Below are 51,889 nucleotides of genomic sequence, written 5' to 3'. Positions count from 1 at the left end.
TCGCCCCGCGGTCATCGTCCTCAGCCGGTATGTGCGCATTCCGCATTCGCGACGCGTGCCGGTCACCCGTCGGGGCGTCCTGCGCCGCGATATGAACCGCTGCGCATACTGCGGTCGTCACGCGACGACGATCGACCACGTCCTGCCCCGTTCGCGCGGCGGTCAGGACTCGTGGGAGAACCTCGTCGCGGCGTGCCTCAAGTGCAACAACGTGAAGAGCGATCGGACTCCCGCCGAGATGGGATGGGAGCTGCGATTCACGCCTGCGCCCCCGCGCGGATCCGCGTGGGCCGTCCGGGGTTCCGAGAAGGCGGAGCCGTCCTGGGAGCCTTATCTGTCGATGGCGGCCTGATCTATTCCGCGAGGCATTTCTCCGATTCTCTGAGAAATGTCTCGCGGAATGAGAAAGAGTTCCGCTATGGTTGGCGCATGGCACGCAAAGTGATTCACCAGCTGGTCGACGACCTCGACGGCACCGTCCTCGAACCGGGCGAGGGAGAGACGGTTCTCTTCTCTCTCGACGGCAAGAGCTACGAGATCGATCTCACCGAGCAGAATGCGGAGAAGCTGCGTGAGGTCATCTCTCCTTATATCGGCGCAGCGCGTCGCACGCTCGCCGGCTCCGCCGTCAAGGCTCCCCAGCGCACCGCGGTCCGCCGTCTCGGCAAGGTCCGCGACCTCAGCGCCGTCCGCAAGTGGGCGCGCGAGCAGGGCCACACGGTCAGCGACCGCGGCCGGGTGCCCGAGGCGATCCTCGAGGCGTACGACGCCGCGCACTGACGCACACGATCCGCGAAACGCGCGTCACCTAGACTGGTGGGGCGCGTTTGGCGTGTCCGCCCCTGTAGCTCAGTGGATAGAGCGTCGGTTTCCTAAACCGTGCGTCGCTGGTTCGAGTCCAGTCAGGGGCACCGAGAAAACATTTGGATCGCGGCCCGTGAGGGTCTGTGGATAACTCCCAAATCTCACAGAAGCTCTCACAGAGCGCGGAAGATCACGCGCCACGGGCATCGGCGAGACGCTCCGACAGGCCTGCCACGGCACGCGCGATTCCCCGCTCCGCCGTGTCCGGCGCGTAGGTTCCGAGAAAAGCTTCGAGCCTGTGACTGAGGAGCGCTGCCGCATCGGCGGGGTTGACGTTCGCCTCGAGCATTGCCAACGCCAGCGAGTGCCGCAGCCCGTGCAGCCGGATCTTCCCCACGCCGGCCGCCCGGACGAGTCTCGCGAACTGGTGGCCCCACCACTCGGGGCGGATCGGCTCGCCGAACTCGTTCAGCACCGCGAGGTCAGCGTCCTAGCCCCATCCCTCCCACATGCTGCGCCGTTCGTCCTGGTTCGCAATGACGTGCCGCAGGAGATCGACTGTGCCCGGCCGAAGCTCTTCGAAGGGCACAGTCCGCTCCCGTTGCTTCGACTTCGCGGGCCCCACCTGAGATGTGCTGGCATCGATCCTCACGCGGGCCTGTGTGATCGTCACGGTGCCAGCATCGAGGTCGATGTCGCCCCACCGGATTCCGCAGATCTCGGAGCGCGTCAGCCCGGACATGCTCAACCGCCAGAATCCCGCCAACGGGTCCGTGTCGGCCGACGAGGCGCAGGCCGCGAGCTCTTCGGGCGTCCAATGCTCGAGATCTTTCCCCGCGGCGCGACCCGTGCCGGGGCGCTTCGCGAGACGGGCTACGCTGCGCGTCACGCCTTGCTCTTCGCTGACGACGAGATCGATTGCACGGGCGAGGGCGTCGATGCCCTGTCGGATCGTGCGTGGTGCGAGAGGCTCCGGCTCGCCACTCTCGACGCGGGAAAGACCGCCCTCGTCGAGCGCCCACGAGATGTAACCGGCAACGTCCGCGATCGTCACGTCTCGGACGCGCAGCGTCTCGACCCACCTGTCGAGCAGCTCGTCCACGGTCTCCGGGCGCCCGTAGCGGCCATCGCGGCGGATCCCGTTGCGCACGTCGTCCACCCATGCGCGCGCCCCAATGAGCGTCTGAAACGTGTGTGTTGCTTGCTTGCGTGGTTCACCGGGCGGGCTCGTGTCGATGGGACTGACCGTCGGTTCGAACCCGCCCGCCTGTCGAACAACCGCCCCTCTTGCTTCGGCGGGAGGGGCGGTTTCGTCGTGTGTACACGCCGAGCCAGTCGGCGAGCGGGATCGTTGCATTGCGGCTGATGGATCGGGAGTCGCGGTCGTGCAGTAGCCGAGTCGGCAACTGTGTACGTGGACCCCTAGACGGGCGAGACGCTACGGACTACCTTCGGCACGTAAACGACGGTGATCGCACAAGCGAGCCGATTGGAGCGGACCCATGGCGCGAGAACGACGACCATCGTTGAAGGACCCGGACCTCTACGAGCGCTTGCGCGCCGAGGGAAAGTCAGAGGAGCAGGCTGCCCGGATCTCGAACGCCGCAGCCAAGGACGGCAGATCCGCCGTGAGCAGACGCGGCGGATCCGCTGAGAACTACGAGGACCGGACCGTGCCCGAGCTCCGCAGACGCGCGAGGGAGCTTGGGCTCACTGGCGTGTCCCGTTATACGAAGAGCGAGCTCATCACGCGACTCCGAGAGCACTGACTGTGGTCAGTGCGGATTGTGAGGCAGTCATGACGAACATCGATCCCCGCACGAAGCACCCGCGTCCCCCGTACAACGAGCACAAGCAGGCATCGCAGCCCGGCTCATCGAGAGACATGGGCATCGCCCCCGACCACGGGGAAGACTCGTACACGGGCGCAGAACGACTGGTGGGGAAGCGTGCGTTGATTACGGGCGGCGACTCAGGGATCGGCCGCGCTGTCGCGATTGCGTACGCGCGCGAAGGCGCCGATGTCGCGATCGCTTTTCTTCCTGAGGAACGAAGCGACGCACGTGAGACGCAACGGCTTGTGGAAGCTTCAGGACGAAGGTGTGTTCTTCTTCCGGGAGATCTGACGGAGGAATCTGCGTGCATTGCCGCCGTCGGCGAGACTGTCGACGCGTTGGGCGGCCTCGACGTCCTCGTATTGAACGCGGCGACGCAGCGCGAGCGCGCGGATGACGCCGCGATTGATCGCCAGGATGCCCTTCGCGTCTTTGAAACGAATCTCGTCGCTCCGTTGTTGCTGTTCCGTGAAGCGGCTCAGTATCTTGAGCCCGGGGCATCGGTCATCGTTACCGCCTCAGTGCAAGCCTTTGACCCGTCGCCCGACCTGCTCGACTACGCGATGACGAAGGCAGCGCTTGTCGCGTTCGTCGAGGCGCTCGCGCAGCAACAGGGTGAGAAGGGGGTGCGAGCGAATGCCGTCGCCCCGGGGCCGATCTGGACGCCGCTGATCCCCGCTACCGGGTGGGACGACAAGCTCCGCGATTTTGGCAGCACCACTCCGCTCGGGAGGGCTGGGCAGCCTGCTGAACTTGCAGGAGCATACGTGTATCTCGCGTCGGAGGATGCGTCGTATACCTCTGGCTCGGTGATCGCAGTGACCGGCGGCCGTCACCTCTGACCGCCCGACGCCCACACGCCGATACGGACTTTTTACGGAGATCTCCATGATGAGCAACGAACAGATTCAAGCCGCGGACGGTGGTGCGCGCGTGACGACGACGCATGCGGCCTGGGGCTCCGGTGACCCGCATCTTCTTGTTCGGAAGGGGGAAGAGCGGTTCACGCATCACCTGGACGTCGAGGTGACGCGCATCGGCTCGGCGGCGGGCGTCGAGCTTCGCGTTCCGGAAACCGATGGACTGCACGCGACGATCGTTCATGACGAACGCGATGAGTTCGTTTTGACGATGCACGGGTCGGGCGAAACGAACGCGAACCTGGGTGCTTCCGGGGCACACCCGGGGAACCGGTCCGAGACGCTCAGGACGGGCGCTCGGTTCACTGCAGGCCCCTGGGAGTTCGTATATTCGCGGGCGGAATCGTCTGATCATGGGCGACCGTATGGCGGCCGGGAGGGTGGTGAACTCACCGTCCAACCAGCCCAGCCCGAGCGTCCTGATTACACGTCGGATCCTTCTGCGGAGGAGGCTCGACCACTTGAACCAGAGAATGACTGGCATGCGACCGAAGGCTGATCCGTCTCGCGACCTTCGTGCTGCCTGGGCCGCCTCAGGAACGATAGCGAGATGACTGAGCTGACGTCGGACCAGCTCGTTGAGTTCGCGTCCTTACTCGTCACGCTCGTGATCTTCTTCGGCATCGACGCGAAGTTTCGCTCCCGGAGAGGCCGGTCGCCGAGGTCGGAGGTATCGCACGTGCCGGTGGATCCTCTTCTGCGGCGATGTGACTCGCAGAGCGGGGCGGCGCCGAGTTTCGTCTGAGTCAGTCGGATGAGGCTTGGATTCGGGAGCACGCTGCCAAATGAGCGATGAATTGGCGTGGAGCGAAGTTCGGGATCTTGTGGACCTCGGCCGCGTGGATGACGTGTCCGGGCTGATTGATCGGGTGTCGGAGTACCGGGGCCGGGTGGGGGCGCGTTGGCAGGACGATCCTGAGCGGTGAGACCTCTCACGCATGTCTCACAACACGCGCAAGAACTGCCCGTTACCCACCATCAAGGACATCGCTAGTTCCGCATTATTCCGCGGCTGACAGCCTCTCACATTCACGCAGGGCGGGGATCCCGTCGAAGCGCGGCGTGAAGAACAGTGCGGCGACGAGCGTCAGCACGAGCGGATCCGCCCGCCCGCCCGTGACCTCGCCCGAGCGCGGCCATGCGGCGCCGATCGCGCTGCCGCCGAAGATCGCGGCGAGGAAGAGGGCGGTCGTGCGCGCGGGGCGGAGGGGTGCTCAGCACGCGCACTCCACGCCGCAGCACGACAGGTGGTCGGCGAGCATGCCCGCATCGCGCCGCGCCTGAAGGCCCCCGTGTCGAGCCGCGCCGCCCTACAGCGCCTCGTGCGCGGCGAGCCGCCGCACCGTCTCCTGCGCCCCGCGCTCGTGCAGCGACGCGAGGGCCGCGAGGTAGGGGGTCGTGAACGCGTCGCGGGTCGCGAGGTCGCCGAAGAACTGCTCGAGGCGCACGAACGCGAGCGGATCCTCCGCCTGCGTCGCGGCCACGCGCTTGAGCTCGTCGGCGAAGCGGTCGACGACGGTGATCGGATCGCCCTGCTCGTCGACGGCCTCGTCGTAGCGCGCCCACGACGCGCAGATCGCGGCCGAGACCTCGACGGGCGCGCCCGACGCGAGGTTGTCGAGGATCACGGGCACGAGCCACTTCGGGATCCTGTCGGACGACTCGGCGCCCAGGCGCGCGAGGGTGTCGCGGATCTCGGGGTTCGCGAAGCGCTCGATGAGCGTGTCCTTGTACGCGTCGAGGTCGATGCCGGGAACGGGGTCGAGGCTCGGGGTCCCCTCCTCGTCCATGTACCTCCTCAGGTAGGCCGCGATGTCGGCGTCGGCCATCGCCTCGTGCGCGTAGGTGTGTCCCGCGAGCGTCCCGAAGTAGGCGAGGCCCTGGTGCGACGCGTTGAGGAGGCGCAGCTTCATGTGCTCGTAGGGGACGACGTCGTCGACCACCTGCACGCGGGCCTCCTCGTACGGCGGGCGCCCGTCGACGAACGCGTCCTCGAGGACCCACTGGAAGAACGGCTCGGCGACGACGGGCCACGCGTCGTCGACACCCGCCTGCTCGCGGAGCTCGGCGCGGTCGGCGTCGGTCGTCACGGGCGTGATCCGGTCGACCATCGCGTTGGGGAAGGCGACGCTCCGCTCGATCCAGTCGGCGAGCTCGGGATCGACGAGGCGCGCGAAGGCGCAGAACATCGTGCGCGCGACGCGGCCGTTGCCCGCGATGTTGTCGCACGACTGCAGCGTGAAGGGCGTCGTCCCCTCGGCGCGGCGCCTGCGGAGCGCCTCGACGACGTAGCCGAACACGGTCGACGGATCCCGCCCCTCCCGGATGGCGGCGGCGTCGGCGGCGATCGACGGCTCGTCGGCGACGAACTCGCCGGTGACGGGGTTGACGTTGTACCCGCCCTCCGTGACGGTCAGCGAGACGATGCGGATCTCGGGGCTCGCCATGAGCGCCACGAGGGCGCCCGGGTCGTCGGGCCCGAAGCGGTAGTCGACGATCGACCCGATGATGCGTCGGTCGCGCGACCCGTCGGGGTGCTTGAGGACGAGCGAGTACAGGTGATCCTGTGCCGCGAGGGCGTCGCGCATCGCGGCGTCGCCGGGCAGCAGGCCGGCGCCGACGATCCCCCAGTCCATCGCGAGGCCCTGCGCGTGCAGGTCGTCGAGCACCATCGCCATGTGCCCGCGGTGGAAGCCGCCGACGCCGAAGTGGACGATCCCCGGCGTGACCCGGGACCGGTCGTACGCGGGGGTCGCGACGCCGCGCGCGGCGATGCTCGCGAGGGTCGCGTCGGACGGGCGGATGGGTGTCGTGTCAGAAGACATGGTTCTCTCCTCTTCGAGGATCCGGTTCGTTACTTGACCGCGCCCATGGACAGGCCCTGGACGAGCTTGTCCTGCGCGGCGATCCCAGCGGCGAGCACAGGGACCGAGATGACGAGCGACGCCGCGCAGACCTGCGACAGGAACAGGCCCTGCGAGGTGACGAAGCCCGTCAGGAAGACGGGCGCCGTGCCCGCGGCGGTCGACGTGAGCACCGAGGCGAACAGCAGCTCGTTCCAGCTGAAGATCACGCAGATGAGTGCCGTCGCCGCGAGGCCGGGCGCCGTGAGCGGCAGAAGGATCTGCAGGAAGACGCGCGGCAGGCGCGCGCCGTCGATCTCGGCCGCCTCGAGCACCGCGATGGGGATCTCGGCGAGGAACGACCGCATCATCCACACCGCGATCGGCATGTTCATCGCCGAGTAGATGATGATCAGCAGCAGCCAGGTGTCGAGGATCCCGAACATGCGCGCCACGATGTAGATCGGCAGGAGGCCCGCGACCATCGGCAGCATCTTCGTCGAGAGCAGGAAGAACAGCACGTCCGACCAGCGCTCGATCCGCCGGACGGCGAGCGAGTACGCCGCCGCCGTCGAGAGCACGAGCACGATGAGGGTCGAGACGACCGACGCGACGGCCGAGTTGATGAGGAACGGCCAGGGGTTCACCCCGCCCGACGCCCCGAAGAACTCGGCGAACGACGCGCCCGTCAGCGGGGCGAAGAAGCTCGGCGGGTTGGTCGCGGCGTCGACCTCCGAGTGGAGCGCCGTGAGGATCATCCACACCACGGGGGTGATGAAGATCAGCCCGACGACCCAGGCGACGACGCCGAGGACGATAGACGAGGCCCTCCCGCGCGTCGAGCGGCGCGGGCGAGGCGAGGGGACCGAGATCCGCTCGGTCGCGGTCATGGTGCTCATCAGCTCTCCTCCTTGAGCAGGCTCGACGCGGTCCGCAGCGCGAAGGTCGCGACGACGAGCGAGACGACCACGACGACGACGCCGACGGCCGACGAGACGCCGTAGTCCTGCGCCACGAAGAACTCCTGGTAGATGACGTAGGGCAGGTTCGCCGTCCCGAGGCCGCCCGAGGTCATCGTGAACACGGTGTCGAAGTTCTGGACGATGTAGATCGTCCCGAGGAGCACCGCGAGCTCGATGTACCGGCGCAGGTGGGGGAGCGTCACGAACCGGAAGACCTTCCACGGCCCGGCGCCGTCCATCATCGCGGCCTCGTACACGTCGAGCGGCCGCGACTGCAGGCCCGCGAGCATGATCAGCATCATGAACGGGGTCCACTGCCAGACGAGGACGACGCCGATCGCCAGCAGCGGCGCCGTGCTCATGATGTCGAGCTGGGGCGCGTCGTCGCCGAACAGCATCGTCAGAGTTCCGTTGAGGAGCCCGTACGAGGTGTTGAAGATCGCGTGCTTGAAGACGAGCGCCGCCGCGACGGGGACGATGAGGAACGGCACGATTATGAGCGTGCGGACGACGCCGCGCCCGACGAACTTCCGGTCGAGCAGCAGGGCGATGAGCATCCCCAGGAGCGCCGACACGAAGACCGTGCCGACCGTCAGCACGACGGTCACGCCGACGGCGCGGAGGATGAGCGGATCCGTGAGGACGCTCCGGTAGTTCTCGAGCGTCCCGAACCACACGTCGTTCGGGTACGCCGCGTTCCAGTTCATGAACGAGATCACGATCGTGATCACGAACGGGATCTGGGTCACGACGATCACGAACGCGAGCGCCGGCAGCAGGGGGCCGCGCCGGGCCCACGCCCTCCTTCCGGTGGGCGCGGGCTCGCGGCCCGCCACGATCGTGCGCGTGTCGTCTGGTGCGATCGCGGTCGACGTCATCGCCTTCTCCTCTCGCCTCGTCCGGCCCCGGTCACTCCTGCTGGTACTTCTCGCCGATCGTCTGCGCCTCGGACTGGCCGCGGGCGAGGGCGTCGTCGACGGATCCCTGGCCGGCGATCGCCGAGCTGATGTCCTCGGAGACGCTCGTCGCGAGGTTCGCGAACTCGGGGATCGCGACGAACTGCACGCCGAGGGCGGGGCGCGGCTGCACGCCGGGCGAGACCGGGTCGGCCGACTCGATCGCGTCGACGGTCTGCTGGTAGAAGGGTGCCGCCGCCTCCTGGTAGTCGGCGTTCTCGTACGTCGAGGAGCGCTTGCCCGCGGGGACGCGCTCCCAGCCGTACTCGTCGGCGACGAGCTCCTCGTACTCCTGCGACGAGGCCCACGCGACGAACTGCTTCGCCTCGTCCTGGTTCTTGCCCGCGGCCTGGATGCCCCAGGCCCACGTGTACAGCCACGAGCTCGAGTCGGTCTCCATGACGGGGGCCGGCGCGTAGCCGATCTTGCCCTTGACGGGCGAGTCCTCGGCCTCGAGCGTGCCGGTCGCGGCCGTGGAGTCGTACCACATGGCGACGTTGCCCTGCTGCAGGTTCGTGAGGCACTCGGTGTAGCCCGACTGCGCGGCGCCGCTCTCGCCGTGCTCGCGGATGAGGTCGACGTAGAATTCGACGGCCTCGGTGAACTCGGGGGAGTCGACCTGGGCGTTCCAGTCCTCGTCCCACCAGGTCCCGCCGAAGGTGTTCACGACGGTCGTCAGCGGGGCGAACATCTGCCCCCACCCGGGGAGGCCGCGCAGGCAGATGCCCTTCATGCCCGACTCGGCCCCGTCGACCTGCGCCGCGATCTCCGCGACGTCGTCCCACGTCGGGGCATCCGGCATCGTGACCCCCGCCGCGTCGAGGACGTCGGTCCGGTACATGAGGAAGGAACCCTCGCCGTAGAAGGGCTCGCCGTAGACGGATCCGTCGACCGTCAGCGAGTCTGCGACGGGGGCGAGGATGTCGTCCTGGTCGAAGTCGGCGTCGTCGACGACGCCCTCGTCGAGCGACGTGAGCCACCCGTTCTGCGCGTAGGTCGGGATCTCGTAGTTCGAGAGGGAGGCCACGTCGTACTGCCCCGCCTGGGCCGAGAACTCCTGGCCGATCTTCGCCCGGACGTCGTTCTCGGGGAGGATCGTGTAGTTCACCGTGATGCCCGTGTCGGCGGTGAAGTGCTCGGCCGTGAGCTTCTGGAGATCCTCCATCTGGGGGTTGTTCACCATGAGCACGTTGACCTCACCCCCGTCGGCGCTCGTCGATCCCGCGCCGCCGCAGGCGCTCAGGGCGAGCGCCCCCGTCGCGGCGACCGCGACGGCCGCGATGCGTGTCGTTCTGCTGCGATTCATGTTCCTGGCTCCTCGTCGGTGAGGTCGTCCGGTCGGCGAAGCCGCCGTGATCGGGTGCGCCGGGCCCGCCGGTGCACATATGAGCATCGGTGCTCATTCGCGACTGATCATGGCATGCGGTGCACAGATGCGCAATGGGTATCATCTGAGCAGAGCCGGCCGGACGGGCGCGGCACCGACGAGGGATGCCATGGCAGCGACGACCGACCCGCGACACCGGCGGCTGCTCGCGCAGCTCGCCCGCGCCTACTACCTCGAGCACCGGTCGAAGGTGCAGATCGCCGACGACTTCGGCCTCAGCCGGTTCCAGGTCGCGCGCCTCATCGACGAGGCCCACGATTCGGGCGTCGTGACGATCACGATCGAGTCCGAGCAGCCCGATCGCGGCGACCGCGGCGACGTGATCGCCCGCGAGCTCGGCGTCCGGTCGGTCGAGATCGTCGACGGGGGATCCGACACGACGGTCGCGATGGGTCGCGCCGCGCTGCGGCACCTCGACGTCAGCGCGCGCCCCGGGCAGCGCATCGGGCTCTCGTGGTCGCGCACCATCGCGGCGGCGTCGGCCTTCGTCCCGGCGCTCCCGCGCAGCACCGTCGTGCAGCTCGCGGGCGCGCTGCAGCTCGACGACGCGGCTCCCCGCCAGCAGGTCTTCACCCTGCTCGAGCAGGATCCCGACGTCGACATGGTGCGCCTCCCGGCGCCGCTCCTCGTGACGGCGCCCGAGACGGCGGCCGACCTCCGGGCGCTCCCCGAGATCCGGATCGCGCTCGAGGCGGCCGACGACCTCGACCTCGCTATCGTGTCGATCGGCGCGTGGCGCGGGTCGCTCTCGTCGGTGCGGCTCAAGTGCGGGCCGGATCTGCGCCGCGCGGCCGAGGAGGCGGGCGCCGTCGCCGAGACCTCGGGCCGCCTCATCGCCGCCGACGGATCGCCCGTCACGACGCTCGACGACCGCGTCATCGCCGTGACCCTCGACCAGCTGCGCGCCGCGGGAACGACCGTCGGCGTCGCCTACGGCGCCGACCGGGCAGCCGCGGTGCGGGCGGCCGCGCGCTCGGGCGCCTTCGACGTCCTGATCGTCGACGAGCCGCTCGCCGAGGAGCTCCTGTCCGACGCCGGGTGATCTCGCCCCATCCGACCCGGGGTGCGTGACGCGGCGGCGCTCGTGTCGTACGCTCGCGGCAGCCGGTCTCAACGATGTGACCGGCTCGACCGACATGCGGCAAGGAGGCCACATGACGCACCCCGACACCGGCGCACCCCCGGCCGGACAGATCGAATATCCGCAGATCGAGCAGTCGCCGAGGTTCCGCGAGCTCCGGAGATCCCATCGCTCGTTCGTGTTCCCGATGGCGGCGTTCTTCCTCATCTGGTACTTCGTGTACGTGCTCCTCGCCGGCTGGGCGCCCGACTTCATGGCCCAGCGCGTGTGGGGCGACGTCACGGTGGGCCTGCTCTTCGGGCTCGGCCAGTTCGTCACGACCTTCGTGATCACGATGACGTACGTCGCGTTCGCGAACCGCCGGCTCGACCCGGCCGCGACCGAGATCCGTGAGGACCTCGAGAAGCAGGAGGCGGGCGCATGAGCGACTGGATCGCGGGCGCCCTCGCGAGCGCGTCGTCCGCCGTCACGACGATCGAGAACAACCCCGTCCTCAACATGTCGATCTTCGCCGTGTTCGTGGCCGTGACGATGTTCATCGTGATCCGGGCGAGCCGGAACAACCGGTCCGCTGCCGACTACTACGCCGGAGGGCGCTCCTTCTCGGGGCCGCAGAACGGGTTCGCGATCTCGGGCGACTACCTCTCGGCCGCGTCGTTCCTCGGCATCGTCGGCGCGATCGCGGTCAACGGCTACGACGGATTCCTCTACTCGATCGGGTTCCTCGTGGCCTGGCTCGTCGCGCTCCTGCTCGTCGCCGAGCTCATGCGCAACACGGGCAAGTTCACGATGGCCGACGTGCTGTCGTTCCGCCTCAAGCAGGCGCCCGTCCGCATGGCGGCCGCGATCACGACGCTCGCGGTGTGCTTCTTCTACCTGCTCGCGCAGATGGCGGGCGCGGGCGGTCTCGTCTCGCTCCTCATGGGCATCGAGGGCCAGGTCGGGCAGTCGCTCGTCATCGCGGTCGTGGGCGTGATCATGGTGATCTACGTGCTCGTCGGCGGCATGAAGGGCACGACCTGGGTGCAGATCGTCAAGGCGTTCCTCCTCATCGGCGGCGCCATCGTCATGACGATCTGGGTCCTCGCGATCAACGGGTTCAGCATCAACGCGCTGCTCGAGTCGGCAGTCGCGGCCAACCCGGCGGGCGACGCGATCCTCGGCCCGGGCCTGCAGTACGCGAACCCCGTCGACTTCCTCTCGCTGGGGCTCGCGCTCGTCCTCGGCACGGCGGGGCTCCCGCACGTGCTCATGCGCTTCTACACCGTCCCGACCGCCAAGGAGGCGCGGCGTTCGGTCGTGTGGGCGATCTGGCTCATCGGCCTCTTCTATCTGCTGACGCTCGTGCTCGGGTACGGCGCGGGCGCTCTCGTGGGGCCCGAGCAGATCCTCGCGGCGCCCGGCGGGGTGAACTCGGCGGCGCCGCTGCTCGCGAACGCGCTCGGCGGCCCGATCCTCATGGGGTTCATCTCGGCCGTCGCCTTCGCGACGATCCTCGCGGTCGTCGCGGGCCTCACGATCACGGCGTCGGCGTCGTTCGCGCACGACATCTACGCGAACGTCATCAAGAAGGGCCGCGCGACGGGCGAGGGAGAGGTGCGGGTCGCCCGCATCACGACGCTCGTCGTCGGCGCCCTCGCGATCGTCGGCGGCATCGGGGTCCAGGGGCAGAACGTCGCGTTCCTCGTGTCGCTGGCGTTCGCGGTCGCGGCGTCGGCGAACCTGCCGACGATCCTCTACTCGCTGTTCTGGCGGGGGTTCACGACGGCCGGCGCGGTGCTGAGCATGTACGGCGGCCTCGCGTCGGCGCTCGTGCTCATCGTGCTCTCGCCCGTTTTCTCGGGAGCCGAGACGAGCGTGTTCCCGTCGATCGACATCGCGGTGTTCCCGCTGTCGAACCCCGGGATCATCTCGATCCCCGTGGGCTTCCTGCTCGGATTCCTGGGGTCGTTCATCGGGCGCGGCCGCGAGGATCCGCGGCTTGCGGCCGAGATGGAGGTGCGCTCGCTCACGGGCCACGGCGCCGAGAAGGCCACCTCGCACTGACCGGCGCGGGCAGGGCGGATCCCCGGAAGGGCCTACTCCTTCCGGGGATCCGTGTGTCCGCGGGCGCCCGGGTGAGGGGAGGCGGCGACCGCGGAGCTTCGGGGGATCAGGCGGGCCACACCCCGCTGGATCCGCGGCGGTGGCTGCCGACGAGGTGCGTGTCGACGATGCCGATCGCCTCCATGAGCGCGAACATCGTCGTCGGCCCGACCCACCGGAAGCCGAGCGACTTCAGGTGCTTCGACAGCGCGACCGACTCGGGGGACGTCGACGGGATCTCGGCGAGCGCGCGCGGGGCCGGCGTCTCGTCGGGCCGGAAGCCCCAGACGACCTGGGCGAGGTCAGTTCCCGTCTCGCGGAGCGCGACGGTCGCGCGCGCGTTGTCGATCGTCGCGCGGATCTTCGCGCGGTTGCGGATGATCGCGGCGTCGGCCATGAGGCGTTCGGCGTCATCGTCGCCGAACGCCGCGACGGCGTCGGGCGAGAAGCCCGCGAACGCCTCGCGGAACGCGGGCCGCTTGCGCAGCACCGTCGCCCACGAGAGGCCCGACTGGAACGACTCGAGCGCGAGCCGCTCGAACACGCCCTGCTCGTCGCGCACGGGCATGCCCCACTCGGTGTCGTAATAGGCGCGGAGGAGGTCGCTCTGCTCGGCCCACGCGGGGCGCAGGAGCCCGTCGTGGCCGGTGACGAGGCCGGGGTCTTCTCGCGTGTCTGCGTCGCTCATGTCCCCATCCTCGCCCGCGGCGGCGGGCGCGCGCTCGCCGCGTCGCACCCCCGTTGTGGACGGATCCGCCGAAGCCGGGGCTGTGGACGCGCTGACCCCGGCGCGACACGCCGGAGGACCCGGCCCGTGGATTTCCGGAAAGCCCGGCGTATCGCGCGGAAATCGCGGCGGCGGGCCATACCGTTGCGCATGTGTGGCGTATCAAGGGATCAGCGGCTCTGTCCGGAGCGGAGAACGGGGTGACCCCGGGCGACCTGCAGGTCGCCGAGCCCGGCACCCCGATCGGCCACATCGCCGACCCCGAACGCGAGGCGCTCCGCGCATCGGCCTCCCGACTCGGCGGCGCGTCGACCCTCCTGCGGTACCGCGAGGCGCCCGAGTCGTTCATCGAGATCACGACCGCGCACCCCGGAAGCCTTCCCCAGTTCATCACGGGGCGCTCGACGCTCCTCTCGAACCTCTTCCGCGACGAGGTGGCGCTCCGCCACGCACGCCTCGCCGCCGAGCGGATCGCCGCGAAGAACGTCGAGCTGCGCATGGCGCGCGGCATCGACGCCGTCCGCCTCGCCGTGGGCCTCGCGAGCTGGCGCGTCGGATCCGAGCACTTCTCGGCCCCCGTGCTGCTGCGCCCCCTCGCGCTGCGCCGCCACCACGCCGACTTCGAGCTCAAGCTGCGCGGCGGCTTCGTCGTGAACCCCGAGCTCATCGAGGCGGCGCGCGACCACTTCGGGGTCGAGATCGACGCCGACGCGCTCGCGTCTCTCGCCTACGACGACGGCCTCTTCCAGCCGCAGCCGGTCATCGACCGCCTGCGCGCGATCACGGGCCACGTCGACACCTTCTCGGTCAAGGCGCGCCTGTTCATCTCGACGTTCGCCGACGTCTCGACGCCGGCGGTCCGCGACCTCGCCGACCTCGACCATCCGCTGCTCAACGCGCTCGGCGGGCATGCCGACGACCTGCGCCGCGTCCAGGCGCCGCGGCCCGCGCCCGTCGTGACGAGCCCCGACGACCGCGCCCCGGCCTCCGACACCTTCCTGCTCGACGCCGACAGCGAGCAGGAGCTCGTGCTCGCGCGCATCGCCGCGGGGCACTCGCTCGCGGTGCACACCCTGCCGGGGACGGGCGGAACGCAGACGGTCATCAACGCCGTCGGACAGCTCGTCCGCGCCGGCAAGCGCGTGCTCGTCGTGAGCGCGCGTCGCTCGACGCTCGACGGCGTCGCGCACCGCCTCAAGGGGATCGGCCTCGAGGGGCTCGCGGTGTCGCCGACGGGTCTCCGCACCGACCTCATCCGCGCCATCGGCCGCAACGAGCGCGCGGCGCAGCCGCAGGTCGCCGACATCGACGACGCCCTCGTCCGCCTGCGCACCGTGCTGCGCGACTACCGCGAGGCCCTCGTGAGCCCGCGCGCGAACCTCGGCGGCGTTTCGGTCCTCGACATCACGCGCGAGCTCACGCGGCTCGCGTCACTGCCCGTGCCTCCGACCTCGTCGACGCGTCTCACGCTCGCGGCGCTCGAGAAGCTCTCGGGCGACCGCCGCGAGACGGCCGCGACGCTCGCGCTCGCCGCGCGCCTCGGCGAGTTCCGCGTCGGCCCCGATGACTCGCCCTGGTACGCCGTCAGCTTCGAGACGACGGACGACGCCCGCGAGGCGCACGCGCTCGCGGGGCGCCTGCACCGCGAGCGCGTGCCCCAGCTGCTCGAGCGCGGATACGAGCTCATCTCGCAGACGCGCATGCGTCCGTTCAAGACGCTCGACGAGCTCGGCGAGTACCTGCGGCTGCTGCACGGGATCCGCGACTCGCTCGACAGGTTCCAGCCGATCGCGTTCGAGCGCCCGCTCGCCGACATGATCAAGGCGCACGGCACGCGCCGCGACAGCGCCGCGATGTCTTCGTCGCAGCGCCGACGCCTGCGCCGCCTCTCGCGCGAGCTCGTCCGCCCCGGCGTGCACGTCGCCGACATGCACGACGCGCTCACGCGGATCCAGCACCAGCGCACGCAGTGGCAGCACCTCGTCGAGGGCGTCGCCGCGCCCGAGATCCCCCTCGGCCTCGCCGAGGTGCAGGACGAGTGGGTCGAGGTCGAGGCCGAGCTCGGGTCCCTCGACGCCGCGCTGGGCCGGGGCACCCGCCTCGCCGCGCTGCAGATCGAGCGCCTGATCCGCACCCTCGCTGGCCTCGCGGCCGAGTCGCGCGTCTTCGAGAACATCGTCGAGCGCGCCGAGCTGCGCACGAAGCTCGCCGACATCGGCCTCGGCCCGCTGCTGACCGAGCTCTCGGTCCGACACGTCGACGAGGCGCGCGTCGGCGAGGAGCTCGAGTTCACCTGGTGGCAGTCGGCGCTCGAGCACGTGCTCGCGAGCGACTCGGCCCTTCTGGGCGCGAACACGAGCGTCGTCGACCGCCTCGAGAAGGACTTCCGCCTCGTCGACGAGGCGCACGCCTCGGCGTCGGGCCCCATGCTCGCCTGGCAGCTCGCCTCGCAGTGGAAGATCGGCATCGTCGACGAGCCCGACGAGTCGGATCGCCTGCGCCGCGCCCTCATGCGCGGCGAGGTCGACCCGATCGGCCTCCGGGCCGCGGCGCCGACCCTGCTCCGCACCCTCGCGCCCGTGTGGCTCGCCTCGCCGTACGAGGTCCCGATGCTGCCGGCCGACGAGCAGTTCGACGTCGTGATGCTCGCCGACTCCGCCGCGATCAGCCTCGCCGAGGCGGCGCCCGCCATCCGCCGCGCCGCGCAGGTCGTGGCGTTCGGCGACCCCGTGACGCAGCGCCCGACGCCGTTCGTCGTCTCGACGGCCGAGCGCCCGGTCCCCGCGTCGGAGCGCCCCGAGACCGAGCGCAGCGCGTTCGAGCGCCTCGCCGAGATCCTCCCGGTCGAGACCCTGACGCAGAGCTACCGCGCGGGCGGGGAGGACCTCGCCCATCTCGTGAACGGAGCGTTCTACGGCGGTGAGCTCGCCTCGTTCCCGTGGGCCGGGTCCTACCTCGGCCGCGGCAGCCTGTCGGTCGACGTCGTCGAGGGCGGCCACGGCGCGCCCGACCCCGAGACGGGCGCGGTCGAGAGCCCGGACGCCGAGGTCGCGCGCGTCGTGACGCTCGTCGTCGAGCACGCCGTCAACCGTCCTCGCGAGTCGCTCATGGTGATCACGGCGAGCAGGCGCCACGCCGAGCGCGTCCGCGCCGCCGTCACCGCGGCCTTCGCCGGACGGAGCGACGTCGCCGACTTCGTCTCGCGCGAGACGGCCGAGCCGCTCGCGGTCCTGACGCTTGAGGAGTCGGTCGCGGAGAGCCGCGACCGGGTGATCTTCTCGCTCGGCTACGGCAAGACCCGCCACGGCCGCGTGCTCAGCGAGCTCGGCGACCTGTCGAGCGACGACGGCGAGCGGCTGCTGACCGTCGGCATGACGCGCGCCCGCCGCTCGATGGTCATCGTGACGTGCGTTCAGCCGCCCGACATCGACGACGGTCGCTTCTCCAACGGCGCCGCGCTCCTCATGGACATGCTGCGGTCGTTCGAGGAGCGCGCGAAGGCGCCGCGCACCGAGGACGACGCCGATCCGCTGACGCTCGTGCTCGCCCGTGAGCTGCGCCGCATGGGCGCGGCCGTCGAGGTCGACTACCGCGGGCTCCTGCCGCTCGTCGCTCAGGCCGGCGGCAAGGCGGTCGTGATCGAGAGCGACCCCGAATCGCGCGAGGGATCCCTGCGCGAGTCGCTGCGCCTGCACCCGCAGGTGCTGCGCCGCCTCGGCTGGCACTACGTCCGCGTCCACGCGTTCGACCTGTACAGCGACCCCCGCTCGGTCGCCGAGCGCGTCGCCTCGGTCCTCGGCATCGGCCCCGACGTCGCGCGCGTCGACGAGGACACCGCGCCCATCGAGGCGTGACGGGCGAGCGGCAGCACGTCGAGCGCGTCGCGGGATCCCGTCGCGCGCGGCTCACGCGCGTCGAGGGCACCCTCGGCGACTCCGACGCCGAGGCGACGCTGCGCGACGACGACCCGGCGCCCGAGCCCGCGGACCGCGGCCCGAACGACGCGCAGCTCCGCCAGGACAAGCCGCCGCACTACTCCTGACGCCGCCCCGCGCGCGCGAAGAAGGCGCCGCCCCGAGGGGCGACGCCTTCTTCGCGGATCCGCTTACGCGTTCTGCTGCTTGAGCAGGTCGCGGATGTCGGTGAGGAGCTCCTCCTGCGTGGGGGCCTCGACCTCGACGACGGGGTTCTTCGCGGCGCGGCGCTCGGCCAGCTTGTTCATCGGCACGACGAGCGCGAAGTACACGACGAACGCGATCGCGAGGAAGTTGATGATCGCCTGGATGATCGCGCCGATGCCGAAGTTCACGTCGGCGAAGATGCCGGGGAACGTGATGACCCAGCTCGAGAGCGCGCCGCTCGGCACGAAGGCGCCGATGAGCGGGTTGATGACGTAGTCGACGACCGCGGTGACGATCGCACCGAACGCGGCGCCGATGATGACGGCGACCGCGAGGTCGATGACGTTCCCGCGCATGATGAATTCTTTGAAGCCCTGGAACATTGAGTACCCCTTCATTCCGGGACCGCGAAGCGCGGCGCCCGTCTACTTCCGACCAGACGGGCGTCCGACGGTCAGGCGCCCGCGGCGCCGCCCGACGAGGTGCTCGCCGGGGCCGGTGCCGATGACGATGATGCCGTGGAAGAGCGCGATTCGTCAGATCCCGCGCCCGTCGACGACGAATGCGACCCGCGGGAGTCGGTCCGGTAGAACCCGGATCCGCGGAAGGTGACGCCGATGGATCCGTACTGCTTGCGCAGCTTCCCGCCGCACTCGGGGCAGACGGTGAGGGCGTCGTCGCTGAACGACTGCACGGCGTCGAAGGCGTGGCCGCACTGCGTGCACGCATAGGAGTAGGTGGGCATGAGGACCTCTCAGACGGCCGGGGGGCCGCGGTGGATCAGGATCTGCGTCGGCGTGATCGTGCCGGTCACCGCGACGTCGTGGGCCTCGCGCGGCACGTCGTCGTCGACCTCAGAATCATAGTTGACCGTCATCACGGGAGTCCCGGGCGCGAGCAGCGCGAGCGCGCGGTCGTAGAAGCCGCCGCCCCCGCCGAGCCGGTGCCCCGACCGGTCGACCGCCGTCGCGGGGGCGAGCACGAGGTCGGCCTCCGCGAGCGCGCCGGGTCCGAGGGCCGGCCCCGTCGGCTCGGGAACGCGCAGCGACGACGTCCGTTCGCCGCCCGGCAGCGCCCAGTCGAGGGATCCGTCGTCGCGCGCGATCGGGAGGAGGACCCGCACCCCCGCGGCCGTCGCCGCGGCGATGAGCGCGCGGGTCGGCGGCTCGGTCGCGGTCGGCAGGTAGCAGGCGACGGTGCGCGCGCCGAAGCGCGCGATCGCGTCGAGGCCGCGCGCCCGGATCCCCTCCTCCGTCCAGGCGCGCTCGGCGGCCGGCCGCGCGCGCCGCTCGGCCCGGATGCGCCGGCGGAGCGCGTCCTTCTGCTCGGGGAGGGAGAGGTCCACCGGCCCAGTCTGCGCGCATCGGCCCCGTCGACTGGAATCCTCGGCTCTCTCGCCTATGGTGTTTCGCATGGAACCTGCCAAGATCAAGGCCGTCATGCCCGTCGCGGGCCTCGGCACTCGCTTCCTTCCTGCGACGAAGGCGACGCCCAAGGAGATGCTCCCGGTCGTCGACAAGCCCGCGATCCAGTACGTGGTGGAAGAGGCCGTCGCAGCCGGGATCCGCGATGTCCTCATGATCATCGGTCGCAACAAGAACGCCATCGCGAACCACTTCGACTCGGTCCCCGAGCTCGAGGAGAAGCTGACGCAGAAGGGCGACGACACGAAGCTCGGCCACGTGCAGCGTTCGAGCGAGCTCGCCGACATCCACCTGCTCCGCCAGGGTGAGCCCAAGGGCCTCGGCCACGCGGTGTCGCGTGCGCAGTCGCATGTCGGCGACACGCCCTTCGCCGTCATGCTCGGCGACGACCTCATCGACGAGCGCAACCCGCTGCTCCCCAAGATGATCGAGGTCAACGAGCAGAAGCAGGCCATGGTCATCGCCCTCATGGAGGTCGACCCCGACCAGATCAGCCTCTACGGCTGCGCGTCGGTCGAGGCGACCGACGACCCCGACGTCGTGAAGGTGCTCGACCTCGTCGAGAAGCCCGCCAAGGAGGACGCGCCCTCGAACCTCGCGATCATCGGCCGCTACCTCCTGACCAAGGAGATCTTCCCCGTCCTCGAGCACACCGCTCCGGGCAAGGGCAACGAGATCCAGCTGACCGACGCGCTCAAGGAGGTCGCCGCCGACCCCGAGAACGTCGACGTGTACGGCGTGATCTTCCGCGGCCGCCGCTACGACACGGGCGACAAGCTCGACTACATCAAGGCGATCGTGCAGCTCGCGAGCGACCGCGACGACCTCGGCCCCGACCTGAAGCCGTGGCTGAAGGATTTCGCCGCTAGCATCTGAGAACGCGGCAACCGGCCGCGACGATGTCCGAGGAGATCAGCGGCATGGATGCCCTCGAGAGCGCCCACGGGCCCGTGACCATCCGACTGGTCCGGGCCCGTGACGCTAAGCCCCTGCAGCACGAGCTCATGACCAACAGGGCGTGGCTCTCGCCCTGGGAGGCCACGAACCCCGACGGCGCGGTGTCGCTCGACATGCGCTCGGGCGTCAGGCGGCTCCAGCAGCAGTACCGCGACGGCCAGAGCGTGCCCTTCGTCATCGAGTACGAGGGCGAGGTCATCGGCCAGCTCAACGTGTGGGGGATCGCGCGCGGATCCCTGTCCTCGGCGACGATCGGCTACTGGGTCTCGAAGCGGGTCGCGGGGCGGGGGATCACCCCGACCGCCGTCGCGCTCGCGACCGACCTGTGCTTCTCGGCGCTGCGGCTGCACCGCATGGAGATCTGCATCCGCCCCGAGAACGGGCCGAGCCTGCGCGTCGTCGAGAAGCTCGGTTTCCGCTACGAGGGCTTCCGCCGTCGCTACATCCACATCGACGGCGACTGGCGCGATCACTTCGCCTTCGCGCTCACGCGCGAGGACGCGCCCGGCGGGGTCCTGCGCCGCTGGCTCTCGGGCGCGGCGCCCGAGTCGGCCGCCGCCCGCCCCGAGAGCCCCTGACCGGATCCCGCGCGGGCGAGACATCCCCGAAACGTCGCTCCGGCAGGATGCGGTCATGAGCATCACCCTGCGCGGAGCCCTGTCGGTCTGGACATCCGGGCGGGAGGGCGCGGGCGACGTGCACGTCGCGGACGGGCGGATCGCCGCGGGCCCCGGGAGCGGCGCCGAGATCCTCGACGTCTCCGGATGCATCGTCACGCCGGGCCTCGTCAACGCCCATCACCACCTCTTCCAGTCGGCCTTCCGCACCCTGCCGGGTACGCGGCAGGTGCCGATGCGCGAGTGGCTGCCCGCGATGGCGGCGGCCTATCGCGACGCGGGGATCGACGGATCCCTCACCTACGCCGCGGGGCGGATCGCGATCGCCGAGGGCCTGCTCGCGGGAGTCACGACGGTCGCGGATCATCAGCTGAACTGGCCCGCGATCGATGCGTCGTCCCTCGACGCGGGGACCGAGGTCGCGCTCGGCGTCGCGCGCGCGGCACGCGAGCTCGGCGGCCGCGTCGCGTTCGTGCGCGGGAGCGCGGGCGACGACGCGGCCACCGCCGCGGCGAGCGCCGACCGGATCGCGCAGGAGCTCGCCCCCGCGCCCGGCGGCGTGAGCGACGACGGCGTCGTGCAGGTCGCGGTCGGCCCCGCCGGCGTGCACAGCGACGGCGAGGCGACCTTCCGGGCCTTCGCCGAGGTCGCGGACGCGCGCGGCCTGAGGCGACGGACCCAGGCGAACGAGCAGGTCGACACCGAGATCGCGCTCGTGCGGTTCGGTCGCCGGCCGCTCGAGCTGCTCGACGCATGGGGGTGGCTCGAGCGCGGCACGACGATCGCGCACCTGTGCGACGTGACCCCCGACGAGATCGCGCTCCTCGCCGAGCGCGGAGTCACGGGCACGCACGCACCCGGGTGCGACGTGCCGATGGGCTGGGGGGTCGCGCCCGTGCAGGCGATGCTCGACGCCGGCGTCCGCCTGGGGCTCGGGACATCGGGCGGCGGCAGCAACGACGCGGGGCACCTCCTCGCCGACGCGCGGCTCGCCCTGCAGGTGTCGGGCCTCGCCGGGGCGCAGCTCGACGCGCGCGACCTCCTGACGATGGCGACGGCGGGGTCCGCCGACGGTCTGGGGCGCCGGGATCTCGGGCGGATCGAGCACGGCGCGGCCGCCGACCTCTGCGTGTGGGACGTGTCGGGGGTCGCCGACGGGGGCACGGCGGATCCCGTCGCGGGCCTGCTGTGGCTCAGCCCGGGGCGGCGCCCGAGGCACGTCGTCGTGGGCGGCCGGATCGTCGTGCGCGACTACGCGCTCGTCGACGCCGACGAGGCCGAGATCCGCTCGGCCCTGCGGGAGCGCGTCGGGCGGTAGCGCGGGGTCGGTGCGGCGCTTGTCGCACAAAGCCGACCAGCGTAAGGTTTTGGCAGACATCCGATCCCGACCCGATGGAGAGTCATGTCCGACACCACCGTTCCCGACGTCTCCGAGCTCACGCTCGACGAGAAGGCCGCGCTCACGAGCGGCCTCGATTTCTGGCACCTGAAGGGCGTCGAGCGACTCGGCGTCGAGCCCATCATGGTGACCGACGGCCCTCACGGCCTGCGCAAGCAGGCGGGCGAGGCAGACCACCTGGGCCTCAACGCCTCGGTCCCCGCCACGTGCTTCCCCCCGGCCGTCGCCCTCGGCTCGTCCTGGGACCCCGAGGTCACGGCCCGCGTCGGCGCCGCGATCGGCCGCGAGGCCGCGATCGAGGACGTCGCGGTCGTTCTCGGCCCCGGCGTGAACATCAAGCGCTCGCTGCTCGGCGGCCGCAACTTCGAGTACTTCTCGGAGGATCCCTTCATCGCCTCGACCATGGGCTCCGGCATCGTGCGCGGGATCCAGTCGCAGGGCGTCGGCACGTCGCTCAAGCACTTCGCCGCGAACAACCAGGAGACCGACCGCATGCGCGCGTCGAGCGAGGTCGACGCTCGCACGCTGCGCGAGATCTACCTCCGCGCGTTCCAGGGCGTCGTCGAGGACGAGCAGCCGTGGACCGTCATGTGCTCGTACAACCGCATCAACGGCGTCTACGCGTCCGAGGATCCCTGGCTCCTCACCCACGTCCTGCGCACCGAGTGGGGCTTCGAGGGCCTCGTCATGAGCGACTGGGGCGCCTCGAACATCCGCACCGAGGGAGTCAAGGCCGGCATGGACCTCGAGATGCCGGCGTCGGGCGGCCTCACCGACGCGCAGCTCGTCGCGGCCGTGAAGGACGGATCCCTCGACGAGGAGTACCTCGACATCGTCGCCCAGCGCGCGCTCGACCTGATCCGCAAGGCCGGGGAGCGCCCCGCGGTCTCGGGCGGCTTCGACGCCGACGAGCACCACGCGATCGCCCGCGAGGCGGCCGCGCGCTCGATCGTCCTCCTGAAGAACGACGGCGTCCTGCCCCTCAGCGCCTCGCAGAGCATCGCCGTCATCGGCGAGTTCGCCGCGAAGCCGCGCTTCCAGGGCGGCGGCTCGAGCCACATCAACCCGACGCGGGTCGACGCGGCGCTCGACGCGATCCGCGAGGTCGCCTCCGAGGTCAGCTACTCGGCCGGCTACGTCGTGCCCGAGGCCCCCGAGGGTATCGGCATGAGCGGGGCCAAGGCCCCGAAGCCCGCGCAGAGCGTCCTCGACGCCCTGCGCGACGAGGCCGTCGCCGCCGCGAAGGCGGCCGACGTCGCCGTCGTCTTCCTCGGCCTGCCCGACGAGGACGAGTCCGAGGGCTTCGACCGCGAGCACATCGACCTCCCGGCCGAGCAGCTCGCGGTGCTCGACGCCGTGATCGAGGCGAACGAGCGCGTCGTCGTCGTGCTCTCGAACGGCAGCGTCGTCGCGCTCCCCTTCGCCGAGCGCGTCTCGGGCGTGCTCGAGACCTGGCTGCTCGGCCAGGCGGGCGGATCCGCGACGGCCGACGTGCTCTTCGGCGCCGTCAACCCGTCGGGCCGTCTCACGGAGACGATCCCCTTCCGCCTCGAGGACAGCCCCGCGTTCACGAGCTTCCCCGGCGAGGCGAGCCGCGTCCACTACGGCGAGGGCCTCTTCGTCGGCTACCGCTGGTACGACGCGCGCGCGATCGACGTGCGCTTCCCCTTCGGCTTCGGCCTCTCGTACACGACGTTCGAGATCGGCGCCCCGACCGCCGTGGCCGACGCCGACGGCGGCATCGCGGTCACGGTCTCGGTGACGAACACGGGCGACGTCGCGGGCCGCGAGGTCGTGCAGGCCTACGTCTCGGTGCCGGAGTCGTCGGTCGTCCGCGTGCCGCGCGAGCTCAAGGCGTTCGCGTCGGTCGAGCTGCAGCCGGGTGAGAGCCGCGAGGTCGTGCTCTCGATCCGCCGCCGCGACCTCGCGTACTGGGAGGTCCGCACGGGCGCCTGGGTCGTCGAGGACGGCGCCTACCGCGTCGAGGTCGGCTCGTCGAGCCGCGACCTCGTCGGGGCGGCCGATGTCGCGGTCGCGGGCGACGAGCTCGTCCTGCCCGTCACGCGCGACTCGGTCGTCTCGGAGGTGCTCGCGCACCCCGTCGTCGGCGACCTCGCCCGCGAGGCCCTCGGCAAGACGGCGTTCGGCGAGCTGTTCTCGGTCGACGAGCCGAACCCCATGGGCGACTCGCTGCCGCTCGGTCGCCTCGTGAGCTTCGGCGTCGACCAGGCGATCGTCGACCGGATCATCGCCGGCGCGGCGTAATCGCGACGAGGAGGGGGCGCGGATCCGATCGGGATCCGCGCCCCCTTCGGCGTCCTCGGGCTCAGACGTCGAGCACGAGCCGCGGGCACGCGGCCCGCGACACGCAGACCATCATGACGGGGCTCGTCTCGCGCTCGCCCTCCGTCAGCACGCGGTCGCGGTGGTCGACCTCCCCGTCGATGACGACGGTCTCGCACGTCCCGCACGTCCCCTCGCGGCACGACGACACCGCGAAGACCCCGCCGCGCTCGAGGGCCTCGAGGACCGACTCGTCGGGGGAGACGGTGAGGACGTCTCCGGTCGAGGCGACCTCGACCTCGAAGGGCCCCGCCCAGACCGGCGCGGGCAGCTCGGACGCCGTGAACGGCTCCGTGTGGAGCTGCGCGGGATCCGCGACCTCGTCCTCGAGCGCCGCGAGGAGTCGCTCGGGGCCGCAGGCGACGATGGGTGCGCCCGCGGCGCCGGAGACGATCTCGGCGAGGTCGGCGCGCGTGCCCTCGTCGGAGACGTGGAGCCGCACGCGATCCCCGAGGCCCGCGAGCTCGTCGGCGAGCACGAGCGCGTCGCGGGACGCCGCGGCGTAGTCGAGCGTCCAGTCGGCGCCCGCCCGGGCGGCGGCGTGCACCATCGGCAGGATCGGGGTGATGCCGATCCCGCCGGCCACGAAGGCGACGCGCTCGCCCGCGCCGGCGGGCGGGAGCGCGAAGTTGCTGCGGGGGCCGCGCGCGCGGACCCGATCGCCGACCGCGAGGCGGTGCGCCGCGGCGGATCCGCCCCGCCCTCCGTCCTCGCGGAGGATCGCGACGCGCCAGCTGTCGCGCGCGTCGGGGGACGAGCACAGCGAGTACTGGCGCTCGACCCCGCTCCCGAGGACGAGGTCGATGTGGGCGCCGGGCTGCCAGGCGGGGAGCGGCCGGCCGTTCGACGCCGCGAGCTCGAGCGCGACGACGCGGCCCGACAGCTCGGTGCGGTGCGTGACGACGAGCTCGCGGTCGACGTCGCTGAAGAAGCTCATGCCTCGTCCTCCTCGTCCGCGGCGCCCTGGCGGCGCTCCTTGACGACGATGAGCCGGTAGGGGGATCCGTCGGCGCTGCACCACCGGTGGGGCGTGCCCCCGCGGTAGTACGCCGAGTCGCCCGGCGCCAGGGTGCGCTCGTCATCGGGCCCGAGGTCGATGATCACCGTGCCCGCGAGGACCGTGACGAACTCGTCCTCGGGGTGCTCGAAGTACGCCTTGCGTTCGGTCTTGTTCCCCGTCGAGTCGATGACGGTGAAGCGCGTGTCCCCGCTCGTCAGCATGCGCGCCTCGCCCTCGCCGAAGACGCCGGGCGCCGGCGACGTCGTCCCGAGCGAGGTGCCGCTCATGAGCTCGATCTGGCTCGTTCCGAGGGCGAGCGCGATGCGGCGCAGCGAGTCGAGGCTCGGGCGCGCGTGGCCGCGCTCCACCTGGCTCACGAAGGGGTGAGAGAGGTCGGCGAGCTCGGCGAGCCGCACGATCGTGAGGCCGAGCTGCTTGCGCCTCGCGCGGATCGCGGCGCCGAGCCGCGCGCTGTCGGTGTCGTCCACCGGGATCCTCATTTCGTTTCGCGCCGCGCGCCTCCCGGAAACCCCGGGGTAACACGGCGGGCCTAGCTTCGGCGATGTTGATCACATCAACATTCGCTCGATGACCTCAGGTGTACCACATGCAGATTTCACCCCCGATCCGCCTTCGCGGAGTCGCCCTCGCCGACGGATCCGTCGTCGACGTCGCCCTCGAGGACGGCCTCGTGGCGTCGGTCGAGCCCGCGTCCGACGCGCCGTTCGCGCCGGGCGACGAGGACCTCCGCGGCCACCTCCTCCTGGCGGCGCCGGCCGACCCCCACACGCACCTCGACAAGGCGCTGTCGTGGAGCGCGATCCGGCCCCCGTCGGGCGATCTGCCGACCGCGATCGCGTCGTGGGTCGAGTACATCCAGACGATCGACGCCGACGAGATCCACGGGCGGGCGTCGCGCGCCGTCGCCGAGTACCTCGCGAACGGGACGACGGCTCTGCGCTCGCACGTCGACGTCCCCTCCGAGGGGGATCCGACCCGCGGCGTCCGCGCCGTCGCCCGCGTGCGCGACGAGTTCGCCGGCCTCGTCGACATCGAGATCGTCGCCCTCGCGGGGCGCGACATCGACCCCGCCCGCGTCGAGGCGGCCCTCGACGCGGGCGCCGACCTGGTCGGCGGCGCCCCGCACCTCGCGGCCGACGAGGCGGCCGACTTCGATCGCCTCATCGGGATCGCCGAGCGCCGCGGCGTCGGCGTCGACTTCCACGCCGACGAGGCGCTGCGGCACGGCGGCACGCTGCGCCTCCTCGCCGAGCGCACGGCGGGATGGACCGTCACGCGCTCGGCCGGCCACTGCGTCCGGCTGTCGATGCTCGAGAGCGACGAGCTCGACCCTCTGCTCGCCGACGTCGCGGCGGCCGGGATCGGCGTGATCGCGAACCCCATCACGAACCTCTACCTGCAGGGGTGGGACGACGACGTCGCGACGCCGCGCGGGATCGCGCCCGTCAACCGCCTCCGCGCGGCGGGGGTCCTCACGGCGGCGGGCGGCGACAACATCCGCGATCCGTTCAACCCCATGGGGCGCGCCGACGCGTTCGAGACGGCGATGCTCCTCGTGACGGCTGGGCACGTCCCGATCGACGAGGCGTGGGCGGCCGTGTCGAGCGACGCCCGCGCCGTCATGGGCCTCCCCGCCGCGGGGCCCGAGGCGGGGCTGCGGGCCGACCTGCTCGCGGTGCGGGCGGGGAGCCTCGCCGACGCGATCGCGACGGCGCCTGCCGACCGGATCGTCATCTCGCGCGGACGCATCGTCGCGCGCACCGAGACCTCGCGCTGGATGCTTCCGCGCGCACACCAGGAGGAGAACGCATGACAACCGTGGCACTCGAGGACCGCCGGGTCGGGGAGGTCCTCGTCGACTTCCGCGACGTCGGCATGACCTACCAGGGCGGCACGCTCGCCCTCGAACACATCGACGTCACGGTGCGCCGCGGCGAGTTCGTGACCGTCGTCGGCCCGTCGGGCTGCGGCAAGTCGACCCTGCTGCGGATCGCGGCGGGGCTCGAGCGCGAGACCGCGGGGGAGTGCGACACGCGCACCGACCGCGTCGGCTTCGTGTTCCAGGACGCGACCCTCCTGCCGTGGCGCTCGGTGCAGCAGAACGTCGAGCTGCTCGCCGAGCTCAACGGGCGCTCCCGCGCCGAGCGCGCCGTGACGGCCCGCGAGGCGATCGACCTCGTCGGGCTCTCGGGCTTCGAGAAGTCGATGCCGCGCGAGCTGTCGGGCGGCATGCGCATGCGCGCGTCGCTCGCGCGCTCGCTGACGCTCGACCCGGATCTCTTCCTCTTCGACGAGCCGTTCGGCGCGCTCGACGAGATCACCCGCCAGCGCCTCAACGACGAGCTCCTCCGGCTCTTCGTCGCGAAGGGCTTCGGGGGCCTCTTCATCACCCACTCGGTCGCCGAGGCCGTGTACCTGTCGACCCGCGTCGTGGTGATGTCGGGGCGCCCGGGACACGTGGTCGACGTCGTCGACGTGCCCTTCGACATGCCCCGTGATCCGGACATCCGCTACACACCCGAGTTCGGCGACCTCGTGGGGCGCGTGTCCCACTCGCTCAAGGAGGCGCACGCATGACCCAGATCCTCGAGGCCCCGTCCTCCGTCGCGGCTGCACCCGCCGCCCCACCCGCCCGCGCGCGACGCTCGCGGGGGTTCCTCCGCACGGTGTGGCCGCCGCTCGTCGTCTTCGTCCTCATCATCGCGGTGTGGAGCGTCGCGAGCGCGCTGCTCGGCGACCGCAGCTTCCTCCTGCCCGCGCCCTACCGGATCTTCACCGACGGCCTGTTCGACCCGATCGTCGGCCCCGAGATCCTCGAGGCCCTGGGGCAGACGTCCCTCGTCGCCTTCATCGGGCTCACGATCGCGATCGTCCTCGGCGTCGCGTGGGCGATCGTCATGCTCCAGGCGAAGTGGGCGGAGCGCTCGCTCTATCCCTACGCCGTGATCCTGCAGTGCATCCCGATCCTCGCGCTCGTCCCGCTCATCGGCTTCTGGTTCGGCTACGGCCTCCCGGGGCGCGTCATCGTCTGCGTGCTCATCGCGCTGTTCCCCATCGTGTCGAACACGCTGTTCGGGCTGCAGTCGGTCGACAAGAGCCAGAAGGAGCTGTTCCAGCTGCAGCACGCCCGCCGCTGGACGACCCTCTGGAAGCTGCAGCTCCCCGCCGCCCTGCCGTCGATGTTCGTCGGCCTCCGCACCTCGGCCGGCCTCTCGATCGTCGGCGCGATCGTCGGCGACTACTTCTTCCGCCGCGGGACGCCGGGCCTCGGATCCCTCATGAGCGCCTACACCTCGCGCCTCCTCGCGCCAGAGCTCTACGCGTCGGTCGTCGTCGCGGCCCTGCTCGGCGTCGTCATCTTCATCGGCTTCGGCCTGATCTCCAAGCTCGCCGTCGGCCGCTGGTACGACGCGACCAAAGCCTGATCCCTCCCTCCACCCGAAAGAGACCCTCCATGTCCACGAAACGTCGCCCCCTCATCGCCGTCGCCGCCCTCGGCGTCGCGGCCCTCGCCCTCTCTGCGTGCTCGAGCGCGACCGAGTCGGATGCCTCGGCCGACCTCGAGGTCGGATCCCTCGACCTCTCGTCGGTCTGCCCCGAGAAGATCGTCGTCCAGACCGACTGGAATCCGGAGGCCGAGCACGGCCACCTCTTCCAGCTCATCAACCAGGACTATACGGTCGACGCCGACGCCAAGTCGGTGTCCGGCCCCCTCATGGTCGACGGCGAGTACACGGGCGTCGACTTCGAGGTCCGCGCCGGCGGCCCCGCCGCGGGCTACAGCACGGTCCAGTCGCTCATGTACCAGGACGACGACATCACGCTCGGGTACGTGCACTCCGACGCGGCGATCTCGAACTCGGCGACGACCCCCGTCGTGGGCGTCATGACGCAGATGGACGTCAACCCGCAGATGGTCATGTGGGATCCCGAGACCTACCCCGACGTCGAGACGATCGACGACCTCGCCGCGGCCCTCGAGGAATCGGGCGGCGCGTGGCGCTACTTCGGCGGCGCGGCCTACATGGAGTACCTCATCGCCGCGGGCATCGTCCCCGAGAGCATCACCGACGGCGGATACGACGGCACGCCCGCGTCGTTCGTCGCCGACGGCGGCCTGTCGGCCCAGCAGGGATTCTCCTCGGCCGAGCCGTACATCTACGAGAACGAGATCGAGGCGTGGGACAAGCCGGTCGACTACGCGCTCATCGCGTCCACGGGCTGGGACATCTACGGATCCGCGATGTCGGTCCGCGCCGACCGCCTCGACGAGCTCTCCCCGTGCCTCGAGCAGCTCGTGCCGATCCTGCAGCAGGCCGAGGTCGACTACTTCGCCGACCCGTCCACGACGATCGACATGATCCTCGACCTCGTCGACCAGTACGACAACGGGTGGACCTACTCGCAGGGCGTCGCGGAGTACGCGGTCGACGAGATGATCGCCGACGGCATCGTCTCGAACGGCGACAACGACTACATCGGCGACTTCGACCCCGACCGCGTCTCGGCGTTCTTCGACACCGGGATGGATCTCTTCCAGAACATCGCGGCCGACGTGGATCCCGACCTCCAGGCGACCGACATCTACACGAACGAGTTCCTCGACACGTCGATCGGACTGGCGGAGTGACCCTCGTGACCCCGACGAGCGCGGTCGCCGGGCTCCACGAACGGCTCGCCGGGCTCCTCGGCCCGCGCGGCGTCACGACCGACCAGCGCATGCTCGAGCGGGCGTCGGTCGACGGCGCGCGCATGTCGCCCGTGATCAGCGAGCTGCTGCCGCTCGGCGTCGCCGAGATCGTCGCGTTCCCGACGACGCCGGACGAGATCGCGGCGGCCGTCGACGCGGCGCTCGCCGCAGGCGTCCCGATCACCCCGCGCGGGAAGGGAACCGGCAACTACGGCCAGGCGATCCCCTCCCACGGCGGCCTCGTGCTCGACATGTCGCGCGCCCGATCGGTCGTCGAGGTCGGCGACGGCTGGATCACGGCCGACGCCGGCGCGCCGATGTCGCAGCTCGAGCAGGCGGCCCGCGAGTCGGGCCAGCAGCTGTGGATGTACCCGTCGACGATCAACTCGTCGGTCGGCGGCTTCCTCGCGGGCGGCTCGGGCGGGACGGGCACGATCGCCCACGGCGCCAACCACCAGGGCTTCGTCGTCGCGCTCGACGTCGTCCACGCCGACGGATCCGGGCTCGTCCACGTCGAGGGCGAGGAGGCGCAGAAGTACGTGCACAACTACGGCACGGCGGGCATCATCGCCCGCGCGACGGTGCGGCTCGAGCCGCTCGTCGAGTGGACCGCGATGTACGCCTCGTTCGACGGCTTCGCGGGCGCGCTCTCCGTGCTCCGCGAGATCGGCCGCCTCGATCCCGCGCCGCGGCTCGTGTCGGCCGACACCGTCGAGGTCTCGGCGGTCCTGCCGGACGACGACGCGATCCCCGCGGGCCGGTCGAGCCTCCGTGCGATCCTGCACCCCGACGCCGTCGCCGCCGCGACGGGGCTCGTCGAGGGCGCGGGCGGCCGCGTCGAGGAGCTGCGCGAGGGGCCACAGGCGAGCGCCCGGCTGTCGACGCTCAGCTACAACCACCCGATCGAGTGGCTGCAGAAGTCGCGCCCCGGCTTCTACTACCACCTCGAGGTCTCGGGCGACGTGCTGGCCGACGACGTCGACCTCGTGCACCGCACGATCGGCGACGGGCTGCTGCACATCGAGGCGGGACACACCGTGCCGATCGGCATGCTCGCGGCCGAGTACACGGGCCCGGAGGCGGTCGACGCCGCCATCGCGCGGCTCGCCGAGATCGGCGTCGGCGTGCACAACCCCCACCAGTGGAACGTCGACTTCGAGATCGCCCGAACGGTCGCTCTCGCGCGCACGACCGACCCGAACGGGCTGCTCAACCCGGGCAAGCTCGACCCCGATTACGCGGGCCCGCAGAAGGGATCCATCCGATGACGAGGCTTCTCACCGACCTGCCGCAGCCGCGGCTCCTCGAGGCGCTCAGCGAGGCGTCGGTCGTCGTCCAGCCGATCGGCGCGCTCGAGCAGCACGGGCCGCACCTGCCCGTCAGCACCGACCTCGTGATCCCCGAGGAGATCGGGGCGCGCGCCGTCGAGCGTGCGGCGGCGTCCGGCGTCGACGCGTGGCTTCTCCCGCCCATCGCGGCGAGCAAGAGCGACGAGCACCACGCCTACCCGGGCACGATCTGGATGGAGGCGTCGACGATCTGGAACACGCTCGTCGACGTCGGGCGGTCGGTCGCGGCGACGCCCGCGCGCACGCTCGTGTTCCTCAACGGGCACGGCGGGAACTCGGCTCTGCTGCAGGTCGTGAACCGCGAGATCCGCCGGCGCTTCGGGCTGCGGACCTTCTCGATGGGAACCGGCACGCAGCGCGCGGGCGGAGCCGCGAACGGCGGCCCGGACGAGTTCGGCATGGGGATCCACGCGGGCCATTCGGAGACGAGCCTCATGCTCGCGCTGCGGCCCGACCTCGTCGACATGTCGCGCGCCGTCCGGAACGTCCCCGAGCACATCGCGGCGTTCGAGACGATCGGGTTCAACGGGTACCCCGTGAGCTTCGGCTGGACGAGCGACGACTTCGGCGCGTCGGGCGTCGTCGGCGACCCGACGGGCGCGACGGCCGCGTACGGCGAGGAGCTCGTCGCCGAGGGCGTCGACTTCGTCGCCCGCGCGCTCGGCGAGATCGCCGCGTTCCGGCACGCCGCATGAGCGTCGTCGCGACTCCGGGAGCGAAGGGCAACGTCCCGCCCGAGGGGCTCGAGCGCCGCGTGCAGGACGGGGATCTGCCCGCCGACCCGTGGGACCTCGTCCGCGCGTGGCTGCCGGAGGACGACGACCCCGACAGACCGCTCTGCACGCTCGCGACGGTGGGGCTCGACGGCGTCCCGAACGCGCGCACGGTGCTGCTGTCGGCGGTGCACGACGGCGCCGTGGCGATCCACACCGAGGCGTCGAGCCGGAAGGCCGCCGAGCTCGCGGCGCACCCGTCGGCCGCGATCGTCGTGCGCTGGCCCGAGCTCGCGCGGCAGCTCGTGCTCCGCGGCCCCGTCGCCCCGACGGCGGCCGAGGAGGCGAGCGCGGCGTTCGGCCGGCGCAGCCGGTACCTGCAGCTCCTCGCGTCGCTCAACGAGCCCGAGATGGCGGCGCGGCCGCGGGCCGAGCGCGAGGCGGCCTTCGCGGCCTTCGACGCCGCGACGCCCGCGCCCCCCGAGCCGGACGGATGGGTGGGCTTCGCGCTGACGGCGTCCGAGATCCTGCTGTGGGAGGGATCCGAGCGCGGCCCGAGCAGGCGCGCCCGGTACGCGCGCGCGGGGGAGGGCTGGGAGCTGTCGTTCCTGCCCGGTTAGACCGAGCCGCCCCACGGGGTCCGCGGCGGCCATAGGCTGGTCGCGGACCCCGTCTCCGTCTGCGGAAGGATCAGCATGGCCACCGTCGCGCGCAACATCGTCCAGACCCTGAAGAAGAGCGGGGTGAAGCGCGTCTACGGGGTGCCGGGCGACTCGCTCAACGGCTTCACCGACGCCCTGCGCGTCGAGGGCGGGGTCGAGTGGGTGCACGTGCGCCACGAGGAGGCCGCGGCCTTCGCGGCGGGCGCCGAGGCCGCCATCACGGGCGAGATCGCGGTGTGCGCCGGCAGCTGCGGCCCCGGCAACCTCCACCTCATCAACGGCCTCTTCGACGCGCAGCGCTCGCGCGTTCCCGTCCTCGCGATCGCGGCGCACATCCCGAGCGACGAGGTCGGCAGCGGCTACTTCCAGGAGACGCACCCGCAGGACCTCTTCCGCGAGTGCAGCGTCTACGTCGAGCACGTCGCGCACGCGTCGCAGATGCCGCGCCTCCTGCGCATCGCGATGCGCGAGGCGATCGAGAAGCGCGGCGTCGCCGTGCTCGTGATCCCGGGCGACGTCGGCCTCGCCGAGCTCGAGGCGGCCGCCGAGGAGATCCGCGGCGTCCCGTCGCGCGTGATCCCCGCCGCGTCGCAGCTCGAGGCGGCCGCCGCGAAGCTCAACGAAGCGAAGGGCGTCACGATCCTCGCCGGCGCGGGCGTCGCGGGCGCCCACGACGAGCTCATCGCCGTCGCCGAGAAGCTCAAGGCCCCGATCGTGCACGCGATGCGCGGCAAGGAGCACGTCGAGTACGACAACCCGTACGACGTCGGGATGACGGGCCTCATCGGCTTCTCGTCGGGGTACCACGCGATGCGCGAGTGCGACGCGCTCGTCATGGTCGGAACCGACTTCCCGTATCAGCAGTTCCTGCCCGACGACGCGGCGGTGATCCAGATCGACGTCCGCGGCGAGCAGATCGGCCGGCGCACGCCCGTCGACGTCGGGCTCGTCGGGGGAGCGGCCGAGACCCTCTCCGAGCTGCTCCCGTTCCTCGACGACCGCTCCGACTCGAGCCACCTCGACGCCGCCGTCAAGCACTACCGCCGCGCGCGCAAGGACCTCGACGAGCTCGCGACCCCGTCGAAGCGCACGATCCACCCGCAGTACCTCGCGCGCCTCCTCGACGAGGCCGCGGCCGACGACGCGGTGTTCATCCCCGACGTCGGATCGCCCACCGTGTGGGCCGCGCGCTACCTGACGATGAACGGCCGCCGCAGGCTCATCGGATCCTTCAGCCACGGATCCATGGCGAACGCGCTCTCGCAGGGCATCGGCGCGCAGGCTCAGGATCGCGGGCGCCAGGTCATCGCGCTCGCGGGCGACGGCGGCCTCGCGATGCTCCTCGGCGAGCTGATCACGCTCACGCAGAACGGCCTGCCGGTCAAGACGGTCGTCTTCGACAACTCGTCGCTCAACTTCGTCGAGCTCGAGATGAAGGCGGCGGGCTTCGTCAACTACGGCACCGAGCTGAAGAACCCCGACTTCGCGAAGGTCGCCGAGGCCGTGGGGATCAAGGGGATCCGCGTCGAGTCGTCGGCCGATCTCCCGGCCGCCGTCGAGGAGTTCCTCGCGCACGATGGGCCCGCGGTGCTCGATGTCGTGACCGATCGCCAGGAGCTGTCGATGCCGCCGAACATCACGTTCGAGCAGGCGAAGGGCTTCGCGCTCTTCGCGATCCGCACCGTCCTCTCGGGCCGCGGCGACGAGCTGATCGACCTCGCGAAGACGAACCTGCGCCAGCTGCTCTGATCGCGGCGCGCGCGGGGCGCCCGACACGCCCCGCGCGCGACCGGATCGAGGGGATCCGTCCCCTACCTTTGTCGCATGGGTGGGCAGATTCTCGGAGGCGGCGCGATCGCACTCGTCGTCGCGCTGCTGTGGCTCGTGTACCTGCTGCCCAGCTGGCACGCCAAGGTGCGCTACAACGCCGCCGAACGCAACGCCGTCGTCCTCAACCAGGCGCTGCGCGTGCTCGCCGAGACGAGCGAAACGCCCGAAGAGGTCCGCATCGAGCTGTCGCGCCGTGAGGCCGCGAAGCAGCAGCGCCTCGTGAAGCGCATGCAGGCCGAAGACGATCGCCTGCGCGACCGCACCGACAAGCTGGCCCTCGCGCAGAAGAAGCGCGAGGTCGAGGCCGAGCGCCTCTCGCGCATCGCGGCGGCCGAGGACGAGCGGGCGCGCCTCGCGGCTCTGCGCGCGGATCCGCGCATCGGCCAGGCGCGCGCACGGCGCCGCCTGCGCCTCGTCGCGACGACCCTCGCGGCCGTGGGCCTCGTCGTCGCGGGCCTCGGCGCGTGGCAGTTCGCGGCCACGGGGCAGTGGACGTGGATCGCCGTCGGCGCCGCGTCGTTCGTCGCGGGCGCCGTCGTGATCCGCCGCATGGCCTCGGTCGCGTCGCGCGTCCGCAGCGCCTCCCGCGCGCCCGTCGCCGTCGAACCGGCGCGCGCCGAGAGGCGCTACGAGCCGCAGCTGCTCAACCCCGAGGATCGCGGCTGGACTCCTCGCCGCCTTCCCGCCCCGCTCACGGCGACGGCAGGATCCAGCGCCGCCGACGCCGTCGGGGCCGCGTCGGCGCAGGAGCTCCTGCGCCAGGCCGCTCTCGAGGCGGCGGGGCGCGAGCGCCTCGAGGCCCAGCGCCCGGCCCCCGTGTCGATCGAGCGCGAGCGCGAGCGCTTCGCGCAGATGGGCCGCGTCGATGACGCCGAGATCGAGCAGCACGTGCGCGAGCTGCTGGCGCGACGCGCCGCGGGCTGACCCCGATTTCGCGCCGCGACGCGAGCTCTGGTAACGTTGCTCGGGTTGTACGGGCCTATGGCGCAGTTGGTAGCGCGTCTCGTTCGCAATGAGAAGGTCAGGGGTTCGAATCCCCTTAGGTCCACAATGTGACGAGTCGCGACAGAGGAGACATCTGAGTCGCGATCGAGACCACAGTCACGAGAAGGAGCCCGGCCGATGGCCGAGCTCCTTCTCGTCGGTGCGCCAGGAGCTCGTGTCGGATGGCGATCGTGCGACACGGGGACCGTCGTCAGCTCTTCTCGCTGCTGCACGTCGACCGTGACGCTGGAACCATCCGGCCGCGGACGGGCGAACGCGGCGGACCGCAGCGGGGCGGATCCGGTCCCGTGCGCTGCGCGCGATCCCTCGGGAGCCCCGTCGGGAACGGCCCGTCACGCGGTGTCGATGACGACGATCGGGTCTGAGGTCGGCTGACCGGTCTGCGATCCGCCCTCCTCTTCGATCGTGACGGCGATCAGGTCCCCCGGGCGCATCTCGCCCTCCATCAGCGCGGTGGCGCGGCCCTCGTCCGCTGCCGTGAAGGTGCCGGCGGCGATCGGCTCGTCGCCTCGGACGAACCACAGCTCGAAGCTCTGGTCCTCGGAGATCGACGGCAGTCCCTGCGCGACCACGACTGCCTCGCCCACGCTCTCCGACCAGTGCGCCGTCGCCTCTCCGCCGTCGACGAGTTCGGCCGTTGCCGCGCGTGCGTCCAGCGCTCGCTCGATCTCGTCGAGCGCCACGACCGAGACGGGGCGGTTCAGCCAGCCGCTGAGAGAGGCGGCTCCGAAACCCGCGCCGCCCAGCACGACGAGGCACGCGGCGAGCGCGAACGCCCACAGGGCCCATCGCCGACGCGGAGCGGGACGCTCTGGAGCGGCGGCGTGCGGCGTTCGCTTGCGCTCTGGGTCCTCCGCCGCAGCGGGAGCACCCCCCGGTGCGTGTCGGGGCGCATCGTCTTGTCCCATCCCCGTGATGCGGGAGACGATCGTGTCGCGCACGTGCGGGGGCGGTGCGATCTCGCTGACACCGTCGCCGAGAGAAGCGACGGTCGCGGCATCGATGTCGACGATCGCCTGCCACTCCGGGTGGGCGGCGAGCGCCTCACGGTAGATGCGCTCGTCGTCGGGCGACAGCGCACCCATGGCATGTGCAGCCGAGAGCTCGGCGAACGCCTCGTCGTTCACGGTGTCGCCCCCATCTCCTGACGCAACTTCGAGACGCCGTCTCGCATCCTTGTCTTCACCGTGCCCAGCGGGGAGCCGGTCATCGCCGCGATCTCACTCTGACTGTAACCGCCGTAGTAGGCCAGGATCAGAGCGTCCCGCTGCGGGGCGGGCAACGTGCCCAGCGCCGCCACCACACGTCTCCCCTCTACTCTCGACTCCACCTCCTCGGCGACTCCGTCACGCGCGACCTCGAGATCCCGGATCCCCACTCGCATGTCGCGCCGTGTTCTCGCTTGTGCGGTGCGCACGCGGTCGACGGCTCTCCGGTGCGCGATGGTGAGCACCCACCCCCGGCCCTGTCCCTTATTCGGAGCGAACCGCGCGGCGGATTGCCACACCTCGATGAAGACCTCCTGCAGCACCTCTTCGCTCTGATGATGGTCGACGAGAACGCGCACGATGAGACCGAATACGCGCGGGGACAGCATGTCGTACAGCTGCGTGAAGGCGTCTCGATCTCCGTCTGCTGTGCGCAGCAGAAGGGCGGCTACGTGGTCGACCGGATCGGCATCCCCCTCACGGAAGTCCACGCCGTCGATCACCATGGGCTCCAGCATGCACTATCTCCGTTCTGCATCGGCGACCTCGGACGCGAGCCATCACCCGAACGTGAACGAGTAGGCCTCGACGCCGGCGCCGACTTCGACATCCACGATCTGCGCCTCGCCGGTTCCGTCATCGACGATCCGGTACGACTTCGGCGTGCCCGAAACGTGCAGCGTCTGCTCCTGACCCGATTCCGACCGCACCCGCACGTCGCCGTCGCCGGCCAGCACCATACGCACCTCGGAGGCGCGGAAGGCCAGGCGGATGTGCGCGCTCGCGGAGGCCGGCGTCGCGAACTGGGTCTCGACCTGCCAGTCCCCGTCGAGGGCGAACGTGTCATCGGGCTGATCGGCGGGATAGGAGAACTCGCCGCGACCAGCGCGATAGGCATCAGGCCCGGCGAAGTTGACATCCTTCGACGACCCGAGGAAGGTCTCCTGCGTCGTCGATCCCCCTTCCGGTGTCCGGTCATCGACGTCGGTCGGACTCGGCAGCGTCACGTCCGGGTCGGCATCCTGCAGGAGCTCGCGGATGAGCCGTTCGGTCGCGTCGTAGTTTCCCTCCCCGAACGAGATGTGCCGAACCGTGCCGTCGGCGTCGATCAGGTAATGCGCCGGCCAGTAGCGGTTGCGGTAGTTCGTCCACGTCGACAGGTCGTTGTCGAGCGCGACGGGGTACTCGATGCCGAAGTCACGTGCCCCCGCCGAGACGTTGCTCTCGTCCTTCTCGAAGGCGTACTCGGGCGAGTGGATGCCGATGACCTCGAGCCCTGCTTCTCGATACGCCTCGTCCCAGGCCACGACATGCGGGATGCTCCTCTGGCAGTTGATGCACGAGTAGGCCCAGAAGTCGATCAGCACGACGTGTCCCCTAAGGTCGGCGAGGTCGACGGACTCGCCTCCTGGGGTGTTCAGCCACCCCGCGATGCCCGTGAGGCTCGGCGCCGTGCCGCACGACTCGAGTTCGGCTGCGCCGTTCGTGCACTTGTCGAGGTCTCTGTTCTCGTCGTTGACCAGCCCGCCGAGATCCAGCGCCTCCTGCGCCTCGTCGGAGTCGGTGAGCTCCTGCTGCAGGGCCGCTGTGTAGTCGGGCACCAGCCGCTGGAGGATCTGCGGGACGTTGAAGGCGATGCCCACGGCGAGCGCGATCATCGCCACGCCGGCCGTGATCCGCAGGCCGCGTTCGCGGGTGCGGAAGGCGCGCACGCGCTCGATCACCCCGCGCCCGGCGAGGGCGAACGCCAGCAGCGGCACGGCCACTCCGATCGCGAATGCGGCGGTCAGCATCACGGTGTCCCACCCGATTCGCCCCGTGGAGCCGGCCACGATGATCGCGGCGAGCACAGGCCCGGCACAGGGCACGAAGACGGCTCCGAGCGCCAGCCCGACTCCGAACCCGTTTCCGTTGTTCGACACCTGGCGCGTCGGGATCCACTGGAACGGCTTCTCCAACAGGTGAGCGATGCGCGGGATGACGAGGCTGACGCCGATCACGATGAGCACCGCGATGCCGATCCAACGCAGGATGTCCTGTGGGAGGCCCAGGGCGCCGAGCAGGAGCGAGCCGACGAGCGTCACAAGCGTGAAGCTCACGACGAGCCCGAGGATCACCAGGAACGGCCGAGACCGCCGTGCCTGCACGGCGTCGGTCGATTCTCCGCCCGCGCCCGCGAAGCGCGCCGATTGCGCACCCGCCGTGAGGAAGATGACGGGGAGCACCGGCAGGATGCAGGGCGAAATGCCGGTGATGAGGCCGCCCAGCAGCCCGATGAGGATGATCGACATGCGCGATCCCTTCCGTTGGTCGTGAGTGGTTCGTGCACGACGGCGCATCGGATTGGTCGGCGCGGCTCCGACGGAGATCTCGATCGGCTTCCGGATCGCCCCATCCGATCTGGCGGGGGTTCCGAATACCTTGTCGTACGCCGTGTCCCGCGGTGTGCATCCCAGACGAAGAGCCCGCTCGCGGGCTCCGACACCGGAGGTAGTCATGCTCAGCACCCAGAAGAAGATCACGGCGAGCCTGTCGCTCGTGTTCGCCGGAGCCCTCGCGCTTTCGGCCTGCTCGATGGGCGACACGACCGACGACACCGACACCGACACCGGCTCGTCCTCGACGCCGATGGAGGAGGTTTCGCCGAGCACCGACACGGACAGCATGGACCCGGCGGCGAACCTCGTCGGTCCCGGCTGCGCCGATTACGCCGAGCAGGTGCCCGACGGCGCCGGTTCGATCCAGGGCATGTCCCAGGACCCCGTGGCGGTGGCCGCCTCGAACAACCCGATGCTCACCACGCTCGTCTCGGCGGTCTCCGGTGAGCTGAACCCGGATGTGGACCTCGTCGACACGCTCAACGGAGACGAGTTCACGGTCTTCGCTCCCGTCGACGACGCGTTCGCGAAGATCGACGCGGATACGATTGAGACGCTGCAGAGCGACGCGGATCTGCTCACGTCGATCCTGACGTACCACGTCCTTCCCGGCCAGATCGAACCGGCCGACATCGAGGGCACCCACACGACGGTGGAGGGAGAGGACCTCGAAGTCACCGGCAGCGGCGACGAGTGGATGGTGAACGACGAAGCCATGGTGATCTGCGGCGGCGTCCAGACGTCGAACGCCGTGGTGTACCTCATCGACTCCGTGCTGATGCCCCCGTCGGAGTGACACCTCGGGATCGCAGAGAGCTGCGGGGCCGCGTCATCCGGGGGGATGGCGCGGCCCCGCCGGTCTGACGTGTCGGCGGCCGCAGCCGCGCCTCTGCGCCCCGTCCGATGAGGCACCGCGGGGAGGCCCCCCGATCCGCGCCCCGTGCCGCGGCTCGGTGAGGCGGAGCATCGATCAGCGGTCGGTGCCCGTCGGCGCGTCGATCCCGTCCCGGGAGCCCACGATCTCGGTCGCGGGAAGTGCTCGGGCGAGCTCGCGTCGGGTGGCTTCGTCGAGCATGATTCCCGCGGCCGCCGCGTTCTCGTCGAGGCGCTCTCGATGCCGGGTACCCGGGATCGGGACGACGCCCTCCGCGAAAACCCAGGCGAGGGCGACCTGCGCCACCGTCGCGCCGATGCGTTCGGCGATCCGCTCGACGCGCTCGACGAGCCTCCGGTTGGCGGCGAAGGCCGAAGGCGCGAAGCGCGGCACACCGCGCCGGGCGTCGTCGGGGGCGAGATCGTCGAGACGGCGGATGCCGTCGGAGAGCACTCCTCTCCCGAGCGGTGAGAACGCCACGAACCCGATCCCCAGCTCGTTAGCGGTCACCTTCTCCTCGTTGTGCAGGATGTCGCGGGCGAAGAGCGAGAACTCCGACTGCATGGCAGCGATCGGGTGCACGGCGTGTGCGCGGCGCATCGTCGTGGCCGAGACCTCGGAGAGGCCGATGTGGCGGATCTTGCCCTCGCGGACGAGCTCCGACATCGCGCCGACGCTCTCCTCGATCGGCACGGCGGGGTCGGCGCGGTGCAGGTAATAGAGGTCGATCACGTCGGTGCCCAGGTGCCGGAGCGAGGGCTCGCACGCGTGTCGGATGTACGCGGGGGTGCCGTTGCGGCCGTGCACAGTGCCGTCGTCGTCGGTCTCGGCCGATGCCTTGGTCGCCAGGGTGACCTCGTCGCGGCGGTGCCCGAGTGCCCGGCCGATCAGCTTCTCGTTGGTGAAGGGGCCGTATGCCTCGGCTGTGTCGATGAAGCTCACGACGCTGTCGACGGCATGCTGGAGAGCCGCGATGGACTCCTTCTCGTCGCTGGGGCCGTAGAACGCGTTCATGCCCATCGCTCCGAGGCTGATGGCTGAGACGGTGAGCCCGTCGCCGAGCGCATGCTGTCTTATTCCTCGTCCTCTCCTTCTGCGAGAACTTCGCGGTAGGCGGCGATCTTCTGTTCGATGGCTTCCAGGTGCAGGCGTGTCCGTGCGAGCATCGCGAGAACGTGGCGGCGATGGTCCACGAAGACGTCGAGACGCTCGCGCTCGGTGCCCGGTCTCCGGCTCAGCTCGGCGATGTGCCGGATGCCGGAGATCTGCATGCCGGTCTGGCGCAGCATCAGCACAGCGGCGATCCATTCGAGATCCTCGCGATGGAAGCGTCGTCGTCCTCCGGCATCCCGGGGCGTGGGGTCTCTCAGCAGGCGTAGTAGCGGAGCGTCTCCGAGGCGATGCCCATGGCGGCTGCCGACTGGCCCAGCGTCAGACCTTCTGCGGGTACGTCGATCGCGACGGCGGGGAGGGCGATGTCGGTCATGGTGACATCGTCACACCCGGAGCGCGCTCCGCGTCAAGTCGCGTGCTTCTGCGCTGCCCGACGCACGTGCGCAGCGCCGCGTACGGTCACTCGTCGACGGTGATGGCGGCGAGCCGCGTATCCGGCCGGCCGCGCCGTGAGCCGGATGCCGCGTCACCCGGCTGGCGCGGGCGCTCCTCAGGGGTCGGGCTGTCACCCGCGCGGGGCTACCGCAGGATCCCGGATCCGGGCGCGGCCGCGACGGCCGCGGTGCGGGAGGAGACGCCGAGCTTCGTGTCGATGTGCACGAGGTGCGACTTCACGGTCGCGTCGCTGATGTGCAGGCCCGCGGCGATGTCGTTGTTCGTCGCGCCGTCGGCGACGAGGCGCAGGACCTCGGTCTCGCGCGCGCTGAGGGTCGGCTGCGGGGACCGCATGCGCGCGAGCAGGCGGCCCGCGATCGCCGGGGCGAGCGCCGTCTCGCCCGCGGCGGCGGCCCGGAGCGCGGCGACGAGTTCGTCGGGCGGAGCGTCCTTGAGGAGGTAGCCGCTCGCGCCGGCCTCGACGGCGCCGAGGATGTCGCCGTCGGTGTCGTAGTTCGTCAGCACGAGGACAGCGGGCCCGCCCGCGAGGGCACGGATCCGTCGCGTCGCGTCGGCCCCCGTCTCGGCGGTGCCGAACTGCAGGTCCATGAGCACGAGGTCGGGCGCGATCTCGGACGCGAGGGAGACGGCGGACTCGGGCGTCTCCCTCGCCGACGACGTCGAGCTCGGGGTCCCCCGAGAGCATCGCGCGGAGGCCCGCGCGGACGACGGGATGATCGTCGGCGAGCACGATGCGGATCACGACGGCTCCCCCTCGGGCGCGAGCGGGAGCCGCGCGGTCACGGCCGTGCCGGTGCCGGGCGCCGAGTCGATGACGAGCTCGCCGCCCAGCTGGTCGACGCGCTCGGGCATGGCGTGCAGCCCGAATGAGTCGGCCTCGTGCGAGTCGGCGACGGCCGCCGTCGCGTCGAAGCCGCGCCCGTCGTCCCGCACGACGAGCGACACCTCCGCGCCGTCGCCGGTGAGCCCGATCGAGATCCCCCGCGCCTCCGCGTGCCGGATCGCGTTCGAGATCGCCCCCTGCGCGAGCCGCAGCAGCGCGGTCTGGGTCGCCATCGGCAGATCGAGTTCGTCGGCGGCGACGTCGACGGGGATCCCCTCGCGCTCCGCCTGCTCGCGGCCCAGCCGCCGCAGCGCGGCCGCGAGGCCGTCGTCGAGCCGCGCGGGGGTGAGCTCGCGGATGATCTGGCGCGTGTCGGCGAGGCTGTCGGCCGCGGTCTCGCGCGCGAGGCGCACATACCCCGCCGCGGGCTCGGGGGCGTCGCGCTCGGCGGCGCGGAGGACCACCTGGATCGACGACAGCCCCTGTGCGACGGTGTCGTGGATCTCGCGCGCCAGGCGCGCCCGCTCGGCCAGCGCCCCCTGCTCGCGCTCGGTGTCGGCGAGCTACTGGCGGGTCCGGATCAGCTCGGCGAGCAGCCGCTCGCGCTCCTGCGCTTCGCGCGTCGGGGCGCGATACGCGAGCCCGATGAGGAGCGCGACGCCGGCGCCGACGAGCGGACCGATCACGCCGCCGACGCTGAACCCCAGGTGGAGGCCGAGCGCGACGATCGCGAACGCGGTCGCGAGGACGATCGCCGCGACCCCGCCGCGGCCGGGGAGGACGTGGAGGCAGAGGAAGAAGAGGGGGAAGACGAGGTACGCGCCCTCGGGGCTCAGCCAGGTCAGGACCGCCCACAGGACCGTGAGCACTGCGACCCAGACGAGCGCGAAGGTGTGCGGCGAGACGCGGGATCCGCCGCGCCGCGCGCCCGCGCCCGGCAGGTAGGCGGCGACGAACGCGACGCCGACGACGAGGGTTCACACGGCCGACGGGGCCTCCACCACGAAGGCGCGCACGACGGCAAAGGCCGTGAGCTCGATGAGGAGGGCGTGCAGGCCTACGCGGAGCCCCGTGAACACCGGGGCGAGGGTCGTATGCGGCATGACGCGCCCAGCCTATGCGAGCGGGAGGGCCCTGCCATCAACCGAAAGTTGGACCGCGATCCCACGGTTCTGGCGATGCTCCGGGGTGCCCTCCGGCGGGAGAGTCGAAGACAGCTCGGGCAGCGTGCCGGGGCGGAAAGGCATCATCGTGTTCGTCGCGTGGAGAGAGCTGCGGTTCGCCCGCGGCCGCTTCGTCCTCATCGGAGCCGTCGTGGCCCTGATCACCCTGCTCGTCGGCTTCCTCGCCGGGCTCACGGGAGGGCTCGCCGCCCAGAACATCTCGTCGGTCCTCGACATTCCGGGCGACCGGATCGTGCTGCAGCAGCCGGACAGCGGGGATCCGAGCTACTCGACGTCGTCGCTCGACGACGGCACGGTCACGGAGTGGCAGCAGGCGGACGGGGTCGACTCGGCGACGCCGATCGGGATCTCGCAGTCGCGGGCGACGGCCGACGGCGCGGACGACCCGACGGGCGTCGCGCGCTACGGCCTCCCGAGCGACGTGCCGGGCACCGCGTCGAACCCGCTCTTCGCCCTCACGCCGGGCTCCGACACCGAGGTGGGGCTCTCCTCCGGCGCGGCCGACGGCCTCGGCGTCCGGGCCGGCGACACGATCTCGATCGCGGGCGACGACTCCACCGTCTCGACGGTCGGCGCCGACCTCTGGTACAGCCACACCCCCGTCATCGTCATGACGTCGGACGCCTGGAGCACCGCGAGCACCCAGACGGGCGGCACGGGGGACGCGACCGTGATCGCCGTCACGGGCGACCCCGACTGGGAGGCCGTCGGATCCGAGACCGACACCGTCGCCGACACCCCGCTCGCGAGCCTGACGGCGCTCGACGCGTTCCGCTCCGAGATCGGATCCCTCGGCCTCATGATCGCGATGCTCTTCGGGATCTCGGCCCTCGTCGTCGGCGCGTTCTTCACGGTGTGGACGATGCAGCGCGCGGGCGACATCGCGGTCCTCAAGGCCCTCGGCTCGACGACGGGATCGCTCGTGCGCGACTCGCTCGGCCAGGCGCTCATCGTCCTGGTCGTCGGGATCGGCGTCGGCCTCGCCGCGGTCGGCGCGCTCGCCGGCCGGGCGCTGCCCTTCGTCGTGAGCCCCCTCACGACCCTCGCCCCGGCCGCCGTCATGGCGGTCCTGAGCCTCGCGGGAGCGACCTTCGCTCTCCGCTCCGTCACGACAGCCGACCCCCTCACCGCACTCGGGAGCAACCGATGATCGAACTGCAGAACGTCACCCTCACCTTCCCCGACGGGGACAACCGCATCATGGCCGTCGACGACCTCACCCTCCGCGGCGGCGACGGCGTCGTCACGGGGATCACGGGCCCCTCGGGCTCGGGCAAGTCGAGCATCCTCGCCGTCGCGGCGACGCTCATCCGGCCCGACTCGGGCGGCGTCCTCATCGGGAGCGACGCCGACGCGATCGACGGCGCCCAGCTCTCGAAGGGCGAGGCCACCGCGCTGCGCCGCGAGCGCATCGGCATCGTGTTCCAGCAGTCCAACCTGCTTCCCACGCTCACGGCGCGCGAGCAGCTGCAGGTCATGGCGCGGCTCGGAGGCGCGGCCGGGCGCGGGCGGAAGGCCGAGATCGACGGCCGCGTCGACGAGCTGCTCGACGCCGTGGGCCTCGCCGCGCACGCGGGCAAGCGCCCGCACCAGCTCTCGGGCGGGGAGCGGCAGCGGGTCGCGATCGCCCGTGCCCTCGTCCACAACCCCGAGGTCCTGCTCGTCGACGAGCCGACGAGCGCGCTCGACCAGGAGCGCGGCGCCGAGATCATGCAGCTGATCGCCCGCCTCACCCACGAGCGCGACACCGCGACGCTGCTCGTCACGCACGACCTTGTGCACCGCGACGCCCTCGACGAGCTCGTGACGGTCGTCGACGGCCGCATCGCCCAACCGGCTCTCGCCGTCTGATCCGCGCGCTCAGTCGCGCGGCGCCGCCGGCGCGCCCGTCAGCTCGGGTCTGCCCATGTCCTGCGTCGCGGCCCACGCATCGAAGAGCCGCAGGGCGTCGGCGCTCGGCGTGTCCGCCGCCGCCGTGTAGACCATGAGCACGAGGCCCTGTTCGGACGGGATCTCCATCGACGCGAAGTCCAGATCGAGGTCGCCGACGACCGGGTGGTGCATCCTCTTCGTCCCCGTGCGGTGGAACCGCACGTCGTGCTTCGCCCACTTCCGGCGGAAGTCCTCGCTGCGGGTCGAGAGCTCGCCGATGAGGTCGGTGAGCCCCTTCTCGTACGGATCGCGGGCGGCATCGGCGCGCAGGAACGCCGCGACGTCGTCGGACGTGCGATCCCAGTCGCGCCAGAAGTCGCGGGCGGCGGGGTCGAGGAACAGGAAGCGCGCCCCGTTGACGGGGCGGTGCGGATCCGCGAACAGCGGGGAGTGCAGCGCAACCGCGAGCCGGTTGGCCGCCAGGATGTCGTGGCGCGCGTTGCGCACCCACGCGGGCGCGTCGCCCATCGCGTCGAGCACCTGCCGGAGCGACGCTCGGACGCGCGGGCGGGGCTGCCGGCGCCGGGGGATCGGGCCCGAGTTGGCGCGGCGCGCGAGGTCGAAGAGGTACTCGTTCTCGGCCTCGTCGAGCTTGAGCGCACGCGAGATGCTCGCGAGGACGCTCTCGGACGCCCCCGCGAGGGTGCCGCGTTCGAGGCGGGTGTAGTAGTCGACCGACACCCCGGCGAGCATCGCGACCTCCTCGCGGCGCAGCCCCGCGACGCGCCGCCTGCCGCCGTATGCGGGCAGGCCGGCATCGGCGGGGGAGAGGCGCGCGCGACGCGTGCTGAGGAACTCGCGGACCTCGGTTCTGTCGTCCATCCGGCTCACGGTAACGACGCGCCCGCGCGGGCGTCAGGGACTGCCGTTACCTGTCCCGGCGGTGCCCGCCTGGCGCGCGGGCCGGGCCTGGGAGGGTCTGGCAGTACCCGGAAGGGCAGGAACTCCCGCGCCCGCGTGCGGCGGCGTGGAGTGGGTATCAGCCCGACGGAGGGCACTCCGCCGGCAGACGCCGCAGACATCGCGGGGTGCCGTCTCTCCGAGCTCATCGTGACCAACGAGAGAAAGACGCGACAGATCTCATGAAGGCAGCGTTCATGTACGGCGCCGGTGACGTGCGCATCGAGACCGTACCCGACCTCAAGATCCTCCAGCCCACCGACGCGATCGTCCGCACGGTGCGTGCGTGCATCTGCGGATCCGACCTCCACCTCTATCACTCCATGCCCGCCGGCGGCCAGGGCGCCCCGATGGGCCACGAGCTCATCGGCGTCGTCGAGGAGATCGGCTCGGCCATCACGACCGTGAAGCCCGGCGACTTCGTCGTCGTCCCCTTCGCGATGAGCGACAACACCTGCGTGTTCTGCCGCGAGGGCATGCACACCGCGTGCCAGCACGGTTCGTTCTTCGGATCCCCCGAGGTCGGCGGCTGCCAGGCCGAGCTGCAGCGCGTCGCGCAGGCCGACGGAACCCTCGTGAAGGTGCCGGACGTCGACCCGGCGACGGCCGACGAGCCGCTCCTCGCCTCGCTCCTCACGCTGTCCGACGTGTACCTCACGGGCTACCACGCCGCCTTCATGGGCGAGGTCACCCCGGGCAAGACCGTCACGGTGATCGGCGACGGCGCCGTCGGCCTCGGGGCGGTCCTCGCGTCGCGCCAGCTCGGCGCCGAGCGGATCATCCTCATGGGCCGCCACACGGCGCGCACCGACCTCGGCATCGAGTTCGGCGCGACCGACGTCGTCGCCGAGCGCGGCGACGAGGGCATCGCGAAGGTCATGGACCTCACGAACGGCGAGGGATCCCACGTCGTGCTCGAGGCCGTCGGCCACATGCCCGCCTACGAGCAGGCGTACGGCATCGTCCGCCCGGGCGGGATCATCTCCCGCGTCGGCGTCCCGCAGTACGAGGACGCCGCCATCGGCTTCGGCTCGCTGTTCGGCAAGAACGCCCGCCTCGCCGGCGGCCCGGCGCCCGTCCGCGCCTACCTCGAGCAGGCCATCGGGCAGGTCCTCGCGGGCGAGATCGACCCCGGTCTCGTCTTCGACCGCACCGTGTCGCTCGACGAGGTCCCCGCCGGGTACGCCGCGATGAACGACCGCACGGCGCTCAAGGTCATGGTCCGTCCGTGACCTCCGCCGCGCCCCAGTCGGTCGTCGCCGTTCCCGTGCACCGCGTGGCGATTCTGGCGATCATCCTGCTCAGCTACTTCATGATCCTGCTGGACAACTCGGTGATCTTCACCGCGCTGCCCAGCCTGGAGACGGGCCTCGGCCTGTCGGCGGGGGAGCTGTCGTGGGTGCAGGAGGCCTACACGCTCGTCTTCGGCGGGCTCCTGCTCCTCGGCGCCCGCGCGGGCGACCTGCTGGGGCGCCGCCGCGTCTTCGTCTTCGGCCTCGCGGTGTTCACGCTCGCGTCGCTCCTGATCGGGCTCTCGCAGGCCGACTGGTGGATCATCGGCGGGCGCGCCCTGCAGGGCATAGGCGCGGCGATCGTCGCCCCGTCGTCGCTGTCGCTCCTCACCGCGTCGTTCCCGGAGGGATCCGAGTGCACCCGCGCCGTCGCCTGGTACGGCGCGACCGCCGGCATCGGGGCGAGCCTGGGCATGGTGATCGGCGGCGCCTTCGCGCACTTCATCTCGTGGCGCGCGGGCTTCTTCATCAACGTCCCCATCGGGATCGCGATGATGATCCTCGCTCCGCGCTTCCTGCCCGAGACGCCGGCCGCGCGCGGCCGCTTCGACCTCGTCGGCGCGCTGACCGCGACGCTCGGCGTCGGCGCTCTCGTGTTCGGCGTCATCCACGCCGCCGAGGGCGGCTGGGCGTCGCCCGTCGCCCTCGTTCCGACCTCGTCGGTGCGATCCTGCTCGTGGTCCTGGTCCTGGTCCTGGTCCTGGTCCTGGTCCTGGTCCTGGTCCTGGTCCTCAACGAGGCCCGCGCGGCGCAGCCGATCATGCCGCTGCGGCTCTTCGCGAGCCGCGAGCGCACGGGCGCCTACATCGCGCGGTTCTTCTACCTCGCCGTGATGATCGGGTTCTTCTTCTTCACGACGCAGTTCCTCCAGAATGTGCTCGGCTGGAACCCCCTGCAGGCGGGGCTCGGGTTCCTGCCGATGAGCGCCGTGAACTTCGTGGTCGCGATGGCGATCCCGCGGCTCACCCGCCGCTTCGGCAGTGCGCTCCCGCTCGTCGTCGGGATCGCCCTGACGCTCGCGGGCGTCTTCGGCCTGAGCCTCCTGACGCCCGAGAGCGACTACCTCACGGCGGTCGCCGTGCCGATGCTGCTCATCGGCGTCGGCCAGGGTCTCGCCTTCGCGCCCCTGACCTCGTCGGGCATCGTTGGCGCCACGGCGGGCGACGCGGGGCGCGGCGTCGGGCCTCGTGAACACCTTCCACCAGGTCGGGATGACCCTGGGGCTCGCGGTCATGGTCGCCTTCTCGACCCCGGCCGGCGACCCCGGCACCGCGGCGGGGCTCTCGGCCCAGGTCGACGCGGCGTTCGCGACGGCCAGCGTGTGCCTCGCGCTGAGCCTCGTCGCGGCCGTCGCCCTGATCGTGCCCGCCGCCTCGTCCCGCAGGCGCGCGGCGGCGCGGACCGCTCGATGAGTGTCGCCGCGCGGAGGCGACCAGCTCGTGCTGGCCGTAGCTGTTGTCGTCGGGGTTGATCGTCACGCCGGGCGCGACGATCTCGTCGATGCGGTCGAGCACCTCGGCCGACAGGGTGACGCCGGCCGCGGGCAGGTACGACTCGAGCTGCTCCATCGTGCGGGGCCGACGATCGCCGAGGTCAGGCCCGGGTGGTTGACCACGAACGCGATCGCCATCTCGGGGAGCGAGATCCCTGTGTCCTTCGCGAGCAGCGCGAGCTGCTCGACGGCCTCGAGCTTGCGCTGGTTGGCGGGGCTCGACATATCGAACCGCGCGCTGGGGCGGGCGGACGACGTCGCGGTGGGGCCGTTCCCGGCGCGCCACCGGCCGGACAGCCAGCCGCCGGCGAGGGCCTGTAGCTGAGCGTGCCCATGCCGTAGCGCTCGGTCGTGGGGAGGACGTCCTCCTCGATGCCGCGCACAAGGATCGAGCTCATCCCCATCGTGACCCCGACGCCGGCCACGGCGAAGGCGGTCGCCACGACGAGCACGGTGCTCGTGAGCAGGACGCCGCGCAGGTCGCGGCGGATCGATCGGAGCGAGGTCGTGATGCTTTCCCAGAACAGCAGCACCGGCAGGAAGAGGATCAGCACCGCCTCGGACGGGAGGTGGATCTCGCGCAGGTCGGGGACGAAGCCGAGCAGCAGCCCGACCGCGACCAGTACGAGCGGGGCCGCGATGCGCAGCCGTGGGGCCGCGACGGCGGAGATCGCGATCGCGACGCCGAGGATCACCACGATTTCGAGCGAGCTCATCTGCGTCCCCTTCCCGGTCGACGTCTCATGACGCCGGGATGCGGAGGCGTATCCCGGTCTTGACGATAGGCCGAAGTCGTCGCCGGGTGGGAGGGCCTGGCACTGCCGCCCAGGCCCTCCGCACGTCAGCGGCCGACCATCTTCATGCCGGCCTCGCCGTAGCGGTCCCCGGCGACGCCGAGCGCGGCGACGAGCCCATCCAGCTCGGTGATGTCGTCGGCGGAGAGGCGCAGCGCGGCCGCGCCGGCGTTCTCGTCGATGCGCTCGCGCCGGCGGGTGCCGGGGATCGGCGCGATGAACGGGGTCTGCGCGAGCAGCCAGGCGAGCGCCACCTGCGCGGGCGTCGCCTCGCGGGCGTCGGCGAGCGCCGTGACGCGGTCGAGCAGCGCCTGGTTCACGGCGAGGTTCTCGGCCTCGAAGCGCGGGATCGTGCCGCGGATCTCTCCCGCGCCGAAGGTCTGCCCCGGGGTGACGGTCCCGGTGAAGAAGCCCTTGCCGAGCGGGCTGAACGGCACGAAGCCGATGCCGAGCTCGGCGAGGGTCGGCAGGACCTCGGCCTCGGGATCGCGGGTCCAGAGCGAGTACTCCGACTGCACGGCCGTCACGGGGAAGACGGCGTGGGCACGGCGTATCGTCTGGGCACCGGCCTCCGAGAGCCCGAAGTGCTTTACCTTCCCGGCGGCGACGAGCTCGCCGACGGCTCCCGCGACGTCCTCGATCGGCACGTCCGGGTCGACGCGGTGCTGGTAGAAGAGGTCGATCGCATCGACGCCGAGGCGCGCGAGCGAAGCGTCGGCGACGCGACGGATCTGCTCGGGACGGGAGTCGGTGCCCTGCATGCGGCCGTCGACGATGTTCCAGCCGAACTTCGTCGCGACGGCGACCTGATCCCGGGTGGGGGCGATCGCCTCGCCGACGAGCTCCTCGTTGACATAGGGGCCGTACACCTCGGCGGTGTCGATGAAGGTGATGCCCCGCTCGACGGCGTACCGGAGCACGCCGATCATGTCGTCGCGGTCGCCCGGGTTGGGGCCGTACGACATCGACATTCCCATCGCGCCGAGCCCGATGGCGGAGACCTCGAGACCCTGTCCCAGCTTCCTCGTGTGCATGCTGCTCCTCTCCTCGGCGGCGCGGTCGTGTGGCCGCCGTGGTCCCGACGCTAGGCCGACGCCGTGCGGCGAGGGAGGGCGTGCCGGTGCCTCCCTCGCCGCGCGACACGCCCGGTGGTGGGGTGGGTTGGCGCTCCGGAAACATCCGCGTAATGTATTCCCTTGTCGCCGCCAAGCGGTGAGGTTGAGCCGGAAGGCTCCCCCATCCCAGACAGGCGACAACAGGATGACTGGTTCGGTTGTTCGTGAGGGTTTCCTCGGATTGTCGGTTTCACGGCGTTCAGGTTTCGCTCAGGAATGGCTCGTAAGGTTGTCTCTTGTGCCTCTCGGTCGGTGATTGAGTTCAGGTGCGACTGTTTCGTGAAGTTCTTCGAAAGTCACGGCGTGTCGGATTTGACTTGCTGATCGGGTGGGATAAGATAGAGCAGTTGCCCCGGAGGGCCGGCTTGGAAGAGTCGGGGCCGGGTGCGTCTGATCCTTGAGAACTCAACAGCGTGCACTTGTCAAATGCCAATTATTTGATTGTCCCTAGTCTTTGGACTAGAGCAATTCCTTTTTGGATCATTTGATGTCAGATGACATCACATTGGTCAGTTTCAAACTCGCTGCTCACGCGTTTTCCCGTGTGGGTATGCATTTTTTCTTTTTGGAGAGTTTGATCCTGGCTCAGGATGAACG

53 protein-coding genes, 2 tRNA genes and 1 pseudogene are annotated in these 51,889 nt (G+C 71.1%); 32 read left to right on the top strand and 24 right to left on the bottom strand.

The features are described 5' to 3' along the window. From H576_RS15820 to H576_RS0112615, 3 genes are all read left to right on the top strand, one after another. On the top strand, positions 1-352 hold a 352-nt coding region (locus H576_RS15820; protein ID WP_036320920.1), incomplete at its 5' end, for an HNH endonuclease. A 77-nt stretch (positions 353-429) separates the two neighbouring features. Further along, entirely contained in the window at positions 430-780 is a 351-nt protein-coding gene (locus H576_RS0112620; RefSeq protein WP_029151221.1) for a histone-like nucleoid-structuring protein Lsr2, read from the top strand. A gap of 58 nt (positions 781-838) precedes the next feature. Then, positions 839-911 (top strand) — tRNA-Arg (locus H576_RS0112615). An 83-nt stretch (positions 912-994) separates the two neighbouring features. Here the strand turns inward: H576_RS0112615 and H576_RS0112610 are convergent. Together H576_RS0112610 and H576_RS0112605 are read right to left on the bottom strand one after the other, a co-directional pair. Then, on the bottom strand, positions 995-1,279 hold the full coding sequence (locus H576_RS0112610) for a tyrosine-type recombinase/integrase (protein ID WP_029151220.1): 285 nt from the start codon (positions 1,277-1,279) through the stop codon (positions 995-997). 15 nt (positions 1,280-1,294) lie between these two features. Then, positions 1,295-1,963, bottom strand: a complete 669-nt coding sequence (locus H576_RS0112605; RefSeq protein ID WP_029151219.1) for a hypothetical protein — start codon at positions 1,961-1,963, stop codon at positions 1,295-1,297. 343 nt (positions 1,964-2,306) lie between these two features. On the opposite strand from H576_RS0112605, the gene H576_RS0112600 reads away from it, so the two are divergent. From H576_RS0112600 to H576_RS0112580, 4 genes are all read left to right on the top strand, one after another. Then, entirely contained in the window at positions 2,307-2,573 is a 267-nt protein-coding gene (locus H576_RS0112600; RefSeq protein WP_029151218.1) for a DUF7218 family protein, read from the top strand. 29 nt (positions 2,574-2,602) lie between these two features. After that, positions 2,603-3,481: an SDR family oxidoreductase gene (locus tag H576_RS0112595; protein WP_029151217.1), complete on the top strand. Its 879-nt coding sequence runs from the start codon at positions 2,603-2,605 to the stop codon at positions 3,479-3,481. A 49-nt stretch (positions 3,482-3,530) separates the two neighbouring features. After that, positions 3,531-4,058, top strand: coding sequence for a hypothetical protein (locus H576_RS16495; RefSeq protein ID WP_084502740.1), 528 nt, complete (start codon positions 3,531-3,533; stop codon positions 4,056-4,058). 563 nt (positions 4,059-4,621) lie between these two features. Further along, the gene (locus H576_RS0112580) at positions 4,622-4,843 is read left to right on the top strand and encodes a hypothetical protein (RefSeq protein WP_029151215.1); all 222 of its coding nucleotides are present in this window, start codon (positions 4,622-4,624) and stop codon (positions 4,841-4,843) included. Between the two features lie 26 nt (positions 4,844-4,869). Here the strand turns inward: H576_RS0112580 and H576_RS0112575 are convergent, their stop codons facing one another. The 4 genes from H576_RS0112575 to H576_RS0112560 are packed head-to-tail and all read right to left on the bottom strand — an operon-like array spanning position 4,870 to position 9,626. Continuing rightward, positions 4,870-6,384 carry a mannitol dehydrogenase family protein gene (locus tag H576_RS0112575; RefSeq protein WP_036320917.1) on the bottom strand — a complete coding sequence of 505 codons (1,515 nt, stop codon included), beginning with the start codon at positions 6,382-6,384 and terminating at the stop codon, positions 4,870-4,872. A gap of 29 nt (positions 6,385-6,413) precedes the next feature. Continuing rightward, complete coding sequence (locus H576_RS0112570; protein ID WP_211215820.1) at positions 6,414-7,301, bottom strand: carbohydrate ABC transporter permease; 888 nt, start codon at positions 7,299-7,301, stop codon at positions 6,414-6,416. Further along, entirely contained in the window at positions 7,301-8,242 is a 942-nt protein-coding gene (locus tag H576_RS0112565; RefSeq protein ID WP_029151212.1) for a carbohydrate ABC transporter permease, read from the bottom strand. The genes H576_RS0112570 and H576_RS0112565 overlap by 1 nt, the downstream gene beginning before the upstream one ends. A 31-nt stretch (positions 8,243-8,273) precedes the next feature. Continuing rightward, on the bottom strand, positions 8,274-9,626 hold the full coding sequence (locus H576_RS0112560; protein ID WP_036320914.1) for an ABC transporter substrate-binding protein: 1,353 nt from the start codon (positions 9,624-9,626) through the stop codon (positions 8,274-8,276). 190 nt (positions 9,627-9,816) lie between these two features. Between H576_RS0112560 and H576_RS0112555 the strand changes: the two genes are divergently transcribed. The 3 genes from H576_RS0112555 to H576_RS0112545 all read left to right on the top strand — a co-directional run bounded on the left by H576_RS0112555 (position 9,817) and on the right by H576_RS0112545 (position 12,834). Further along, positions 9,817-10,749, top strand: a complete 933-nt coding sequence (locus tag H576_RS0112555) for a sugar-binding domain-containing protein (protein ID WP_029151210.1) — start codon at positions 9,817-9,819, stop codon at positions 10,747-10,749. Between the two features lie 112 nt (positions 10,750-10,861). Beyond that, positions 10,862-11,212: a DUF485 domain-containing protein gene (locus tag H576_RS0112550; protein WP_029151209.1), complete on the top strand. Its 351-nt coding sequence runs from the start codon at positions 10,862-10,864 to the stop codon at positions 11,210-11,212. Then, on the top strand, positions 11,209-12,834 hold the full coding sequence (locus tag H576_RS0112545) for a solute symporter family protein (protein WP_036320911.1): 1,626 nt from the start codon (positions 11,209-11,211) through the stop codon (positions 12,832-12,834). Before H576_RS0112550 ends, H576_RS0112545 begins: the two co-directional genes overlap by 4 nt. A 106-nt stretch (positions 12,835-12,940) precedes the next feature. On the opposite strand, the gene H576_RS0112540 is transcribed toward H576_RS0112545, so the two are convergent. After that, positions 12,941-13,561 carry a DNA-3-methyladenine glycosylase I gene (locus tag H576_RS0112540; protein ID WP_029151207.1) on the bottom strand — a complete coding sequence of 207 codons (621 nt, stop codon included), beginning with the start codon at positions 13,559-13,561 and terminating at the stop codon, positions 12,941-12,943. Positions 13,562-13,800: 239 nt separating this feature from the next. On the opposite strand from H576_RS0112540, the gene H576_RS0112535 reads away from it, so the two are divergent. After that, positions 13,801-17,454 carry an AAA family ATPase gene (locus H576_RS0112535; RefSeq protein ID WP_245559186.1) on the top strand — a complete coding sequence of 1,218 codons (3,654 nt, stop codon included), beginning with the start codon at positions 13,801-13,803 and terminating at the stop codon, positions 17,452-17,454. Next, positions 17,451-17,642 carry a hypothetical protein gene (locus tag H576_RS0112530; protein WP_029151205.1) on the top strand — a complete coding sequence of 64 codons (192 nt, stop codon included), beginning with the start codon at positions 17,451-17,453 and terminating at the stop codon, positions 17,640-17,642. Before H576_RS0112535 ends, H576_RS0112530 begins: the two co-directional genes overlap by 4 nt. Before the next feature lie 63 nt (positions 17,643-17,705). On the opposite strand, the gene mscL is transcribed toward H576_RS0112530, so the two are convergent. From mscL to H576_RS0112515, 3 genes are all read right to left on the bottom strand, one after another. Continuing rightward, entirely contained in the window at positions 17,706-18,104 is a 399-nt protein-coding gene (gene mscL / locus H576_RS0112525; RefSeq protein ID WP_029151204.1) for a large conductance mechanosensitive channel protein MscL, read from the bottom strand. Between the two features lie 71 nt (positions 18,105-18,175). Beyond that, positions 18,176-18,466 carry an FmdB family zinc ribbon protein gene (locus H576_RS0112520; RefSeq protein ID WP_029151203.1) on the bottom strand — a complete coding sequence of 97 codons (291 nt, stop codon included), beginning with the start codon at positions 18,464-18,466 and terminating at the stop codon, positions 18,176-18,178. A 9-nt stretch (positions 18,467-18,475) separates the two neighbouring features. Beyond that, on the bottom strand, positions 18,476-19,066 hold the full coding sequence (locus tag H576_RS0112515; RefSeq protein ID WP_029151202.1) for a 5-formyltetrahydrofolate cyclo-ligase: 591 nt from the start codon (positions 19,064-19,066) through the stop codon (positions 18,476-18,478). 67 nt (positions 19,067-19,133) lie between these two features. Here H576_RS0112515 and galU point away from each other — a divergent pair, with 67 nt between their 5' ends. From galU to H576_RS0112495, 4 genes are all read left to right on the top strand, one after another. After that, on the top strand, positions 19,134-20,021 hold the full coding sequence (gene galU, locus H576_RS0112510) for a UTP--glucose-1-phosphate uridylyltransferase GalU (protein ID WP_029151201.1): 888 nt from the start codon (positions 19,134-19,136) through the stop codon (positions 20,019-20,021). A 44-nt stretch (positions 20,022-20,065) separates the two neighbouring features. Continuing rightward, positions 20,066-20,680, top strand: coding sequence for a GNAT family N-acetyltransferase (locus tag H576_RS0112505; protein WP_029151200.1), 615 nt, complete (start codon positions 20,066-20,068; stop codon positions 20,678-20,680). Positions 20,681-20,735: 55 nt separating this feature from the next. Beyond that, positions 20,736-22,037, top strand: a complete 1,302-nt coding sequence (locus H576_RS0112500; protein ID WP_051172754.1) for an amidohydrolase family protein — start codon at positions 20,736-20,738, stop codon at positions 22,035-22,037. Between the two features lie 84 nt (positions 22,038-22,121). Then, the gene (locus H576_RS0112495) at positions 22,122-24,383 is read left to right on the top strand and encodes a glycoside hydrolase family 3 C-terminal domain-containing protein (RefSeq protein WP_029151198.1); all 2,262 of its coding nucleotides are present in this window, start codon (positions 22,122-22,124) and stop codon (positions 24,381-24,383) included. 61 nt (positions 24,384-24,444) lie between these two features. On the opposite strand, the gene H576_RS0112490 is transcribed toward H576_RS0112495, so the two are convergent. Further along, a complete protein-coding gene (locus H576_RS0112490; RefSeq protein ID WP_029151197.1) occupies positions 24,445-25,398 on the bottom strand; it encodes a PDR/VanB family oxidoreductase in 954 nt (317 codons plus the stop codon). Further along, positions 25,395-25,949 (bottom strand): helix-turn-helix domain-containing protein, encoded by a 555-nt coding sequence (locus tag H576_RS0112485; protein WP_051172752.1) that lies wholly within the window; start codon positions 25,947-25,949, stop codon positions 25,395-25,397. Before H576_RS0112485 ends, H576_RS0112490 begins: the two co-directional genes overlap by 4 nt. Before the next feature lie 119 nt (positions 25,950-26,068). Here H576_RS0112485 and H576_RS0112480 point away from each other — a divergent pair, with 119 nt between their 5' ends. From H576_RS0112480 to H576_RS0112435, 10 genes are all read left to right on the top strand, one after another. Then, positions 26,069-27,295, top strand: a complete 1,227-nt coding sequence (locus tag H576_RS0112480; protein ID WP_029151195.1) for an amidohydrolase family protein — start codon at positions 26,069-26,071, stop codon at positions 27,293-27,295. After that, positions 27,292-28,059 carry an ABC transporter ATP-binding protein gene (locus H576_RS0112475; RefSeq protein WP_029151194.1) on the top strand — a complete coding sequence of 256 codons (768 nt, stop codon included), beginning with the start codon at positions 27,292-27,294 and terminating at the stop codon, positions 28,057-28,059. Before H576_RS0112480 ends, H576_RS0112475 begins: the two co-directional genes overlap by 4 nt. After that, positions 28,056-28,907: an ABC transporter permease gene (locus H576_RS0112470; RefSeq protein WP_029151193.1), complete on the top strand. Its 852-nt coding sequence runs from the start codon at positions 28,056-28,058 to the stop codon at positions 28,905-28,907. Before H576_RS0112475 ends, H576_RS0112470 begins: the two co-directional genes overlap by 4 nt. A 29-nt stretch (positions 28,908-28,936) precedes the next feature. Then, positions 28,937-30,112, top strand: a complete 1,176-nt coding sequence (locus H576_RS0112465; protein ID WP_029151192.1) for a hypothetical protein — start codon at positions 28,937-28,939, stop codon at positions 30,110-30,112. Beyond that, entirely contained in the window at positions 30,109-31,440 is a 1,332-nt protein-coding gene (locus tag H576_RS15815; RefSeq protein ID WP_036320907.1) for an FAD-binding oxidoreductase, read from the top strand. Before H576_RS0112465 ends, H576_RS15815 begins: the two co-directional genes overlap by 4 nt. Further along, positions 31,437-32,216, top strand: coding sequence for a creatininase family protein (locus tag H576_RS0112455; RefSeq protein ID WP_029151191.1), 780 nt, complete (start codon positions 31,437-31,439; stop codon positions 32,214-32,216). The genes H576_RS15815 and H576_RS0112455 overlap by 4 nt, the downstream gene beginning before the upstream one ends. Next, the gene (locus H576_RS15810; RefSeq protein ID WP_051172749.1) at positions 32,213-32,854 is read left to right on the top strand and encodes a pyridoxamine 5'-phosphate oxidase family protein; all 642 of its coding nucleotides are present in this window, start codon (positions 32,213-32,215) and stop codon (positions 32,852-32,854) included. The genes H576_RS0112455 and H576_RS15810 overlap by 4 nt, the downstream gene beginning before the upstream one ends. Positions 32,855-32,929: 75 nt before the next feature. After that, a complete protein-coding gene (poxB, locus tag H576_RS0112445) occupies positions 32,930-34,645 on the top strand; it encodes a ubiquinone-dependent pyruvate dehydrogenase (RefSeq protein WP_029151190.1) in 1,716 nt (571 codons plus the stop codon). A 75-nt stretch (positions 34,646-34,720) separates the two neighbouring features. Continuing rightward, positions 34,721-35,650, top strand: coding sequence for a hypothetical protein (locus H576_RS0112440; protein WP_029151189.1), 930 nt, complete (start codon positions 34,721-34,723; stop codon positions 35,648-35,650). A gap of 51 nt (positions 35,651-35,701) precedes the next feature. After that, positions 35,702-35,774, top strand: a tRNA-Ala gene (locus H576_RS0112435). A 289-nt stretch (positions 35,775-36,063) separates the two neighbouring features. On the opposite strand, the gene H576_RS0112430 is transcribed toward H576_RS0112435, so the two are convergent. From H576_RS0112430 to H576_RS0112420, 3 genes are read right to left on the bottom strand one after another with little or no spacing between them, the layout of a single operon-like run. Then, positions 36,064-36,858, bottom strand: a complete 795-nt coding sequence (locus tag H576_RS0112430) for an anti-sigma factor (protein ID WP_029151188.1) — start codon at positions 36,856-36,858, stop codon at positions 36,064-36,066. After that, the gene (gene sigK, locus H576_RS0112425) at positions 36,855-37,457 is read right to left on the bottom strand and encodes an ECF RNA polymerase sigma factor SigK (RefSeq protein WP_029151187.1); all 603 of its coding nucleotides are present in this window, start codon (positions 37,455-37,457) and stop codon (positions 36,855-36,857) included. The genes H576_RS0112430 and sigK overlap by 4 nt, the downstream gene beginning before the upstream one ends. A 42-nt stretch (positions 37,458-37,499) precedes the next feature. After that, the gene (locus tag H576_RS0112420) at positions 37,500-39,230 is read right to left on the bottom strand and encodes a cytochrome c biogenesis protein DipZ (protein ID WP_029151186.1); all 1,731 of its coding nucleotides are present in this window, start codon (positions 39,228-39,230) and stop codon (positions 37,500-37,502) included. Between the two features lie 205 nt (positions 39,231-39,435). Between H576_RS0112420 and H576_RS0112415 the strand changes: the two genes are divergently transcribed. Next, positions 39,436-40,113, top strand: coding sequence for a fasciclin domain-containing protein (locus H576_RS0112415; RefSeq protein WP_029151185.1), 678 nt, complete (start codon positions 39,436-39,438; stop codon positions 40,111-40,113). A gap of 174 nt (positions 40,114-40,287) precedes the next feature. Here H576_RS0112415 and H576_RS0112410 read toward each other — a convergent pair whose 3' ends face one another. The 6 genes and pseudogenes from H576_RS0112410 to H576_RS17345 all read right to left on the bottom strand — a co-directional run bounded on the left by H576_RS0112410 (position 40,288) and on the right by H576_RS17345 (position 43,686). Next, positions 40,288-41,226, bottom strand: a complete 939-nt coding sequence (locus H576_RS0112410) for an aldo/keto reductase (RefSeq protein WP_425411275.1) — start codon at positions 41,224-41,226, stop codon at positions 40,288-40,290. A gap of 38 nt (positions 41,227-41,264) precedes the next feature. Then, a complete protein-coding gene (locus H576_RS16490; RefSeq protein WP_281167319.1) occupies positions 41,265-41,561 on the bottom strand; it encodes a MerR family transcriptional regulator in 297 nt (98 codons plus the stop codon). A 322-nt stretch (positions 41,562-41,883) separates the two neighbouring features. Next, positions 41,884-42,502: pseudogene (locus H576_RS15800) on the bottom strand (response regulator). Then, positions 42,499-43,098 carry a sensor histidine kinase gene (locus H576_RS17355; RefSeq protein ID WP_342664887.1) on the bottom strand — a complete coding sequence of 200 codons (600 nt, stop codon included), beginning with the start codon at positions 43,096-43,098 and terminating at the stop codon, positions 42,499-42,501. Before H576_RS17355 ends, H576_RS15800 begins: the two are co-directional and overlap by 4 nt. Positions 43,099-43,146: 48 nt before the next feature. Further along, complete coding sequence (locus H576_RS17350) at positions 43,147-43,452, bottom strand: hypothetical protein (protein ID WP_342664885.1); 306 nt, start codon at positions 43,450-43,452, stop codon at positions 43,147-43,149. A gap of 108 nt (positions 43,453-43,560) precedes the next feature. After that, positions 43,561-43,686: a hypothetical protein gene (locus H576_RS17345; protein ID WP_342664884.1), complete on the bottom strand. Its 126-nt coding sequence runs from the start codon at positions 43,684-43,686 to the stop codon at positions 43,561-43,563. A 148-nt stretch (positions 43,687-43,834) separates the two neighbouring features. On the opposite strand from H576_RS17345, the gene H576_RS0112385 reads away from it, so the two are divergent. Both H576_RS0112385 and H576_RS0112380 read left to right on the top strand, forming a co-directional pair. After that, positions 43,835-44,917, top strand: coding sequence for an ABC transporter permease (locus tag H576_RS0112385; RefSeq protein WP_029151183.1), 1,083 nt, complete (start codon positions 43,835-43,837; stop codon positions 44,915-44,917). Further along, a complete protein-coding gene (locus tag H576_RS0112380; RefSeq protein ID WP_029151182.1) occupies positions 44,914-45,618 on the top strand; it encodes an ABC transporter ATP-binding protein in 705 nt (234 codons plus the stop codon). Before H576_RS0112385 ends, H576_RS0112380 begins: the two co-directional genes overlap by 4 nt. Positions 45,619-45,627: 9 nt before the next feature. Here H576_RS0112380 and H576_RS15790 read toward each other — a convergent pair whose 3' ends face one another. Continuing rightward, positions 45,628-46,521 (bottom strand): helix-turn-helix domain-containing protein, encoded by an 894-nt coding sequence (locus tag H576_RS15790; protein ID WP_051172747.1) that lies wholly within the window; start codon positions 46,519-46,521, stop codon positions 45,628-45,630. 260 nt (positions 46,522-46,781) lie between these two features. On the opposite strand from H576_RS15790, the gene H576_RS0112370 reads away from it, so the two are divergent. From H576_RS0112370 to H576_RS17245, 3 genes are read left to right on the top strand one after another with little or no spacing between them, the layout of a single operon-like run. Further along, the gene (locus H576_RS0112370) at positions 46,782-47,831 is read left to right on the top strand and encodes an alcohol dehydrogenase catalytic domain-containing protein (RefSeq protein WP_029151181.1); all 1,050 of its coding nucleotides are present in this window, start codon (positions 46,782-46,784) and stop codon (positions 47,829-47,831) included. Further along, positions 47,828-48,724: an MFS transporter gene (locus tag H576_RS17250; RefSeq protein ID WP_245559184.1), complete on the top strand. Its 897-nt coding sequence runs from the start codon at positions 47,828-47,830 to the stop codon at positions 48,722-48,724. Before H576_RS0112370 ends, H576_RS17250 begins: the two co-directional genes overlap by 4 nt. Beyond that, a complete protein-coding gene (locus H576_RS17245) occupies positions 48,652-49,362 on the top strand; it encodes an MFS transporter (protein WP_425411274.1) in 711 nt (236 codons plus the stop codon). The genes H576_RS17250 and H576_RS17245 overlap by 73 nt, the downstream gene beginning before the upstream one ends. Positions 49,363-49,365: 3 nt before the next feature. Here the strand turns inward: H576_RS17245 and H576_RS17240 are convergent, their stop codons facing one another. Next, positions 49,366-49,680, bottom strand: a complete 315-nt coding sequence (locus tag H576_RS17240) for an aldo/keto reductase (RefSeq protein ID WP_245559191.1) — start codon at positions 49,678-49,680, stop codon at positions 49,366-49,368. A 544-nt stretch (positions 49,681-50,224) separates the two neighbouring features. Next, the gene (locus tag H576_RS0112350; RefSeq protein WP_029151178.1) at positions 50,225-51,211 is read right to left on the bottom strand and encodes an aldo/keto reductase; all 987 of its coding nucleotides are present in this window, start codon (positions 51,209-51,211) and stop codon (positions 50,225-50,227) included. Positions 51,212-51,889 lie beyond the last annotated feature (678 nt).

The sequence above is a fragment of the Microbacterium indicum DSM 19969 genome, from assembly GCF_000422385.1.
In the GTDB taxonomy this organism is placed as follows: Bacteria; Actinomycetota; Actinomycetes; order Actinomycetales; family Microbacteriaceae; genus Microbacterium; species Microbacterium indicum.
Note: the sequence above shows the minus strand (reverse complement) of the source record. Positions and strands in the feature narration are given on the sequence as shown.

Excerpts from the sequence above, each read along its gene's own strand:
- H576_RS0112620 (WP_029151221.1), top strand. The coding sequence starts at position 430 with ATGGCACGCAAAGTGATTCACCAGCTGGTCGACGACCTCGACGGCACC.
- H576_RS0112600 (WP_029151218.1), top strand. The coding sequence starts at position 2,307 with ATGGCGCGAGAACGACGACCATCGTTGAAGGACCCGGACCTCTACGAG.
- H576_RS0112595 (WP_029151217.1), top strand. The coding sequence starts at position 2,603 with ATGACGAACATCGATCCCCGCACGAAGCACCCGCGTCCCCCGTACAAC.
- H576_RS16495 (WP_084502740.1), top strand. The coding sequence starts at position 3,531 with ATGAGCAACGAACAGATTCAAGCCGCGGACGGTGGTGCGCGCGTGACG.
- H576_RS0112575 (WP_036320917.1), bottom strand. The coding sequence starts at position 6,384 with ATGTCTTCTGACACGACACCCATCCGCCCGTCCGACGCGACCCTCGCG.
- H576_RS0112570 (WP_211215820.1), bottom strand. The coding sequence starts at position 7,301 with ATGAGCACCATGACCGCGACCGAGCGGATCTCGGTCCCCTCGCCTCGC.
- H576_RS0112565 (WP_029151212.1), bottom strand. The coding sequence starts at position 8,242 with ATGACGTCGACCGCGATCGCACCAGACGACACGCGCACGATCGTGGCG.
- H576_RS0112560 (WP_036320914.1), bottom strand. The coding sequence starts at position 9,626 with ATGAATCGCAGCAGAACGACACGCATCGCGGCCGTCGCGGTCGCCGCG.
- H576_RS0112555 (WP_029151210.1), top strand. The coding sequence starts at position 9,817 with ATGGCAGCGACGACCGACCCGCGACACCGGCGGCTGCTCGCGCAGCTC.
- H576_RS0112550 (WP_029151209.1), top strand. The coding sequence starts at position 10,862 with ATGACGCACCCCGACACCGGCGCACCCCCGGCCGGACAGATCGAATAT.
- H576_RS0112545 (WP_036320911.1), top strand. The coding sequence starts at position 11,209 with ATGAGCGACTGGATCGCGGGCGCCCTCGCGAGCGCGTCGTCCGCCGTC.
- H576_RS0112540 (WP_029151207.1), bottom strand. The coding sequence starts at position 13,561 with ATGAGCGACGCAGACACGCGAGAAGACCCCGGCCTCGTCACCGGCCAC.
- mscL (WP_029151204.1), bottom strand. The coding sequence starts at position 18,104 with ATGTTCCAGGGCTTCAAAGAATTCATCATGCGCGGGAACGTCATCGAC.
- H576_RS0112520 (WP_029151203.1), bottom strand. The coding sequence starts at position 18,466 with ATGCCCACCTACTCCTATGCGTGCACGCAGTGCGGCCACGCCTTCGAC.
- galU (WP_029151201.1), top strand. The coding sequence starts at position 19,134 with ATGGAACCTGCCAAGATCAAGGCCGTCATGCCCGTCGCGGGCCTCGGC.
- H576_RS0112505 (WP_029151200.1), top strand. The coding sequence starts at position 20,066 with ATGGATGCCCTCGAGAGCGCCCACGGGCCCGTGACCATCCGACTGGTC.
- H576_RS0112500 (WP_051172754.1), top strand. The coding sequence starts at position 20,736 with ATGAGCATCACCCTGCGCGGAGCCCTGTCGGTCTGGACATCCGGGCGG.
- H576_RS0112495 (WP_029151198.1), top strand. The coding sequence starts at position 22,122 with ATGTCCGACACCACCGTTCCCGACGTCTCCGAGCTCACGCTCGACGAG.
- H576_RS0112490 (WP_029151197.1), bottom strand. The coding sequence starts at position 25,398 with ATGAGCTTCTTCAGCGACGTCGACCGCGAGCTCGTCGTCACGCACCGC.
- H576_RS0112480 (WP_029151195.1), top strand. The coding sequence starts at position 26,069 with ATGCAGATTTCACCCCCGATCCGCCTTCGCGGAGTCGCCCTCGCCGAC.
- H576_RS0112475 (WP_029151194.1), top strand. The coding sequence starts at position 27,292 with ATGACAACCGTGGCACTCGAGGACCGCCGGGTCGGGGAGGTCCTCGTC.
- H576_RS0112470 (WP_029151193.1), top strand. The coding sequence starts at position 28,056 with ATGACCCAGATCCTCGAGGCCCCGTCCTCCGTCGCGGCTGCACCCGCC.
- H576_RS0112465 (WP_029151192.1), top strand. The coding sequence starts at position 28,937 with ATGTCCACGAAACGTCGCCCCCTCATCGCCGTCGCCGCCCTCGGCGTC.
- H576_RS0112455 (WP_029151191.1), top strand. The coding sequence starts at position 31,437 with ATGACGAGGCTTCTCACCGACCTGCCGCAGCCGCGGCTCCTCGAGGCG.
- H576_RS15810 (WP_051172749.1), top strand. The coding sequence starts at position 32,213 with ATGAGCGTCGTCGCGACTCCGGGAGCGAAGGGCAACGTCCCGCCCGAG.
- poxB (WP_029151190.1), top strand. The coding sequence starts at position 32,930 with ATGGCCACCGTCGCGCGCAACATCGTCCAGACCCTGAAGAAGAGCGGG.
- H576_RS0112440 (WP_029151189.1), top strand. The coding sequence starts at position 34,721 with ATGGGTGGGCAGATTCTCGGAGGCGGCGCGATCGCACTCGTCGTCGCG.
- sigK (WP_029151187.1), bottom strand. The coding sequence starts at position 37,457 with ATGCTGGAGCCCATGGTGATCGACGGCGTGGACTTCCGTGAGGGGGAT.
- H576_RS0112420 (WP_029151186.1), bottom strand. The coding sequence starts at position 39,230 with ATGTCGATCATCCTCATCGGGCTGCTGGGCGGCCTCATCACCGGCATT.
- H576_RS0112415 (WP_029151185.1), top strand. The coding sequence starts at position 39,436 with ATGCTCAGCACCCAGAAGAAGATCACGGCGAGCCTGTCGCTCGTGTTC.
- H576_RS17345 (WP_342664884.1), bottom strand. The coding sequence starts at position 43,686 with ATGCCGCATACGACCCTCGCCCCGGTGTTCACGGGGCTCCGCGTAGGC.
- H576_RS0112380 (WP_029151182.1), top strand. The coding sequence starts at position 44,914 with ATGATCGAACTGCAGAACGTCACCCTCACCTTCCCCGACGGGGACAAC.
- H576_RS15790 (WP_051172747.1), bottom strand. The coding sequence starts at position 46,521 with ATGGACGACAGAACCGAGGTCCGCGAGTTCCTCAGCACGCGTCGCGCG.
- H576_RS0112370 (WP_029151181.1), top strand. The coding sequence starts at position 46,782 with ATGAAGGCAGCGTTCATGTACGGCGCCGGTGACGTGCGCATCGAGACC.
- H576_RS17245 (WP_425411274.1), top strand. The coding sequence starts at position 48,652 with ATGCCGCTGCGGCTCTTCGCGAGCCGCGAGCGCACGGGCGCCTACATC.
- H576_RS0112350 (WP_029151178.1), bottom strand. The coding sequence starts at position 51,211 with ATGCACACGAGGAAGCTGGGACAGGGTCTCGAGGTCTCCGCCATCGGG.